Origin of the sequence: Pseudoalteromonas obscura (genome assembly GCF_030135505.1) — a bacterium.
Lineage (GTDB): Bacteria > Pseudomonadota > Gammaproteobacteria > Enterobacterales > Alteromonadaceae > Pseudoalteromonas > Pseudoalteromonas obscura.
Genome location: NZ_JASJUT010000007.1, coordinates 203,423 through 261,093 on the forward strand (window position 1 = coordinate 203,423; position 57,671 = coordinate 261,093).

At 40.8% G+C, this 57,671-nt stretch carries 47 protein-coding genes, 1 tRNA gene, 1 pseudogene and 1 riboswitch (1 of these 50 cut by a window edge); of the genes and pseudogenes, 28 read left to right on the forward strand and 21 right to left on the reverse strand.

Going from position 1 to position 57,671, the window contains the following annotated elements; translation table 11 throughout:
• Nucleotides 1-72 precede the first annotated feature (72 nt).
• Nucleotides 73-942 carry a DNA replication terminus site-binding protein gene (locus QNM18_RS16805; RefSeq protein WP_284137872.1) on the forward strand — a complete coding sequence of 290 codons (870 nt, stop codon included), beginning with the start codon at nt 73-75 and terminating at the stop codon, nt 940-942.
• A gap of 53 nt (nt 943-995) precedes the next feature.
• Here QNM18_RS16805 and QNM18_RS16810 read toward each other — a convergent pair whose 3' ends face one another.
• Nucleotides 996-2,210: a replication protein A gene (locus QNM18_RS16810; RefSeq protein ID WP_211011799.1), complete on the reverse strand. Its 1,215-nt coding sequence runs from the start codon at nt 2,208-2,210 to the stop codon at nt 996-998.
• A gap of 708 nt (nt 2,211-2,918) precedes the next feature.
• On the opposite strand from QNM18_RS16810, the gene QNM18_RS16815 reads away from it, so the two are divergent.
• The 6 genes from QNM18_RS16815 (at nt 2,919) to QNM18_RS16840 (ending at nt 11,159) form a co-directional block, all read left to right on the forward strand.
• Nucleotides 2,919-4,148: an AAA family ATPase gene (locus QNM18_RS16815; RefSeq protein ID WP_211011798.1), complete on the forward strand. Its 1,230-nt coding sequence runs from the start codon at nt 2,919-2,921 to the stop codon at nt 4,146-4,148.
• A gap of 14 nt (nt 4,149-4,162) precedes the next feature.
• Nucleotides 4,163-5,128: a ParB N-terminal domain-containing protein gene (locus QNM18_RS16820; RefSeq protein ID WP_211011797.1), complete on the forward strand. Its 966-nt coding sequence runs from the start codon at nt 4,163-4,165 to the stop codon at nt 5,126-5,128.
• A gap of 146 nt (nt 5,129-5,274) precedes the next feature.
• A complete protein-coding gene (locus QNM18_RS16825; RefSeq protein WP_284137873.1) occupies nt 5,275-8,373 on the forward strand; it encodes a DEAD/DEAH box helicase in 3,099 nt (1,032 codons plus the stop codon).
• Between the two features lie 301 nt (nt 8,374-8,674).
• Nucleotides 8,675-8,881: a hypothetical protein gene (locus QNM18_RS16830; protein ID WP_023400156.1), complete on the forward strand. Its 207-nt coding sequence runs from the start codon at nt 8,675-8,677 to the stop codon at nt 8,879-8,881.
• Nucleotides 8,881-9,570 carry a response regulator gene (locus QNM18_RS16835; RefSeq protein WP_211011795.1) on the forward strand — a complete coding sequence of 230 codons (690 nt, stop codon included), beginning with the start codon at nt 8,881-8,883 and terminating at the stop codon, nt 9,568-9,570. Before QNM18_RS16830 ends, QNM18_RS16835 begins: the two co-directional genes overlap by 1 nt.
• 131 nt (nt 9,571-9,701) lie before the next feature.
• The gene (locus QNM18_RS16840; RefSeq protein ID WP_284137874.1) at nt 9,702-11,159 is read left to right on the forward strand and encodes a DNA recombination protein RmuC; all 1,458 of its coding nucleotides are present in this window, start codon (nt 9,702-9,704) and stop codon (nt 11,157-11,159) included.
• Nucleotides 11,160-11,192: 33 nt separating this feature from the next.
• Here the strand turns inward: QNM18_RS16840 and QNM18_RS16845 are convergent, their stop codons facing one another.
• The 3 genes from QNM18_RS16845 to QNM18_RS16855 all read right to left on the reverse strand — a co-directional run bounded on the left by QNM18_RS16845 (nt 11,193) and on the right by QNM18_RS16855 (nt 15,977).
• Complete coding sequence (locus tag QNM18_RS16845) at nt 11,193-11,672, reverse strand: hypothetical protein (protein WP_211011793.1); 480 nt, start codon at nt 11,670-11,672, stop codon at nt 11,193-11,195.
• A gap of 194 nt (nt 11,673-11,866) precedes the next feature.
• Entirely contained in the window at nt 11,867-13,903 is a 2,037-nt protein-coding gene (locus tag QNM18_RS16850) for an ATP-binding protein (protein WP_284137875.1), read from the reverse strand.
• Between the two features lie 469 nt (nt 13,904-14,372).
• Entirely contained in the window at nt 14,373-15,977 is a 1,605-nt protein-coding gene (locus QNM18_RS16855; RefSeq protein WP_211011791.1) for an isocitrate lyase, read from the reverse strand.
• A 233-nt stretch (nt 15,978-16,210) separates the two neighbouring features.
• Here QNM18_RS16855 and QNM18_RS16860 point away from each other — a divergent pair, with 233 nt between their 5' ends.
• From QNM18_RS16860 to QNM18_RS16890, 7 genes are all read left to right on the forward strand, one after another.
• Complete coding sequence (locus QNM18_RS16860) at nt 16,211-18,391, forward strand: malate synthase G (RefSeq protein ID WP_284137876.1); 2,181 nt, start codon at nt 16,211-16,213, stop codon at nt 18,389-18,391.
• A gap of 191 nt (nt 18,392-18,582) precedes the next feature.
• Entirely contained in the window at nt 18,583-19,434 is an 852-nt protein-coding gene (locus tag QNM18_RS16865) for a MipA/OmpV family protein (RefSeq protein ID WP_284137877.1), read from the forward strand.
• 8 nt (nt 19,435-19,442) lie between these two features.
• The gene (locus QNM18_RS16870; protein ID WP_211011788.1) at nt 19,443-19,811 is read left to right on the forward strand and encodes a DUF3019 domain-containing protein; all 369 of its coding nucleotides are present in this window, start codon (nt 19,443-19,445) and stop codon (nt 19,809-19,811) included.
• Between the two features lie 10 nt (nt 19,812-19,821).
• Nucleotides 19,822-20,514 (forward strand): response regulator, encoded by a 693-nt coding sequence (locus QNM18_RS16875; protein WP_284137878.1) that lies wholly within the window; start codon nt 19,822-19,824, stop codon nt 20,512-20,514.
• Nucleotides 20,515-20,650: 136 nt separating this feature from the next.
• On the forward strand, nt 20,651-21,799 hold the full coding sequence (locus QNM18_RS16880; RefSeq protein ID WP_284137879.1) for an ATP-binding protein: 1,149 nt from the start codon (nt 20,651-20,653) through the stop codon (nt 21,797-21,799).
• Nucleotides 21,800-22,087: 288 nt separating this feature from the next.
• Nucleotides 22,088-22,186: riboswitch (cyclic di-GMP riboswitch) on the forward strand.
• Between the two features lie 88 nt (nt 22,187-22,274).
• Nucleotides 22,275-24,506 (forward strand): DUF4955 domain-containing protein, encoded by a 2,232-nt coding sequence (locus tag QNM18_RS16885; protein ID WP_284137880.1) that lies wholly within the window; start codon nt 22,275-22,277, stop codon nt 24,504-24,506.
• A 147-nt stretch (nt 24,507-24,653) separates the two neighbouring features.
• Nucleotides 24,654-24,824, forward strand: a complete 171-nt coding sequence (locus QNM18_RS16890) for a hypothetical protein (protein WP_211011784.1) — start codon at nt 24,654-24,656, stop codon at nt 24,822-24,824.
• A 182-nt stretch (nt 24,825-25,006) separates the two neighbouring features.
• Here the strand turns inward: QNM18_RS16890 and QNM18_RS16895 are convergent, their stop codons facing one another.
• On the reverse strand, nt 25,007-26,770 hold the full coding sequence (locus QNM18_RS16895; protein WP_284137881.1) for an ankyrin repeat domain-containing protein: 1,764 nt from the start codon (nt 26,768-26,770) through the stop codon (nt 25,007-25,009).
• Nucleotides 26,771-27,192: 422 nt separating this feature from the next.
• Here QNM18_RS16895 and QNM18_RS16900 point away from each other — a divergent pair, with 422 nt between their 5' ends.
• Nucleotides 27,193-27,576, forward strand: a complete 384-nt coding sequence (locus QNM18_RS16900; protein ID WP_284137882.1) for a hypothetical protein — start codon at nt 27,193-27,195, stop codon at nt 27,574-27,576.
• Nucleotides 27,577-27,674: 98 nt separating this feature from the next.
• On the opposite strand, the gene QNM18_RS16905 is transcribed toward QNM18_RS16900, so the two are convergent.
• Nucleotides 27,675-28,124, reverse strand: a complete 450-nt coding sequence (locus tag QNM18_RS16905) for an Hsp20 family protein (protein WP_284137883.1) — start codon at nt 28,122-28,124, stop codon at nt 27,675-27,677.
• Between the two features lie 770 nt (nt 28,125-28,894).
• Between QNM18_RS16905 and QNM18_RS16910 the strand changes: the two genes are divergently transcribed.
• Complete coding sequence (locus QNM18_RS16910) at nt 28,895-29,602, forward strand: TorF family putative porin (protein ID WP_284137884.1); 708 nt, start codon at nt 28,895-28,897, stop codon at nt 29,600-29,602.
• Nucleotides 29,603-29,662: 60 nt separating this feature from the next.
• Here the strand turns inward: QNM18_RS16910 and QNM18_RS16915 are convergent, their stop codons facing one another.
• Together QNM18_RS16915 and QNM18_RS16920 are read right to left on the reverse strand one after the other, a co-directional pair.
• Nucleotides 29,663-30,388 (reverse strand): YebC/PmpR family DNA-binding transcriptional regulator, encoded by a 726-nt coding sequence (locus tag QNM18_RS16915; protein ID WP_023400123.1) that lies wholly within the window; start codon nt 30,386-30,388, stop codon nt 29,663-29,665.
• A 121-nt stretch (nt 30,389-30,509) separates the two neighbouring features.
• Nucleotides 30,510-31,115, reverse strand: a complete 606-nt coding sequence (locus QNM18_RS16920) for an HAD family hydrolase (protein WP_284137885.1) — start codon at nt 31,113-31,115, stop codon at nt 30,510-30,512.
• Nucleotides 31,116-31,503: 388 nt separating this feature from the next.
• Between QNM18_RS16920 and QNM18_RS16925 the strand changes: the two genes are divergently transcribed.
• The 3 genes from QNM18_RS16925 to QNM18_RS16935 all read left to right on the forward strand — a co-directional run bounded on the left by QNM18_RS16925 (nt 31,504) and on the right by QNM18_RS16935 (nt 34,380).
• Nucleotides 31,504-32,391 carry a LysR substrate-binding domain-containing protein gene (locus tag QNM18_RS16925; RefSeq protein ID WP_211011777.1) on the forward strand — a complete coding sequence of 296 codons (888 nt, stop codon included), beginning with the start codon at nt 31,504-31,506 and terminating at the stop codon, nt 32,389-32,391.
• Between the two features lie 80 nt (nt 32,392-32,471).
• Nucleotides 32,472-33,074 (forward strand): hypothetical protein, encoded by a 603-nt coding sequence (locus tag QNM18_RS16930; protein ID WP_211011776.1) that lies wholly within the window; start codon nt 32,472-32,474, stop codon nt 33,072-33,074.
• A 1-nt stretch (nt 33,075) separates the two neighbouring features.
• A complete protein-coding gene (locus QNM18_RS16935; protein WP_284137886.1) occupies nt 33,076-34,380 on the forward strand; it encodes a S41 family peptidase in 1,305 nt (434 codons plus the stop codon).
• Between the two features lie 174 nt (nt 34,381-34,554).
• Here QNM18_RS16935 and QNM18_RS16940 read toward each other — a convergent pair whose 3' ends face one another.
• On the reverse strand, nt 34,555-34,935 hold the full coding sequence (locus QNM18_RS16940; RefSeq protein ID WP_284137887.1) for a DoxX family protein: 381 nt from the start codon (nt 34,933-34,935) through the stop codon (nt 34,555-34,557).
• A 99-nt stretch (nt 34,936-35,034) separates the two neighbouring features.
• On the opposite strand from QNM18_RS16940, the gene QNM18_RS16945 reads away from it, so the two are divergent.
• Complete coding sequence (locus QNM18_RS16945; protein ID WP_284137888.1) at nt 35,035-35,919, forward strand: LysR family transcriptional regulator; 885 nt, start codon at nt 35,035-35,037, stop codon at nt 35,917-35,919.
• 290 nt (nt 35,920-36,209) lie between these two features.
• On the opposite strand, the gene QNM18_RS16950 is transcribed toward QNM18_RS16945, so the two are convergent.
• Complete coding sequence (locus QNM18_RS16950) at nt 36,210-39,005, reverse strand: methyl-accepting chemotaxis protein (protein ID WP_284137889.1); 2,796 nt, start codon at nt 39,003-39,005, stop codon at nt 36,210-36,212.
• A 533-nt stretch (nt 39,006-39,538) separates the two neighbouring features.
• On the opposite strand from QNM18_RS16950, the gene QNM18_RS16955 reads away from it, so the two are divergent.
• Nucleotides 39,539-39,940 (forward strand): hypothetical protein, encoded by a 402-nt coding sequence (locus QNM18_RS16955; RefSeq protein ID WP_284137890.1) that lies wholly within the window; start codon nt 39,539-39,541, stop codon nt 39,938-39,940.
• A gap of 62 nt (nt 39,941-40,002) precedes the next feature.
• Here the strand turns inward: QNM18_RS16955 and QNM18_RS16960 are convergent, their stop codons facing one another.
• Nucleotides 40,003-40,818, reverse strand: coding sequence for an aminotransferase class IV family protein (locus QNM18_RS16960; protein ID WP_284137891.1), 816 nt, complete (start codon nt 40,816-40,818; stop codon nt 40,003-40,005).
• Nucleotides 40,819-40,895: 77 nt separating this feature from the next.
• Between QNM18_RS16960 and QNM18_RS16965 the strand changes: the two genes are divergently transcribed.
• Nucleotides 40,896-41,255: a MerR family transcriptional regulator gene (locus tag QNM18_RS16965; RefSeq protein WP_211011769.1), complete on the forward strand. Its 360-nt coding sequence runs from the start codon at nt 40,896-40,898 to the stop codon at nt 41,253-41,255.
• A gap of 51 nt (nt 41,256-41,306) precedes the next feature.
• On the opposite strand, the gene QNM18_RS16970 is transcribed toward QNM18_RS16965, so the two are convergent.
• On the reverse strand, nt 41,307-42,179 hold the full coding sequence (locus QNM18_RS16970) for a LysR family transcriptional regulator (protein WP_284137892.1): 873 nt from the start codon (nt 42,177-42,179) through the stop codon (nt 41,307-41,309).
• Between the two features lie 109 nt (nt 42,180-42,288).
• Here QNM18_RS16970 and QNM18_RS16975 point away from each other — a divergent pair, with 109 nt between their 5' ends.
• Nucleotides 42,289-43,347: an NAD(P)/FAD-dependent oxidoreductase gene (locus QNM18_RS16975; protein ID WP_284137893.1), complete on the forward strand. Its 1,059-nt coding sequence runs from the start codon at nt 42,289-42,291 to the stop codon at nt 43,345-43,347.
• 110 nt (nt 43,348-43,457) lie between these two features.
• Here QNM18_RS16975 and QNM18_RS16980 read toward each other — a convergent pair whose 3' ends face one another.
• The 8 genes and pseudogenes from QNM18_RS16980 to QNM18_RS17020 form a co-directional block, all read right to left on the reverse strand.
• Nucleotides 43,458-43,877, reverse strand: a complete 420-nt coding sequence (locus QNM18_RS16980; RefSeq protein WP_284137894.1) for a GNAT family N-acetyltransferase — start codon at nt 43,875-43,877, stop codon at nt 43,458-43,460.
• Between the two features lie 327 nt (nt 43,878-44,204).
• Nucleotides 44,205-44,552 carry a ribonuclease E inhibitor RraB gene (locus QNM18_RS16985; protein WP_211011765.1) on the reverse strand — a complete coding sequence of 116 codons (348 nt, stop codon included), beginning with the start codon at nt 44,550-44,552 and terminating at the stop codon, nt 44,205-44,207.
• A 269-nt stretch (nt 44,553-44,821) separates the two neighbouring features.
• Nucleotides 44,822-45,139, reverse strand: a complete 318-nt coding sequence (locus QNM18_RS16990) for a hypothetical protein (RefSeq protein ID WP_211011764.1) — start codon at nt 45,137-45,139, stop codon at nt 44,822-44,824.
• 257 nt (nt 45,140-45,396) lie between these two features.
• Nucleotides 45,397-46,193: pseudogene (locus tag QNM18_RS17000) on the reverse strand (nucleotidyltransferase domain-containing protein).
• Between the two features lie 2 nt (nt 46,194-46,195).
• The gene (gene rtcA, locus QNM18_RS17005; RefSeq protein ID WP_284137897.1) at nt 46,196-47,236 is read right to left on the reverse strand and encodes an RNA 3'-terminal phosphate cyclase; all 1,041 of its coding nucleotides are present in this window, start codon (nt 47,234-47,236) and stop codon (nt 46,196-46,198) included.
• 2 nt (nt 47,237-47,238) lie between these two features.
• Nucleotides 47,239-48,465 carry an RtcB family protein gene (locus tag QNM18_RS17010; protein ID WP_284137898.1) on the reverse strand — a complete coding sequence of 409 codons (1,227 nt, stop codon included), beginning with the start codon at nt 48,463-48,465 and terminating at the stop codon, nt 47,239-47,241.
• A 10-nt stretch (nt 48,466-48,475) separates the two neighbouring features.
• Complete coding sequence (locus tag QNM18_RS17015; protein WP_284137899.1) at nt 48,476-50,080, reverse strand: slipin family protein; 1,605 nt, start codon at nt 50,078-50,080, stop codon at nt 48,476-48,478.
• 207 nt (nt 50,081-50,287) lie between these two features.
• Nucleotides 50,288-50,361 (reverse strand) — tRNA-Leu (locus QNM18_RS17020).
• 298 nt (nt 50,362-50,659) lie between these two features.
• Here QNM18_RS17020 and rtcR point away from each other — a divergent pair.
• Together rtcR and QNM18_RS17030 are read left to right on the forward strand one after the other, a co-directional pair.
• The gene (gene rtcR, locus QNM18_RS17025; RefSeq protein WP_284137900.1) at nt 50,660-52,261 is read left to right on the forward strand and encodes an RNA repair transcriptional activator RtcR; all 1,602 of its coding nucleotides are present in this window, start codon (nt 50,660-50,662) and stop codon (nt 52,259-52,261) included.
• Nucleotides 52,262-52,359: 98 nt separating this feature from the next.
• Nucleotides 52,360-53,799, forward strand: a complete 1,440-nt coding sequence (locus QNM18_RS17030; protein ID WP_211011758.1) for a metallophosphoesterase — start codon at nt 52,360-52,362, stop codon at nt 53,797-53,799.
• Nucleotides 53,800-54,075: 276 nt separating this feature from the next.
• Here QNM18_RS17030 and QNM18_RS17035 read toward each other — a convergent pair whose 3' ends face one another.
• Nucleotides 54,076-54,594 (reverse strand): DUF6702 family protein, encoded by a 519-nt coding sequence (locus tag QNM18_RS17035; RefSeq protein ID WP_211011757.1) that lies wholly within the window; start codon nt 54,592-54,594, stop codon nt 54,076-54,078.
• Nucleotides 54,595-55,097: 503 nt separating this feature from the next.
• Here QNM18_RS17035 and QNM18_RS17040 point away from each other — a divergent pair.
• The 3 genes in view from QNM18_RS17040 to QNM18_RS17050 are tightly spaced (at most 55 nt apart) and all read left to right on the forward strand, a layout consistent with a single transcriptional unit that may run on beyond the window.
• On the forward strand, nt 55,098-55,334 hold the full coding sequence (locus tag QNM18_RS17040; protein ID WP_023400100.1) for a hypothetical protein: 237 nt from the start codon (nt 55,098-55,100) through the stop codon (nt 55,332-55,334).
• A gap of 55 nt (nt 55,335-55,389) precedes the next feature.
• The gene (locus QNM18_RS17045; RefSeq protein WP_284137901.1) at nt 55,390-56,610 is read left to right on the forward strand and encodes an exonuclease SbcCD subunit D; all 1,221 of its coding nucleotides are present in this window, start codon (nt 55,390-55,392) and stop codon (nt 56,608-56,610) included.
• Nucleotides 56,607-57,671 carry the 5' end (the start) of an AAA family ATPase gene (locus QNM18_RS17050; protein ID WP_284137902.1) on the forward strand. Its footprint extends 2,589 nt past the window's final position, so 1,065 of the gene's 3,654 nt are visible here — the first part of the coding sequence; the start codon lies at nt 56,607-56,609; its stop codon lies beyond the right edge, outside the window. Before QNM18_RS17045 ends, QNM18_RS17050 begins: the two co-directional genes overlap by 4 nt.

The window sequence follows — 57,671 nt, forward strand, 5'->3', positions numbered from 1 at the left end:
CTGATACTTTAGATTGGAATAAAACAGGGTTTTTAGCTATAATAATAGGAACACATCATACATATATAAAATATGGCTACGAAATTAATATTGAGAAGTAGTTTCGATTACTTATTTGATCAACTCAATCTCCTTTGCGAAGAGCTAAAAGAAAAAGAGATTAGCTACTCTAGTTATTATCAATTACCTGAAATCAAATCCGAAGACGAAAAAAAAGCACCTGAAGAGATTCTAGTTACTAAAATATTGGGTAACGAAGCATTTGAGAAATGTTTAAGTGGATTTACAGATGTTTTTGTTGGTCAAAAAAAGAGTAGTAAAATACTAACTCGTCATCCAGGTTTAATTGCTATCGATGATATAGATGGAAAAATTAAGTCTAGGCTTATTGAAGTAAACAAATCTAAGGAACAGTTTAAAAATACCGTACTTGAAATTAATAATAATGATGCCAGGTTCGAAGCTGTACATAATGCAATACCGAATTTAATTACATTAGCAGCTTATAGAAAAATACACTTTGAAGATGCTATACCCTATTCGGTTAGATTTACATGGATGAAAAAACATTCTACCACCACGCTGTCAAAAAAAGTTGCATTAGAAATGCTCAATAAATCATCAGGTTACTCCAACCCTAGAGTTATAGATCAACAAAGCTGGCAGCAAATCGTTGAATTAGAAAAAGTTAGATTGTCTAGTTTAGGAGAAAAAACTAAATTAAGGATAAAAAGGCCTACTCGTGTTACACCAGAAGTTAACGTTAGATTTACAGCCAAAAATAGATATCACGTCAGTGGAGCGCTGCCATTTATTCTATTAAATCCACAAAAGGAAACAAAAATAGGTAGCCTAAATAATTTTAGCTCTAAAAATGAGGATGTCAGAAAAAAAGACTATAGCTACCTAATTGAGCGAATATATCTAGAAAATTTAGAGTAATGTGCTTACTAAAATAAACCTTAAAGCCAATTTAACATAATTGGCTTAACTATCTACTTTTTTACAATCGCCTCTAGAATATCTTCGTCGATAATTTCAGCAGTTTCTACTAATCTTTTACCACCTTGAATCTCAATTCTCTTGTTGTGCTTATTCAAAGCTAGAATTTCTTCACAAAATTGTGTAGATGGATGCATCTCATACACATAGTCTATAATTCGACCAGTTTCATCATCTTTTACATTCGAAATGTTATATTCAGAAATAGCGCCTTTTTCTATCAAGTCTTTCATTGTCGTAGTCATATCTCTACGCAACGCTTTCAGTTTATTGTCTGTAATTTCATCCGTTGAATAAATAGACCCATACTTTTCCATTATTGATAGCAGTCTGAAATGATACGTTTTACCTGGTGCTGCGTACCGCCACAAATGATAAAGCCTTAACATCATCCAACGGGATAAACCACGCTTTAGCTCTTGAGCACTGTTGAAATAGTAACCTTTGTACTCAAGATTATCGATCATGTTATGTACAAATGCATTTAAACAAGCAACACATTTGATATTTCCACCTTGCCCCTTCTTGCCACTAAAATGTAGTGAGGATAAGAAGTTCATATTAGATTCGTAAAAAGAATCATCTACATCGCTATTTTTAGTATCAGTTGCGCGATATTTAAACGAAAGTTTTGAGCCTTGTAAAGCTTCCAAAGACTCCTTGATCTGTGGATAAGGCATTGATTGACCAACAGCTTTTAGCTCTTGAGCCAATTCATTCATCGAAAAAATAACAGCATATTGAATACCGGACTTAAAATTTATTTTTACAATTTTCCCTTTTGAAGCAAGTCGAATGAGTGCTCTTTCAACTTTTTCTTCTCGATCTGAAGGCCAAACTAAAAACTCAGTTTCTTCACCATCTTTTTTGCTACTGACAACAGCTGGCGTAATTTTAATTTCGCCATCGTACAAAATACCATCAACTTTTTCTGATATTCTTCTTGTTATGATCGTTTTTTTGGGCGCTTCCTCTAAAGGAAGTTTTTTATGTCCGGAACGTACAAATCTCCCCCATAAATCATAGTGATTAAATGTGTTTGAATACGCTCTCAAGCCATGGTTGGTGTTTTCTAATGAAATTCGCACATCTTTGTTGTCAGTAAAAAGTGCTAAACTTTCATTATCAATTGCACTTTCTACTCCATGAATTTGACCTCTAAGTGAGTCTGGTAGATTGTCAACAGAGATGTTTACCTTGCGGCTCATTTTTTTACTTCCTGATTCTTTCGACAGCTAATAACAACACATTCAAGGGAAAAAGTTAATAATTAAAGTTAGTAAAAAACTGATCTGTGTTCAAGTTTTTTTAGAGATCACAATTTTACCCACTGCTTTATATTTAGAGATCATATTTTTACCAACATAGTAAGAAATCCCCTACTATTTTGGTCAAATTCACGCTAGAAAGGCTGTTTAGAGCAGTTTTTGATACAGAGCTGTGTATAACATCGATCTGATTTAGTAAAGATCTGATCTGTTCATAGTATAGATCAGATCTTTATTTACTTAATCTAGATGTTATCAATCATTTTGTTGATAAGTCATTGTTTTAGCTTAGTACAATTTTGATCTCAAGCACCTAATTTGTTTATAACATTGTGGATAAACTGTTATTATAAGGAGATACAGAAATTAAGTTAGTATTTTCTTGATCTCGCAGTAAATAAAGATCTGATCTTTACTACGTATTTTTATGATCTGCACATTTAATAAAACTCTAATTGTAACAAATACTTAGATTAAATAACTGTACTACTATACTTATATACCTATATATTTAACCATTTCTAAACTCCTTATTTATTCTTTAAAAAAATTTTAAATCCCATATTTTTTAGATGTCTCTTAATTTAGTGGTTTACCTTTTATTTGATGGACATTATAATATTAGGCATAAAATTAAGGAATATACGTATGTCTATCAATAGCAATGCACTTTCTACTTATAAATTGTTGAAAGCAACAGCAGAAGTAGCAGAACAATCCCTTGAGGGCCGCATTCAGCATTACAGGGCGCACCTTAAGTCTGAGGATAAAGAACTTCGAACGTATACACAAAAGGCTGCCGCGGATCTGTTAGGCGTTAATAACAGAACATTAAAACGTCGTCATGATCAAGGAGACTTTGATCATTTACATATTCAAAAAGGCGCAAATGGCCATTACGCATATACTCTGAGCAATATTTTCGCTATGGCGGAAATTCTTGGGATCAATGCTGATCACAGAGATCATTCAGATAAATTGCAAGTAATTGTGATAAATAGTCTTAAGGGGGGTTGCGGTAAAACAACATCTCTTGTCAATTTGGCGGCGGCGCTTGCCACAACAAATATAAAGAGATATCGCATTGGAATTATTGATTTGGATCCTCAAGGATCTTCTTCAAGTTTTTTCCCCTCAAGCGAGCATGATCCGATCACCGTTGGTGATCTAATGAGAGATTGCATTGAACTTGAAGAGAATGAAACTTGGGAACAACTTGTTGCTGATTCATTCCAAAAAACACACATTCCAAATATTCGTATTTTGCCGTCAGGTATGGACGATTTTTACTTTGAGCACGAAACTGCAACAGAGTTGAAAGAATCAAGTAGTTATGAGCAAACTCGCCATTACCATAAACTAAAAGAACGCGTCATAGAGCCTGTTAAAGACGAGTTTGATATCATTTTGATAGATACGGCACCTTCTCTTAATTTCATGTTCTACAACGCGCTGATGGCCTCTACGGCTATGCTAATCCCTGTACATCCAGAAGCAGTCGATTTTGATGCGAACAATAAGTATCTAAAAAGACTCGGTGAAATTTACCATACAGTTGCAGCACTAGGTCATGAAGGCTGGGATTTTATGCAATTCTTGGTGACCAACTATGTAAAGGGAAATCACTCTCAGCGCGATATAGTTAAAGATGTACGTACTGCATTTGGCAGACAAGTAATGAGTTACCCTATTAATCATAGTTCTGCAATAACTGCTAGTTCATCTTCTTTTAACACCATCTTTGATCAAAAAACATCGGACTCATTGGCAAGTCGAGAATCTTTACTCAGAGCGCAAGAAAATATCAAAGATGTTGTCGACGAACTAGAAATGTTAATACGCTCAAATTGGGCTTCCACACAATCCAGTTTAGATTAAATACAGGTTAGATAATGGCTAGAAAACGTAAAAATGATACACGATTAGACCCTTTTGCTACTCCTGTTGAAAAAAGCAGCTTGGATGATCTCTTAGGGCAAGCGAGTCAAGGTGACGTCGTAACGATGCCATCGCCAAGCGATCCAAATCGGTTAATCGAGTTAAAGTGTGAAGTAATATCATTCGCTGACATTGAAAACAGAACCGTTGTATTTGGTCAAAATCGGCGTGAGCAATCACTTCTAAATGAGAAGTCTGTAGCTGATATTTTACCAGCCATAAAAGAAGATGGCAGGAATATGCATCCGGCTTTGTGCTGGGTAAAAGAGGGCAAGCTGCAAGTTTTGTCTGGATCGAGAAGACGAAAAGCATGCTTATTAAGTGGTGCAGATTATGTTGTCTTGTCTTCAAGCGATTTTACCAACGACGATGCGAAGGCGCTTGCTGTTTCGTCAGATCAGTATATTGCACCAAGTTTATGGGAACTTGGCAAAGCGTATGAACAAACCAAGGCAAGGCTGCAGGAAAGTGGCAACAAAGGTTCATATAGAGAGATCGCAGCTATAGAAGGTGTGTCTCATACCGCTGTTGCCGATGCCGTAAAAGCGTTTCAACATATCCAGCGTGAAGTTGTTTTGCTCTATCCTACGCCAAACCATTTAGGGCGTGAGGTTGCCAAAAAGCTTATCAACGCACGCAAGGAGCAGCCTGAACAATTTCAGAACAAACTAGAACAGATCTCAGATGTGTCACTATTTGATGACCAGATGAGCGATGAAAAACGTGCACTGGCTATAACTAAGTATCTGACTTCATTTGAGAGTAGTTCAGCAACTCGCTCTGAAGCTTTAGTTGATAGTCAGTATATCAAAGTGCAACGAAGCCTTAATTCTGGCGCAATTACCGTCAAAATTGACGATAAGGTATTAACGGATAAGCGCTTAGAGCAATTGCAAAAACTGTTAAGTAGTTTTAATTAGTATGTTGCGGCCTAGATCATCTAGGCCTTTTTTATATCTTTTCACATCCAACCAGTCAATTTTTCATGATTTAGTCCCATTTGGCTCTTTAGCTCAAAACCGTAATTTCATATACTGGTCTTTTACGTTTTATTGCTTGTTAAAAAATGTCCTCGCAGTTATCTAAAGAGCAGCTATTAGCTTTATTTGAAGAAATTAAACAGGAACAGTCTTCTCAGTTCCCCTTATCTGACCGCTTTCTTAAGCAGTATTTTAATTCTGCAATGTTAGCGAAGGCCAAGGAGTACCTTAACGACGATCAAATTTGCTTTCTTGAGCACAGTGAGGATTTTTCGAGAATAGATGCTCAAGTACTTGGTAATTTTGGCAATACCTTTACGCAACATATAAAAATTGAGCAGGTAAAAGGTGCGCCTTCAGTTGAGGCTCAATGCTCTTGCTCTCATAATCCAAAATGTCGCCATATTGCCGCTGTTTTACTAAAGCTTAAAATAGACCACTCAGGCGGTTTTGGAGAGTCTTTCCTTGTCAATGACTGGTTTAATGAACTTTCACTACTACAGCAATCCTCGGGGCTGAACACGTCCAACGTGTTGCTGTTTGTTCTTGAGCATCGCGGAAATGAAGTATTATTAAACCCAAAAATGTCACCCCATAAACCAGATGGGCATTACCCCCTTGGCCGTGTGTTAACAGAGAAGCAGCTCAATGCACATGTTCCGCCAAAGGATATTCTAGAAAGTGACTATCGTTTATTTAGCTGGGTTCGCTCACAAAATACGCCTGGTCATTTTGAGTTGGCTGGTAAGTGGGGGTTTGCTGCGCTGCAACAGCTTGCTGCCACCAAGCGCTGTTTCTTTGGAAATAGCCGTAAGCCACTACAGTTTGGTCACATGCAACATTTGGATTTCTTTTGGCAAGCGGAAAATGACAGCTTTAAGCTCGTCAGCCACCTCTCAGATGTAGAGCAGTGGTTACTGATTAAATCAGATCCACCTGTTTACCTAGACACTGAGAATATGTTGCTTGGCCGTATTGAATCTGAATTAAGTGCGCAAGAAATTGCACATTTACAAACCATGCCTAGTATTCAAAAAGACAAGATAGAGGCGGTGATCAAACGCTTTCAAGATATCTTTGCTGACAATGTAATTCCCCCTCCTCAAGGGTACGAAAGGTTAATAAACAAAGATAAACTGGTTGCCAAGCTGTCGGCCAGCGAGGGGGAGTATACTCACCTCGCGATCTCCTTGTTTGATTCCAAGAAAAAGTATTCCACAGAGAAACAGCTTAATCGCTGTGAAAAAATGTTACTTGGGTTAGGTTTTGAGGCGCAAGGCGGCGGTTTTAAACTGCCTGTCGAGGACGAGGTTTCTTATCACTGGTACAACTGTGAAGTTCGACCTTACTTGCAGCGCAAAATGTGGCAGGTTGAAGAAATTCAGCAAGCAAAAAAAGTGCTGGTACCAAGGGTCACACTGCAACTAAAGCGAGATAAAAAGCACCATGTTATTGGCAAGGTTATGTTTGATGATAAACAAATTTTGCTTGATTGGGATAAGGCGCCTAGCCACGAAGTCAACTCCATCGCAAACGTATTTCAATATGTACAAATTGCACAGCAGCACTATGCTATTTCGAAAGCTATTTATGAAGAGTTATTACTACTAAAATCTCGCTTTAGCTATTATCTTTCGAGCTCGCAATTCAAGTTTCCGCTCTCTTATGCTAAGAAGTTATTTGAACTTGATGCTGTAGAAGGTGTATCCGATGACGCACGATTGTTAGATTATTTGGCAGAGCTAAATAAGCCCGTAGATGTCAATGAATCTTTGTTAGGTGATAGTCAAGAGCGGTTCACTTTGCGAGATTATCAATTGCAAGGGGTCAATTGGTTAAAGTTTTTGAATCGTCATCAGCTTGGTGGGATTTTAGCGGATGATATGGGACTAGGTAAAACACTTCAAGTTATTGCTTACTTCATATCTCAACACAACACATTAGTGACCAAACCGTCTCTTATTGTCTGCCCGACTTCTCTGGTTGGTAATTGGCAAAATGAATTTAAAAAGTTTGCGCCACACCTGCCTGTGCTTACTGTGCATGGCAGTAATCGTGACAAACAACTTAATCAGGTAGCGCAAGCTCGATTTATTATCACAACTTACCCACTGTTAAAGCGTGATTTAGCACACTACTCCGAATTACAGTTTGATTCGATAGTCCTTGACGAAGCACAGTACATAAAGAACGAAACGGCACAAATTTCGAAGTGTGTAAAACAGCTATCAGCCGAATTTAAACTTTGTATGAGTGGTACGCCTGTAGAAAACAACCTTATGGAGCTTAAGTCACTACTTGATTTTGTGATGCCAGATGTACTTGGTACTAAGCAACAGTTTAAGCAAAACTTCCAGCAACCAATTGAAAAAGAGCGCGATAGCAAAAGAGCAAAAGAGTTACAATCACTGATTGCGCCATTTATATTGCGTCGAACGAAATCTGAAGTGGTGCGAGAGCTACCGGCGAAAACGGAACTGATCAAAAAGCTTGAGTTTACGCCAGAGCAGGCGTCACTATATCAGCATGTACAAGGCCAAATTGAAACGAGTCTGATAGATCTGTTTAAAGAGCAAGGAGTTGAAAGTAGCAAATTAGCATTTTTGGATGCTTTGTTGAAATTAAGGCAGATTTGTTGTCATCCAGAGCTTGTAGACAAAGAGGGAGAATATCAGCAAAGTGCTAAATTTAAATGGTTAGGAGCACACTTACCAATCTTGTTGAAAGAAGGCAGAAAAATCATTATTTTCAGTCAATTTACGTCTGTACTGGATATGATTGCTAATTTATGCGACGAGATTGAAATACCATTTGCGATGCTAACAGGGCAAACAAGGCATCGAGACAAAGCCATTGCGCGTTTTACCGAAGGTGATGTCGACGTGTTTCTAATTTCTTTAAAAGCTGGTGGTACAGGTTTAAACCTGACTCAAGCTGATACCGTTATTCATTTTGATCCGTGGTGGAATCCTGCTGTAGAGAATCAGGCAACAGACCGTGCTTATCGTATAGGCCAGGATAAGCCTGTATTTGTTTATAAGCTGATTGTTGCGAACTCCATTGAGCAGAAGGTCTATCAAATGCAAAAAGATAAACAAGCGCTGGTGGATGCCTTATTTGCAGATACAGGGGTTAATCTAAGTGAGTTTAATGAAGCGCAAATGCTTGAGTTGATAAAAAATTAAATTATTTTTGAACTAATTAAATTAGGGGCTGTCTATCTTTATGCACATTGTGAGATTACTTACAGCAGTGAGCACATGTTGATTTCCCCCTATTAATTACATAACGTATTTGTAATAACCAGCTCATTTGAGCTGGTTTTTCTTTTTTGGCTCCTAAATACTTAAATCTTACCTGCTGTAATGGCGTGTAATGGTATTACGCGTCATTTCTTGCCTTGTTCCACATTTGCTCCACAATCTTTCACTTTAATACACACATAGGAAAACAAAACCAAATGAATTGGACTTAAGGTGGGTTATTATGTTGTGCTATGAAAATACGATTTCGCAGTTAAACTTTATTGAACCACAATCGCTGTGCGACTATGATCTTATAAATGAAGTTGCAAGCTCTGAAGATTTAGCAAGTATCTTAACGACACTGCTTTTTGACGATACGCTTTCTTCAAATCTTAAAAAACAGATAAAGCAACAGCTGCGAGTATTAAAAGCCAGTAAGAGAAACTAATGGAAGAAAAAAACCACATTTTGATCGTCGAAGATGATTTTGATATTGCTGAACAAGTCATGCTTTTTTTTAAGGCTTCAGGCTTTAAAATAACGCATATAGCCGACGGTGCAGAAGTGGTTAGTTGGGTCAGAGAAAACGGCCCAGATGCCATTCTAATGGATATCATGTTACCAAACCAAGATGGTGTTGTGTGCATGCAACAAATTAGAGAGTTTTCAATGGTACCTATTGTGATGTTAACTGCAAAGGTATCTGAGTCAGATAGACTTAAAGGGCTTGAATTTGGAGCAGATGATTATGTCTGTAAGCCATTTAGCGCGGCCGAGCTTGTAATGCGTATCAAGGCGATATTACGTCGCTGTAGTGCGCCTGTCGTATCGGACACGCCTGATATAGAAGTTAACGAATCACAGCTATTGGTGTCTTTAAAAGGACAGTCATTAAGTTTAACTAAAGTTGAATTTGATGTGTTTGCCATGCTTTACAATGCGCCTAACAGAGTGTTTTCGCGACAACAAATATTGGATCATATTCAACCTGACAATTTTGATATATCAGATCGCGTAATCGATAGTCACATAAAAAATATCCGCAAGAAAATTAAAAATATCGATATTTCTCCAAAAATAGTTGAATCTGTGTATGGCGCAGGATACCGGTTCAATGAACAGCATATAAACAGCTAACCTCCCTACTACTCCGTGCCAATTAAAATGGTTGGCACACTATTTATATTTACAGATAAACCTCACTTGTAAGTGATTGATCAACTGCTCTAAGGTATGATTTAACTAGATTTAATTGTTAGGGTTACCCTATGTTTTGGACTAGTTTTTCTTCGCTACCTTGGCAAGTCACTATTGTGCTTTTAGGGTCTGGTGCCGCCATTTCAGGTTTAGGCTGGTTGGTTTTTTCTTATTTATGTAAGCAAAAAGCACGCTCATTGCAGGCCATGGCACAAAATCAGATAGATTCGCTGCAACACGCACATGATGAATTGAAAGAGCAATTGAATGTGGCACAGCAGCTGCAATTAAAAACCCACGGTGAAGCGCAGCAATATCAAGCTAGATTAGCTGAAAAGCATGCCCAGGTTAAAGAGTATTATGGTTTGTGGCAGCAAGCACAAACAAAAGCGCAGAACGAGCAAGAGCGAGCGCATCAGCTGGCGTTACAGTTAACAGATATGGAAACCAAACTGGCTGAAAAGCAATTGGCATTTGATGCGCAAATTTCGCAATTGGAGCAAGCCAAAAATACCTTAAAGCAAGAGTTTGAAAATGTCGCAAGTAAACTATTTGAAGAAAAAAGTCAGCAATTTGCTCGTCATAGCCAGGAAAAAATTCAAACGATTTTAAGCCCAGTACAGGGGGAGATTAAAGGTTTTAGGGACAAAATGGAAGCCATCCACAGTGAGGAACTAAAACAGCGCGCAGCGCTTAAAACGGAGTTGCTTCACTTGCAAGCGAACAATCAGGCTATGACTGATCAAGCTAGCAAGTTAACTACGGCATTGCAGGGGCAGACCAAAACTCAAGGAAATTGGGGCGAGTTGATGCTTGAAAATGTATTAGATAGCGCCGGACTTCGACCGGGGTATGATTATAAACGAGAAGTGAGCTTTACGACTGCGGAAGGAAAATATCGACCTGATGTCATTGTTTACCTCCCTCAGAGTCGTCATTTAGTTGTGGATGCAAAGACTTCATTAAATGCTTATACACGTTATGTGAATGCACAAGATGAGATATCTGCGCAACAAGCTTTAAAAGAACACGTGACTGCAGTTAAAGCGCGAGTAAAGGAGTTAGGAGATAAGTCCTATGAGCGCTTACCTGGCCTCAACTCTCCTGAAGTGGTGATTATGTTTATACCAGTTGAGTCCGCGTTCGTTGAAGCGATTAAGTATTCACCTGATATCTATCAATATGCACTGGAAAACAAAGTATTGGTAGCTACGCCTACCACACTGCTTACAAGCTTAAACATCGTTAAACAATTATGGCGCTTTGAAGAGCAAAGTAAGCACAGTAAAGAGTTGGCCTTGCGTGCAGAGAAGTTTTACAACAAGTTGAATAGTTTTCTACATAGTTTAGAGGGGGTTGGCAAGCAGCTGGACAAGGCACAAGAAACCTATGATAAAGCGCTTGGGCAGCTTTATTCTGGCAAAGGGAATTTAATTAAACAAGCATCCGAGTTTAAGGAGTTGGGTGTTTCGGTGACTAAAGACCTACCAGAAGAATTGCTTGAAAAGGCAAAATTAGAATTGAAATAGTTTCATCAGTAAAAAAGGGCTTAAAGCCCTTTTTTATTTAGTACACAGTGCGTAGTCGCCATTTCTTGGCTTGTCGGAATATAAGTAAATATACAGTGAGTTATTCTTTACATCGTTCCATACAGTGCTCTTCGGGTGTGGGCATAAAGATTGTTTGATATAACCTTTTATTTCACTGCTACTCATTGCTAAGGGCGTAGGTATTTGAACAAAAACGTTTAATTCGCCTTGGTTGTAGCTAACTCTGCTTAATTTCCAGCTTCCCATCATGTATTGCTTAGCAAAATAGCGATCAATACGCATTTGGGCATCATGACTTATCTCAGCATGTACAATGTCATTCGATCGCGTGTCCATCCAGTAGTTCCATGCTGAGGCTAAAATTAAAAAGCCAGCTAGTAGCATAGACCAAAAAGGCAATGCACCCTTCTTTTTAGATCGCACTTTTGACTGATGTCTTTTCCGCTCGACAGTTTTAACCCAATCATTGTGTTTCATTGTACGCTGTGTCATAAGTAGTTTCCTCCCGTTCATGCTGCTCATTAAAACAAGGTAATGTGGATGAAAAATGAAGTATTGTGGAGGTGTAAGGTGATCGGATCAGTTGGGTAGAAAATTTCCTTATCAATTTCTGATCCAATGCTTTTGTATTAATTATCTATACTTCCGCCACTGAATGAATAAAGTGGCATTTTGTAAGCTCTAGCTTATTTAAGTGGCAAAGCAATTGAAATATCGAGTCCGCCTAAATTACTGCGTTTAATATCAATACTTCCAGACATGAGTTCTATTAAGCTTTTGCAAATTGACAAGCCCAGACCTGAACCGCCAGTGGCTCTACTTCGAGAACTCTCTACACGATACAAGCGTTCAAATAACTTTGGCAGCTCTTCATCGGTGACCGTTGGTGAGGAGTCTTGCAGTTGTATATTTAAGTAGTTCTTGTCCTGATACATTTTAAAAACGACCCGCCCTGGACTGTCTGTATATAGGCAAGCATTTTTACATAAATTATCAACGACTCGATCTAATTTGGGTTTGTCGACTGTTATGGTTGAGCCTTCAGGGATATTTATTTCACTGCTAAAAGACAGCGAATGACTTTCCGTCATGCGCTTAATATCGTAGCTGTAGTTTTGTGACATAGTTTGCAGACATTGGGTCTGTTCATTCAGTGCAATGGCATTATTTTCTGCCTGAGATAGCTGATATACATCCGTGATAAGAGAATTGAGTTGAGAGATTTTTTCGTTGATCTTACTGTACGCCTTATTGTTGTCCTCAAATAAGCCGTGTTCTAAGGCTTCTATATGCAGTTTTAAGACACTCAAAGGTGTGCGTAATTCATGAGAAATATCAGCAAGCATCTTTTCTTTTTGCTTTAAATTTTGCTGATATAATTTGGCTGCTAAGTTAGCAGCACGGTGCTTAATGAAATAAATGTAGGTAAGCAGTGAAAATATAAATAGCGCAGAAAGCCCAGCAATGAGCCAAGATTTTTGCATCAACTTGGTATGTTTCAATTCACTTTGTGCTAGGGCTTTTTCCTTCTCAGATACTTCGAGCTGCTGGCGCTGTACTAAGTTACTAATACTGTTGCGATAGGTTTGTGCTTTTTGATTATTAAATTTTTCATCGTGTACTTTATGCAATTTGAATGCATCACGAATATAACTATACGCAAGTGCTGGTTCTCCAACTTGTTTTGCTAAATTAGCTGAGACCTCGTAGTAATGTATTGTTAAAGGACTGTCTTTTTCCTCTTTGACTAATACTTCAAGATCTCTAATATAATTTTCTGCTATATGGGGCTGCTTCAGGTGTAAATATGCCTGCGATACACTGATATGTGCGTAAATTAGTTGTATTTGGCTTTGAGCCTTTTTTGCAAAATCTAAACTAAGGTGTGCATTTATAAGTGCTTCATCTCCTTTCTCTAGCTTCATATAACTACTGGCAAGCATATGGTATGCACGAGATAGGCTTTCATTGGCATTGGTTTGTTTTAGATATTTTAGGGCCTCATATATGTTATCAATAGCAAGTTGGTGATGATCTTGTTTATATGAAACTTGAGATAGGCGTAAAGCACTGTCTGCGATAGCGACAATATTGCCATCTTTTTTATCTTCACTGAGCGCCCAGCGGAAAAAGGTCTCAGCTTGTTCATAATCATCCAGTCTGACGGAAATATCACCCAAGTTATAAAAATTGCTCGCTTTGATACTATGGTTATTACTGTCTTTTAAGTACCCCCGTGCCTTTAATTGAAACTGCATGGCTTGCGCAAGTTGGTTTTTATGGTCATAAAGCGTGCCTAAGTTACTGTAAGCTAAACCTATGAGTGTATTGTCTTCAAGTTCTTGTGCTGCTTTTAGGGCTTTGTAGTAGTGCTCTTCTGCTTCTACAAGGCGAGACATGCGTCTATAGTTGATGCCTTTTTCGTTATTTATAGTACGGACTAGTTCTGTATTTAAGTAGTGATGTTGTTCTATATGATTAAGTGTCGAGAGCGCTTTTTTGTACAACCCTTGTTTGCGGTAAATTTCTGCTTGGATCAAGAGAACATCTAGCGCTTTTTCTTGATTTAAATTTTCTAGACGCCATGGCTCGATTAAGTCCAACGCGATTTGATATTTTCCTTGTTTTTCAAGTTGCTTAAGTTCTTCAATATCAATACTCGCAACTGCCGAATTAGTAGAAAGTATGCAAGTAAATAGCGCTGGGACAAATATTTTTTTCATATTTTTTCATATTAAATCAAAACGCTTGCATGCTAGGCAACAAATGTGTGACAAATATGGATCATGTAAAGGGGGTTTACAGCTTGGTAGTACGTAAAATTTTGTTCTGAAGTAGAATGCGTTAGTAAAATTATGATTTGTGTCTAAAAATACTTAGTAAAATGTGGATCCAAGTCTGCCAAATTAGTTAGTAAAAAAGTGCTCTGCCTGTTACTTAAAGCGACATACAGAAGTAATTGTTGCAACTTAGACAATATATGCGACTCCTAGACGCCATTTTGAGCCAAAAAGTAGTGTTTAACCTGAATTTGAATGCGGTTATTCTATTGGCATAACTCAGCTAGTATTTTTTTGATCTGTTTAAATTAGTGTGCGTAAAATCGTGATCTCAAAACTCAGATGATGATATTGGCAGGTACATCGTTAAATAGAAAAAGGGCCCAATGGGCCCAAGTTGGGATTTACAATACTAAAATTGATTCATGGTATTGGCTTCACCACCTGCCTTCAGCGCATTGTCTCCACTAAAGTACTCTTTGTGCGTGTCACCAATGTTAGAGCCTGCTAAATCTTGGTGTTTTACTGAAGCTTGCTCACGGCGGATTTCTTGCCTTTGAACATCTCTTACATATGCGAGCATACCAAGTTCACCAAAATAGCCCTCGGCTAATATGTCGGTACTCAATGCGACAGTATGATAGGTTGGCAAGGTGATCAGGTGGTGAAAGATACCTGCTTGTGTTGCACCATCAAGTTGAAAGCTTTTTACTTTTTCATCTGCGATTTGAGCAAGTTCCGTAGTATCAAGTTCTGGGGCCATAAGTGCTTTAGGGTCAAGTGTTGGATCTGGGTAGACTGAAATATCTTTGCCTTGTGCCTTTAGCGTTTCGTATGCCTGTTCCCTGAATTTTAATGTCCAATTGAATGATGGCGAATTATTATAAACCAGCTTGGCATTAGGTACTTGTTCCCTGATGCGGTTAACCAGCTCAGCAATTTGGTCAACGTTGGGTTTTTCTGTTTCAATCCATAATAAATCAGCGCCTGCTTGTAAACTTGTTACGCAGTCCAATACAACTCTATCCTTTTCAGTTCCCTCTTTAAATTGATAAAGTCCATTGTCTAAGCGCACTGGCTTTTGTAGCTTGCCTTCTAGCTTGATAGCCATTTCTCCATCTGTAAGCTGATCAAGGTCGACAATCGGCTGGGTGTCTAAAAATGCGGTATATTGGCTGGCTATATCTCCGGGTTGTTTAGAAACCGGAATTTTTTGTGTCAAACTTGCGCCGAGAGAGTCTGTACGGGCTACAATGATCCCGTCTTCAATGCCTAATTCTAAAAATGCATATCGAACAGCATTAATTTTTGCAAGGAAGTCTTCATGAGGTACTGTTACTTTACCTGCTTGGTGTCCGCATTGTTTCGCATCTGATACTTGGTTTTCAATTTGAATGGCGCAGGCTCCGGCTTCGATCATTTGTTTTGCAAGCAAGTAAGTGGCTTCTTCATTGCCAAAACCAGCATCAATATCAGCGATGATTGGCACTATATGTGTTTCAAAGTTATCGATTTCTAATTGAAGTTGAGTCGTATCTTGACCTTTTAACTTCGCGGTATCGAGTGCCTTATACAAATGATCCAATTCTCTCGCGTCAGCCTGTTTTAAGAACGTGTATATTTCTTCAATAAGCTTAGGGACAGCTGTTTTTTCGTGCATGCTTTGGTCTGGTAGTGGGCCAAATTCAGAACGCAATGCTGCTACCATCCATCCGCTCAAGTAAACATAAGCGCCTTTGGTTGTTTTTTGGTGTCTTTTAATTGCCATCATCATTTGTTGAGCGGTAAAGCCATGCCAACACCCCAGTGATTGGGTGTATTGTGTGGGATCTGCATCGTAACGAGCCATATCCTCGCGCATAATTTTCGCTGTGTACTTCGCGATATCTAATCCTGTTTTAAAGCGATTTTGTAAGTGCATTCTGCTTGCATATTCAGGGTTAATTGATTGCCAATTGTGTGTTTTTGTAGCGCATAGGGTAGTGAAGCGGTCAATTTGAGACTGGTAATTGCTCATGATTAATATCCTTCGAACGAGTTGTACACTAAATGAATCTGATTTTGCCTAAGCGTTATGTGTGAGAGTTGCTGCGGCTTAATTAAACACTAGAACGGCTTTTATAATTTTTTAAATTTATAGTTGTTATTGTGAGTATATTTATTGTGAATGGTAAAAGGGGTTTGTTTTTGTACAATTTGCTTTATTTTTGAATAACCCGTTCAAAATTAATTCGCACTAGGAACTCTGCTATGAATGCAACTGTGACAAACGCTGGGCTCACTATTGATGCTGACTTTTTTGATTTTGTGAATCAAGAATTGCTCGATGGTCTATCCCTTAGTTCTGAATCATTTTGGGGTGGTTTGGCCAATCTTGTCGATACACTCTCACCCGTAAATCGTGCCTTACTCGCAAAGCGAAATAGCTTACAAGCTAAGATTGATGATTATCATCGGCAAAATGCCAGTTGGGATGCTAAAAAATATCGGACATTTTTGGAATCTATTGGTTATCTGCTGCCACCACCACCAGATTTCAAAATTGTGACTAAACACTCTGAGCCAGAAATAGCTCAGGTCGCTGCACCACAATTGGTGGTACCGGTGAACAATGCACGTTTTGCACTCAATGCAGCTAATGCGCGTTGGGGCTCTCTTTATGATGCCCTGTATGGTACAGACGTCATAAGCGAAGACGAAGGCGCTGAAAAAGGTAAAGAATACAACCCTGTACGTGGGTTTAAGGTCATGGCGTATGTAAGGCAACTATTGGATAAAGTACTGCCACTGAATGCAGGTTCACATATTGAAAGCACCCACTATGGTATTGTTAATAATCGTTTAATTGTGACATTGAATGATAGTCGCCAGGTGACCCTTGCAGATCCGGAGCAATTGATTGGATATTGTGGGCAAATGCAGAATCCTGCTGCGATCTTAGTAAAACATCATGGCCTTCATATTGAGATCTGTATTGATCATAATGATCCTATTGGAAAGGTTGATAAAGCGGGGATCAAAGACGTGATCTTGGAGTCTGCTTTAACGACGATCATGGATTGCGAAGACTCTGTAGCTGCTGTGGATGCTGAAGATAAAATCGTGGTTTATCGAAACTGGCTCGGTTTGAATAAAGGCAATTTGGTTGAAGAGTTTGTAAAAAATGGCCAGCCAGTTAAAAGATGTTTAGCGAATGACAGAAGTTATAATTCACTAGATGGCGAGGTTTTTAACTTAAGTGGCAGAGCAATGATGTTTGTTCGCAATGTGGGTCATTTGATGACAACCCCAGCGGTGCTTGACTCTGAAGGTCGAGAAATCTTTGAAGGAATACTTGATGCCATGGTGACGTCGGTAGCTGCCATGCATGATCTGAGCGGCAATAGCCCTTATCGTAATAGCAAATCTGCCAGTATAAATATTGTAAAACCCAAAATGCATGGCCCCGAGGAAGTTGCTTTTACAACTGAGTTATTTAGCGCTGTAGAGTGTGCGTTGGGGCTGCCGGAAAATACAATTAAAATGGGGATCATGGATGAAGAGCGACGTACATCTGTCAACTTAAAAGCGTGTATTGCTGCTGCTAGATCTCGCGTTGTATTCATTAATACGGGATTTTTAGATCGCACAGGAGATGAGATCCATACATCTATGCTTGCCGGAGCTGTTAGGCCAAAAGAAGCGATCAAATCTCAGCCATGGATCTCGGCCTATGAACACCAGAATGTTGAGGTTGGTTTGGAGACTGGCTTCAAAGGTAAAGCGCAAATAGGGAAAGGTATGTGGCCAAAACCAGATAATATGGCGCAAATGATGGCCTTAAAAGCAGCACATTTAGAAGCGGGGGCAAATACAGCGTGGGTTCCCTCTCCCACAGCCGCAACGCTACATGCTATCCACTACCACGAGGTTGATGTTCAGGCTCAACAGGACAAAATCTCTCGTTTTCAACAAGCGAGTTTAGAAGATTTGTTGACACCGCCTTTGTCGCATGACGGCACCTCTCTTTCCACGTCAGATATTCAAGCTGAGTTGGACAATAATATTCAGGGAATTTTGGGCTATGTTGTACGTTGGATAAACCAAGGTGTAGGTTGCTCAAAAGTGCCTGATATTTCTCATGTGGGTTTAATGGAAGACAGAGCAACATTGAGGATATCAAGTCAGCATATTGCAAACTGGTTAGAACATAAGGTGTGTGGTGAAGAACAGGTATTGGCAACATTTGCTAAAATGGCCAGTGTGGTAGATAGCCAAAACAGCAGTGACCCTCACTATATTGCAATGTGTGAACTGGGCCACCCAACAGCGGATAGTTTGGCTTATAAAGCTGCGTTGGCACTTGTTTTTGAAGGTAAGCAACAGCCTAATGGATATACAGAGCCCTTGCTACATTACTATCGGAGGCTCTATAAGCTACAGTCAAATTAACAGCTAAAGTGAGCGCTATGATTTAATCTTAGCACTCACTTGTAAACCCCCTTTCCAGTAATGTCTGCTATTCCCTATTTTTGGTAATTTGTAATTAGGTACAATTTGATACACTTTGGTATAATCCGACACGATATTTTTTTCATTTTTTCAATATATTAATTAGCAAATAACAAAGATAAGAAATTGCTATGTACTCTAATTTTAAATGGCTATCTTCTTGCCTTGCTGTGGTGAGTTTGGGCTGGTTGCCTACCGCTTACGGGACAACAGCTCCTAGCTTTTGGGATGGGTTTACCAATAAACGAGAAGCTGGTGGCTTTTTGTCATTAGGTTTTGGTGCGTCATACGGTGGTGGGCTACTTTCCAATATCGCGACTCGTCCATTGATAAATATCAATGGCAACTATTACTTCGAAAATGGGCTGTTTATTGAAGTCCCAGGCAGTGATAGTAAGTTTGAGCCTGACTGGGCTATGGGCTACAACCTATACAATACCAGTGAATGGGAATTTGATCTCATCTTCTCTTCTGCACATTCCCACATGACTTATTATGGATATTTTGAGGGCAATTATGACGATAGGGATTTGACCGGGTATATTGGTTTACGCGCAACGGGTGCACTTGGCCAATACCAAATACAATCCATTTTAGCGCCTAAAGCGGACAACAGCGAATACGATGGTGGTGCTTACGCTTCTCTTTGGGTTGCCAGATCTTGGCAAATTAAAAATTGGAACTATTACGCCTCAATCGGGTTTCAATATCGTAACAGTAATATGTTGAACTACTATTACGGCGTGCCTTATAAGTCTTCTCGGGTGGCACCATATGAGGCATCTGGTGGTGTGAATACATTACTTAAGTTCGGTTTTACTAAACCAATCAGTGAAAGCTGGGTGGTTGATGGTTCTATCGGTTTTACAGATTATGCAAGTAGTATAGATAAAAGCCCCTACTCTATTGATGCACTAAAATATGTATCTAACCGCAGTAAGCTAGGCCGCAATGTCAACATCACTCTGAGTTATGTGTTTTAGGGGGCGATGTGAACAAGTATCTTATTGGATTTTTATTTGCCCCGACGTTAACTCTTGCTGCGCCCAATAACCCCAACTTTATCGTTAAACCACAACAATGTGTTGCACTAGAGCAAGGCCAAGATTGCTTTATTGATGTTTCGGTCAATTGGCAAATAAGCGATGCAGACAATTTTTGTTTATTTGCCAATGAAAAACGGCTGCACTGCTGGCAGGGCACTAATCGAGGTCAGTGGAAAAGCGAACTGATTATGACCGATGATGTCGTTATCAGTTTGAAAAATAGCAGCGACAAGGTGATATTTAGCGACAAAGTTAAATACGCTTGGATCTATAAAAAGCGCAAAAGCAAAGCTGTTCGATGGCGAATGTTTTAAGGAATTTAGGATGAATGAGTGCAAGATTGCGTTGGTTGAGGATGATGTGGAATTGGCACAGTGGATAGCTGATTACCTCGAAGCAAAACAGTATCAGGTATCCGTATATCATGACGGGCTAGCAGGCCTCGAAGGTATAAAAAAAACACCGCCGGACTTGGTTATTTTGGATGGCATGTTACCTGGCATGGATGGATTAGATGTGTGCAAAGCGCTTCGGCAGTCAATGCAAATACCGATTTTGATGTTAACAGCCAGAGATGAGGAAGTTGACGAAATATTGGGTCTAGAGATGGGGGCCGATGACTACTTGACCAAGCCAGTAAGAGGCAGGTTGCTTGAGGCGAGAATGAGAACCCTATTGCGGCGCTCTGCTGTTTCGCAAACTGTGGCAAGTGAACGACTGGTGCTTGGTGCACTTGAAGTCGATTCTGACAATCGCCAAGTAACACTCAATGGCAACAATATCCAAGTCTCAAGTAATGAGTTTGATGTGCTTTGGGTACTGGCTAGTCGCGCTGGAAGTGTTGTGACACGACAGGATCTGGTGCAGGAATTACGCGGCTTTGAATACGATGGATTTGACCGTACTATCGACTTGCGTATATCTCGTTTGCGCAAGAAGCTGGGCGACACACAAGCACCTTACAAAATAGCGACTGTGTGGGGTAAAGGGTATCAATTAGCTAAAGATACTTGGTAAGTCGATAAATTAAAGGAACAAAAACAATATGTGGCGGTTTGTTGTTGCGCTCGTGAGTGTTTTATTGATTGCAAGTATCTTGTTAGGACAAATATTCGATAAATTATATTCGTCAGAGGATACGAGCGAGCCTTTTGTGAGCGAGCAATTATCACTCACCTTGCCGCTTTTAAAGCTAATGGCATCAGGTGAGATACCTGATTTTGACTCTGATTTCATTGAAGATGAGCATAACCAACGTAACGCCATATTGTACACGCGTGCAATGGACGAGTATCCGCTACCGGCTCTATTACAGGAGCAATTGAAAAGACAAGAGCCCGTTTATTTAGAGACGCAAGAGCACGTGATGGTTCACCTATTGACCAGTACGCATGATATATTAATTTACCAGTATGATAAACAAGTCGAAAAAGAAGATTATCGCCTGCCTTTAACGCTGTCTTTTTATCTACTTTTGGTCATTGTTATCGTCATTTTTTTAGCACCCTTTGTGAGACGTTTGATGCGATTAAGTACGGCTGCTTCCAAACTCGGAGAGGGCCAACTTGATGTCAGGTTACAGGTTGGTACGCTTTGGTACATCCGTGATATTGAATTATCGTTTAATCAAATGGCTAGTAAAATTAGTCTCTTAATGGATGATATTAAGTTGCTGGCAGGCGGGTTATCTCATGAGTTGAGGACCCCGTTAGCGCGGGTACGGATGGGGCTGGATACGCTCGTTGAAGCGCAAGATGAGCAGTTGCGAGCCAAGTATGAATCTCGGGTAAATCAGCAACTAGATGATATGGAAGGGTTACTCATACATATGCTTGATTTTGCTAGGCTGCAGCACAGCTTAGATGAAATAAAACCACACCGAGTGGATGTGACTCAGATGCTATCGAACTTAATCTCCAATACCTATCATGGATCTGTTGAACTTAACTTGCCATCGCAGAGTGTATGTATCAATGCCGATTTACGATATTTGAATATGGCTGTGTCAAACATCATTGATAATGCGATTAAATATGGGCATAGCAAGTGTACAGTCGCAGTATTGCATGAGAGTAACCATGTTGTGGTGAGTATAAGTGATGACGGTCTAGGGATTGAGGCAGAAAAAAGAGCGACTGTATTTAAGCCTTTTGTCAGACTGGATAGACAACAGTGCGCAGGCTTTGGGATCGGGTTAGCTTTTAGTGCCAAAATCATCTCTCGCTATCATGGCACTATCGCGGTAGATACTTGTCCTGAATTGGGAGGTGCACGATTTAAGCTCCGTTTTCCCATTGTATGAAGCCCATAAGCACAGGCGTAATTAATTGTAAGTAAGCAGTTTTAATATCCCAATAAGTTGTCTGAAAAAGGCCGCTGCTTTCACTCATTGCTTTTCTACGTAGGCAAGTGTCAGCAAATAAACATATATGATGTTGATGACAGTCCCTTTAAGTGGGAATAATCTATCTGTGTTAAAAGTTTAATAAATTATAATTCCTGATTGAACAACAGATTAGGATTTTAGCTCTAATTTATGTTTGACCTATTTGGAACCTTCCTATAAATTCCACCTGAATTTTATACAAACTGTAGTTACTGGCAAACTAGGTGAAAGCCTAGGACGCAAAGCTTCCGGTCTAAAGGCACTGTTTCTATATGCAGAGCACATGATAGCGGGGTTGCTTCATAGTTAGGAATACTATGAATATTCATTAGGGATGTGACTGCCAGATCTACTCAATACCACTACACAATGTAGTTATTTGAGGTTAGAGATGAAACACTTTTCCAATAAGCCCTTATTGTTAGCACTATGTGCTGCAACAAGCTGGCTACCATTTCAAAGTTATGCAAGCGATTTCTGGCATAGCTATTTAGACTCGAGGTCAACTCAGTCAGATCTAAGAGATCCACACAGCCAAGTGGCAGATGATCAGATCATTGCTAATTTCTCTTACGCTGGATATCAATTTTCGAATCAGTCAATTCCTCAAGTGAATGAACTGGGCTACCGTGTTTTTGACGTCACAGGTTTTGGTGCCGATGTCGCGCCTGGTCGTTCAGACAAACAAGCTGTGCGTGATGCAATTGCCGCCGCTGAGCAGCATATTGATCAAGGAGGTAAAGGTGCCGTCATTTATTTCCCCAACGGGACTTATGACCTCAACACTCTGTCCGACGTTGATGGTATTGATAAGTCCGATACTGCAAATGGTCGAATAAGTCGCGATAGTGCAACCATTAAAGTATCTCGCGGAAATATGGTATTACGTGGTGAGAGCAAGCAAAGTGTTTTAAAAATGGACCAGCATTTGGATTTGGTATACCCAAACAAAATGTGGACAAGTCCATACCTACTTGAAATTGGTTACAACTATTCAAATCGTGATCCTAAAGTAAAAGGTGTACGTGAAGCAGTGACCTCCCCAAGCGGCGAACGTTTTATTACCGATGTTATTTCTAGTCACCCGAGACAGTCTACGCGCTCAGTGCAGGTTCGTGATGCATCTTTACTTAAGGTTGGTCAGTGGGTTCAGTTGTCTCGTTTCGACCCTCGTCCTGAAACAATTGCAAAAGCGCTTTCCCCTTACAAGCTAGACGGCAACTGGGGCATGATCAAAAAAGGTCTTCGCTCACAGGAGTTTCATCAAATAACAGCCTTAGAAGGCAATATGGTTACGTTTGCGGCGGTGATCCACCATGATGTTTCAAGCGATGGCTACTGGGGGTTGAAAAAAGCGCCATTATTACAAAATATTGGTGTTGAAAACTTGACGATTCAAGGTAATTGGCAAGAAGCGTTCAAACACCATAAAAGCGGTGTACATGACGGCGGCTGGAGTGCTATTCGCTTCTCTAGAGTCGCCAATGCATGGTTAAGAGACGTTGAGTTCATCGACTTGAACCAAGGTGTATCTGTAGTAAATAGTGCGGCGATGACCATAAAAGACGTCGCATTTACCGGTAACCCGGGCCACATTAGTTTAGATATCAATGCCTCGACGCATGTACTTGCTCAAAATATTGATGACCAAGCTGAGCATTGGCATGCCGCTGGCTTTTCGCATAAAGCGGCTGGCAATGTAATTTCTGGCTCTACCCATTCGTCAAAACGTTTTCATAATTTGCATGCAAACATGCCCTACAGCAACCTGATAGAAAACAGCAAAGGCGGCTGGAATTATGGGTATATGGGCGGCTCAGTCGGCGCACAGCCTAACCACCTCAAGCATTTAGTATTTTGGAATGTGACCAATACAGCGCAAAATGAAGCGATTGATAAATGGGCATTTATGCGCCATGACAGCAAATATGGTCGAGTAATTATGCCCTATGTAGTCGGCCTAAAAGGTGCTGGATTCAATGGTTTTGAAAGCCAGCAAAGGTATGATGCAAGTCTTGCTGACCTGCCACAGGCCTATGTGCAACAGCAAACAGAGATTGAAAGCTTGTATGCAAGTCAGTTGCAGCAACGTCGCTGTGCGAAAAAAGTAACGGATGAAGGCCTAATTGGTGCATGGTCACTTCAAGGCAGTGTGTGTGACCTGTCTGGTCACGGCCAAGACGGCAAGGTTTTCGGTGAATATCAGGGCACGTTTAATGGTGTTGATCAGCGCGTTGAGCTTGGTGACATTGACCAATTCAGCAAGATTGAACTGGAGTTCAAATATCAAGACTTCAGCACGACCAAAACGGGTTTCATGTTATCTAAAGGCAATTACGGTACGCAAAACGCTTATTACATTCAGGTCAACAAAGAAGGCGTGATCAGTGCGCGTATTAATGGCAAAGGGGTCAATGCAGGCAATTTTGCTGATGGCAAATGGCACAAACTAGAAATGCAGTTAGATGGCAGCACTTTATCGTTGAGCATTGACGGTCAGTCAATGGGTAGCAAAAGCATTGTGCTACCAAATCAAAATGATGTGCCATTGAGCATAGGCTCTACGCCAAAGAACACATACCCGTTTAAAGGCCAAGTAAGAAACGTACGCGTATATCGTTAATTTTTAGGATGTTTATCTATCTACAAACAGGTTCTTTGTACACAAATAATCTGCGTACAAATAATCTGTGTTCAGATGATAGACATCTAATTTAGAGATTTATTGGTCAGCAAAGATAGCTGACAAGAAAGTAGTAAGGTATTTAACATGACAACAATCCCTCCCTATAAAAAATATGCACTTGTTGCATTGGCACTGGTTTTTGGTTGGTTCTCAAGCTTTATGATCAATGGTATCGAAGTGAACGAGACATCTATGTATTGCTTGAAGCTAAAAGATCAAGCGAATATGGATCTGTGCAGTAAAGAAGTACTGTAATTGAAGTTGCATGATGGTGAGTCAAAAGGGCTCACCATTTGTGCCATATGAGTTTAGCTATAATCAAATGCTTTAAAAGTGAAATCGGACGTTCAAAGATGGCTGAAAGTTAGGAAATATTCAGCTTAATAAAAGAAGCTCTCTTCATGAAACCAAAAAAGAGCCAAATACAACCTCGTTACCTAAAGTAAATTGGCAAGATATTTAATTCGAGAACGGTACTTTTCTTTCATACAGTTTTGCAATTTAACGCCCGAACCTGAGCACTCTGTTCGCAACGATTTAAGCCAAGTTCGCTGTAATGTTTTGATTTCGGGGTAGAGCTTAGAAGCTCTCACCTTTTTGTATAACAAGCCGAGTTGTCGGTCATACAGTGATAGCCCTTTACTATTACAAATTGCTTTCTCTTGTTTACTTCTCGCCAATTTACAGTCAAAACTGGCTTTGATAGGCGCTTTTGGTAAGCTTGTTAATTCCTCCCATGTTATGTCCAAGAGCTTATTTTTTTGGAAATAACTTTTTATCTCATTCCCTTTTGAGTCTTTTATATTAGTGTCGGCGCCTCTGCTTATAAGGGCCTGAATTAAAGGAATGCTGCCATTTTCTGCAGCGTATGTTAGGGCTGAGCGATTTAGAAGCTGAATTGAAGGATAGTGATCATTGGTATTAGTAACATCAGCTAAGCTTTCGCCTTGTGACAACAAGCGCATGACAGCATCATAGTCGTTAAAGTGTGCAGCCCACATTAAACTAGTTTTGTTGAACCAATTGCGTGGTATTGTGCCATCGTCTTCGTCCAAGGTGTAAGAATTGGGGGCTTCTTTGACTTTACCTACTTCGTTTTGAATATATGGATGAAGAAGGACTGTTTTTTCTAAAAAGTTGTAAATCGCTTGAGTTGCCATGCCTTTCGAGATTACTTCATCAACTTTAAATTTGTCGATGTAGTACTGTGATAGTACTAGTTTTGTGCCATCAATGTGATGACGGATAGCTTTGATCTCTCTGAAGCTCCAAGGGTCTATTTCTGCGAAACTTTCCAGTACAGCTTCGACTTTTCTGTTCTTTTCGCAGTTATTAATCTTATCGTTCGCCAAGCATTTGCCATTTTCAGCAACCTGTATCAGCCAAGGCTTATTGGTTGCTTCTTCAAATCCATCTTCAACATATTGATGTGGATTCCCCATCGTGCCATAGTACATCGGAATATGCGTGATTCCTTTTGTCATTAATGCTGAGTTGGCTGCTTTTACTAAAGCACTAAGCTGAGCTGAAGAGAATTCTGATTCTAAGCCAACTTGACAAACAACTTCAGGATTACCAGTTGTCACTTTAACTATTTGCTCATTGGTTACGGTATAGAAGTCTTTTTTAAATTTAAATACATTGGTCAGATTAGAACGGGACCTTGTTTCGAAGTTTGGAAAAATTAGCTTGGCCCCGGTTCCTTCAATCGGAATTTCTTCAGTATTGCTTGGTGTGCTTTTTAGGAGAGATGACAGTTTATTATCGTCAATCAACCAAACCCTATGGAATGGCCCGCGCCAACCGATGGTATTGGCTTGGAAAACTAGGGACTTACCTGATGAAGGCTTTATGCTACCTATTGCCGTAACATTTGTTGATACACCTCCCCACTTAAAGCTGTGATCAAAATCAGCTATAGGAAGCCACTCTAGCCACTTTACTTCTTCATGTGTGAATGGTTTTGAAAATTCAATGGGGATTACATCTGAGCCGTCCGAAGTATATGTGCTGCCGTCGCTATGTGAAGGAATTTCATCGGTATTGAATATAGGCTTCGCGCCAGCCGATAGTTTTAAGGTGTACGCCTCTTTGTAGATTTTACAGACTGGCTCTTTATTGACAGACATGGAGAGAGTGATTGCTGCATTACTAGGTGCTACGAAGAGTAATAAGAGTGCAGCTAAGAATTTTTGGCTCATTGATGTCCTTTGTTATTATTTCTTCAGGTAATTAGGGAGTATGTCTTCAATAAAAAATACCATTCAATATCAAATGAAAACACATAATTTAGGAAATTTTCGACTTTTTTATATAGTCTGCTTTGAACAAACTTAGCTAAAATGTTTAATTTAAAATGAGCGTACCTTACTCGCTCAGCACAACTTAAACAAACCTATTCCTCAAAACTATAGGTTCATGTATGAGTTGCTTTAGCGTATATTATTTATAATACGATGACGTTAATTTTCAGCCAGACTGCCATTCACTTCATATTTTTGCACTAAATACCAGTTACCTTATCAAGACCGTTACCTGCTCATAAACTCGCCTACACTTTGTTACAAGTTACTAAAAATCAATGTGCTAGATTAGGGGTACATTGATTGGTATCGAGGTAAGTGTGAAAAACAGTAGGTATTTGATAAGTTTGATTGCCCTAATAGGACTATCTGGCTGCATAGTTGCGCCCAAAAAGACAATGCACTTTGATGAGCATTGTGATTTTGTCAGAGAAAAAACAGAAATTGACGTACAGATCTTTGGCGACGATCCTGCTAATCGCAGTCCCATTGTTCCTGGAGATCTCTTTATTCCCGTTGCGGTTGCTGCGACAACTGCGGCGTTTTCATCGGCTGTTTATATTTACGACAATGCACAAGATTCTATAGCGTACAAGCAAAATTGTAAGGATACTCAGCACTCAAATAGGCATGGAGCAATTAAAACTGAACCTGAAGATACATGCAGTGGCAACGAATTGTGTGAAATAGAAAGAACGAAGTAGCTAGTCTACTGGTTTGTAAAGGGGGTTTACATATACAGAAAAAGCCGCATAAAGCGACTTTATCAGGGATAATCAAATAGGTTTTTTTGGGGTAAAGCTTAACTGGCGTTTTCGATCAGCTTGCCTTTACCTATTTCAATCTTTCTTGGTTTTAAGGCTTCCGGTACTTCTCGCTCTAGGCTGACTACCAGCAAACCATTTTCTAATTCTGCGCCAATCACTCTAACGTGGTCACCGAGCTGAAAGCTTTGTTCAAAATTGCGCTCAGCAATACCTTGGTGAATAAATTTGCGTTGAGTTTGGTCTTCTTTATTGGCTTTTTGACCTTGAATTCTTAGCGTGTTGTTCTCTGATTCTATATGCAGTTCATCTTCGCTAAAGCCGGCAACAGCCATTGTAATTTGATATTTGTCTTGGTCCAGCGCCTCGATGTTATATGGAGGGTAGCTAGTTTGTTTGCCATTATGTGCAGCTCGGTCCATCAGTGACGCTAAGTGGTCAAAGCCAATGAATGAACGGTATAGTGGAGTAAGATCTACGTTTCTCATAATAATATCCTCTTAGAGCGATAAGGTTTGTTCACCTTTCAATTGAACCGATAAACAAACGTAATAAATAATATTTTGTATTGGTTGGGACCCTGTCGGCGTCCTCACAATACTATCTATGGACGGGGCAATTTGTTTTCAAGGAAAAATCTAAAAAAAAATTAAAAACGCCGTTTTTAAGGCCTTTCAGGTAGGTTTTATCCTTTCTCCCATAAGCAAATAAACAATGTTCCCTTTGCCTATAACCAAACTTGTGGCCGACTCGGCTTGGCAAAAAGTTACGGCGGGCGTGGGACATATGTATAAGTGCTATTGCGATATGAATGCAGTTCATACACTGAACACTTTTGACGTTAAATTTTTATTTATAGTGTGTGAGATTAAAAATGGAGTGTATTTATAAGTGTAAATATCAAAATAGTATATTTGCTAAACAAACTTTGTAATGTTTGGTAATTAGGTACTATTGAAATAGAGCTAATATTAAGATTAAATTAGCAAAAATAACATGTTACCTACTAAAATGATGCTTTTTTACGAGTTGTTTTTTACTCGTTGATTACGTCATTAAAGCACAAATGTCGTTTCTGCTTATTGTGGTAATGGTAATTTTAGCTGTTTAAATATTAATTTACTGATCTTGTCTTGGAGTATTCGCTTGTTTAACCAGTGAGTTACACTAAACTTGGTGCATATGAAGTATCTAGATAGCGCATTTTTACTTTTAAACTAACAAGGTTCGGGGTTTGATTAACTTCGAAATAAAAATTATGAAAAAAAATCTGCGACTCACATTGTGTACGCTGTCTGTATTGTTTGCCTCTAATTCAGTTATTGCAGGTGATTGGTCTTCAACCATCACTGGTGCTTCCGATTATACATTCAATGGTATCAGCCAAACGGATAACGATTTTGCGCTACAGGCTAGCTTAGACTACAGCAATTCAAAGACGAATTGGTATGCAGGTTCATGGGCTTCAAACGTCGACTTTAGCGATGGTACAGACACGGAAGTTGATGTCTACTTTGGGCGTACCTTCTCATTGACTGACGCTGTGAGCCTAGATGTCGGCATCGCATATTATAGCTATTATGGCGGTGACGACTCCAGCGATTTAAATTACCCAGAAGCTTACACTAAGTTTGGATTTGACAATGCGCTGGGCACGACTGAATTTAACTTTTGGTACAGCTGGGACTACGCTGGTCAAGATGAAAAACACACCATTACTACGTTATCACACACTTTTGAGGTTGCTGAAAACCACGATATTTTAGTAAGTTATACTGTTTCTAATTATGTGGGCGGGGACGTAAAATGGGACGAGACAAATAGCTCCTACCATCATTATGAAATCGCTTATTCAACCAGCTTATCGGGCTTCGATTTGTCGATTGCGGCTGAGGATACATCAATAGACTCAGACACTTCTGATGAGCGCATCGCGTTTTCAGTATCTCGTACCTTTGACTTATAATTTCTAGACGTAAAAAAGCCGGGAAGTTACCCGGCTTATATATAAATATTTTATGGTCGTTTATTTTTTAACGATTGCGTTGTGATAAACGTTTTGCACGTCGTCACAATCTTCTAGCATACCCATAAACTTTTCGAAGTTAGCAATGTCATCTTCGTTTTCGATTTCAACGTGAGTTTGTGGGATCCAAGTGATTTCATCAACTTCAAAAGTGATGCCATCAAATGCTTCTGTTAGAGCTGTTTTTGCTTTGAAGTACTCAGTGTTTGGTGCAAATACTGATACTTTCCCATCTTCAACTTCAACGTCTGTCACGTCAACATCTGCCATCATTAAGGCTTCAAGTACAGCCTCGTCGTCGTCACCTGCAAAGCCTAAAATGGCGAAGTGATCAAACATGTGGGCTACACAGCCTGGGCTTCCAATTTTTGAGTCTGTTTTAGTGAACGGAAGACGCACATCTTTGATTGTACGGTTAGGGTTATCAGTTAAGCAGTCAACGATAACCATACAGTTACCTGGACCATAACCTTCATAACGTGCCGGTGAGTAGTCTTCACCAGCACCACCAGCAGCTTTTTCGACTGCTTTTTCAATAACGTGTGCTGGAACTTGATCTTTCTTTGCTTTTTCGATCAAACGACGAAGGGATAGATTTGTTTCAGGATCTGCGCCACCGTTTTTAGCAACTACATAGATCTCTTTACCGTACTTAGAGTTTACCTTAGTTTTTGCCGCTGCCGTTTTTGCCATGGCGTTTTTGCGGACTTCAAATGCTCTACCCATCTTAATTCTCGTTATTTGAAATTCAATTGCACAAGATTCTAACAAGACTCGACGCTTTGGGCTATACCCTAATGGGTCTCAGTCCATATGAAAGGCTTGATTATCGGTGCAAATCACAATCTTAGGCGAGTTGATGCTGGAATTTGAGATTTTTTTGCTCTATCAGCATCAGTAGTGTTTCCCAATTGTTGAACGTGATGTCTGCTTTTGAAGAATATTCCGGCGTCGCATTGGGGATATAAAGGCAGGATATCATCTGCGCATTATGTGCAGCTTCAATATCGTACAGGTAATCGCCAACATACATACAGGCTGTACTTGGCAGGCCCCATTTTTGAGCAATCATATTCAATGCTGTAGGGTCTGGTTTCGCTGGCGCATCGTCGCGGGTTAAAATGATATCTATAGGCAGGTTGCACCGCGCTAATTTTGTTTGTGCTGCTTTGGCAAAGTTACGTGTCACGATGGCCATAGGAAACCCTCTATGATGCAACTGCTCAACGGCCTGCGCCGCACCGGGAATAAACTCCGCTTGATGCGCATCTTGCATTTCGTGTTGATGAATAAGCGCCATTGCTTCTTCACGCATGTAGGGTGAGGGCAGTGTATCGACGAATTCCAACAAGTCATTTTCTCTAGGGCAACCCAGCTGCGCTTTCATCATGGCGAAGTCTAGGTTGGAGGTGACTAATGTGCCATCCAAGTCAAAAATAATTCCTTTAATCATGCGTTTCTTACCTCGTATTCCGTAGCAAGACACTCTGCCTGCTTTAAACATAGAGTACGTCAATTGAGGTTGCAAAGATCACAGCAAAAAATTATCCAGTTGATCATAGTGGACCGACCAAAAAGTCACATGAATCATTTGTGACTGTACCTAATTTTACAGCTAACATAATTTAAAGTTATTTTATTTGTGGTTGCATAAGTGCTCTAATTGGAGTGATTTACCTATTTTACTTAACCATATTGATATCAAGTTAGTTTTTAATTCTGAACTTTTTGCTGTTTTTTCCATTGTTTTTGTTGCTTTTTATAGTGGGGTATAAAAATTATGTGTTATAAATTTGTCTATTACGAACGATAAATACTAAACATATATATAAGTTAAGGTTATGTATAAAGAGTTGCTAAATATATCTGGATTTCGCATGATAGAAGCGGCGGCAAGGCTACAAAGTTATAGCAAAGCAGCCGAGGAATTAAATGTGACACAAGCTGCTGTGAGCCAACAAATTCGTAAAATTGAAGCGCAGATTGGTTGCAAACTGTTTTACCGTCAAGGTCGCTGTATGCAGCTAACTTATCAAGGCGCTGTTTTAACCGAAGCGATACAGAACGGCTTTGAATTAATTGTAGAGGGCCTGAAAAAGATCCAATATGAGCCATTGCCAGGTAAGTTGACCATCACAACAACACAATCTTTTGCGTCATTAGTATTGGTGCCTAGAATGTGGAAGTTCTCATCTGCATATCCTGATATTGATCTACGCATTGTGACTTCAAAGGAAGTAGAAGATTTACGCCAAGGTGAGATAGACATCGCGATTCGCTATGGCTACAGTGAATATCCTGATTATCACTGTGAGGTTTTAATCAACGACCCTATTGTTCCTCTATGTTCTCCCGCTGTTGCTGACGTGCTCGATCCAAGCCGCCCTGCCAGCTTAAAGCAAAGTTGGCTAATTGATTATTCTGGTATCTCTTATTGGCCTAAGTGGTTTGAGCATATTGGTATTGATCCAGACATTAGCGCCTGCCAAGTACTACAAGTGAATAATATTGATGTTGCAATGAGCGCTGTACTTGCAGGTCACGGAGTGTGTCTGGGCTCAGCAAAACAAGCAGCGCACTATATAAATGAAGGTATGCTGGTACAGCCCTATGAGTTCGGGCTGATGCCGGGCACTCAGTATCGACTGATGTATGACCCTCAGTCTCCACGCTTAAAGCGTATTGAGCTGTTTAGTCAGTGGCTTCATAAGGAATTGGAATCTTTATGATTTATCTTAAAATTGATACTTGTAGCTGCTAAAGTACCAAATGTAAGATGGAAATATAACAACTATAAAAGATGTAAAAAATGGCGTATTTGATCACAACGGTTATTTTGATTGCGTGTTGCTCGGTTTTTTTCATTCCTAAATTTAAACAGTTTACAAAGAATAACGAGCTTGCAAGTAATTTTGTACTTACGCTGGTGGCAACGCTTGTTGGTGTTTTGTTGGCGATTGCCATAAGCAATTACGATGAAGATGAAAGGGAACGTCGTGACCTAATTAAACTGCTTTATGCGGCTAAGGCTGTTGCATCTGAAAGTCTTGATTATAGTCATGCGGTAATGGATTATTATAAGAGTAATGAAGCGGGTGAGGAAACAAAAGAATCAAAGGCTCGTTTCTTCAAAAATAACCCATTGCCCTACCCCGATTACCTAGATGCATTGATGTCGCAACAGCTATTCATTAAAAATCTCTCGCAAGAATCTTTGACGGAGTTGAGTGAATCACTGATTGTCATGAAACGAGCAAAAATCTATAGGCCAAGATTGTTTATCTCCAATTTGACGTTTGCTCTTTATGTTTTAGATCAGGAAAGACTCTTTCAAGAAGGAAAAATATCGATGATGGAATTGGAGCGGCGTTTAAGCGAGAAAGAGAGACAGCTAGAAGAAGGAAAAAACTAAATTGAACATTCTGTTTTCTAACAAGGGAGCTTGCGCTAAAGCCAGTGTATTTTTTATCTCATTGATGTCCAGCTGCGGGGCATTTTCACAGGCGACTACGCAGGACTTGTCGCCAGTAGCGATCGACGAAGACATAACCTCATTTATTTCATTGCTAAATGAGCGCTATGCTTATTTCGATAAGAAGCAAGTTGATAAAGAGCTGTTCAATGCCTGTTTGCAAAAAGATACTAATAAGATAAAAACACGCAATGATTTGTCGAGGAAGCTTAACCATTGTTTTGAGTTTTTCTATGATCAACATAGTGAAATAAGACCTAGACCTCGTGACTATTACCTACCGATGCCCACCGCATTGACAATGTGGGCTGAGCTACGTAACGGCAAAGCAATTATCACCTCACTACCGCATACTGGTTATGCGCATAAAGTGGGGTTTAGGCCGGGTATGATCATAGAGAAAATAGACAACAAGCCGGTTCTTGAAGCTGTCAGACAAGCCAATGTATCAGGTCAAAAAGCGGCTCAAACCTGGGTTCTCAATCGATTGTTAACGGGAACAAGGGAGCAGCAGATCTCTGTTGATGTGAACTGGCAAGGGCGTTTGCAAACGTTGACAATAGACACTGGGCAGGTTGTTGCGGGCATTTTGAAGGAAAAGCCACTATTAACCAGTAAGCTAATAGGCGAGTTTGCGTATATCAGACTTGAAAACAGTTTGGGCAACAATGCATTGATCGGCGCTTTTGATGAGGCAATATCACAGTACAAACAATCAGCCGGTTTGATATTGGACTTGCGCAATACACCCAGTGGTGGGAATAGCGATGTTGCTAGAGGCATAATGAGCAGGTTTATCGCGCAGCGACTCCCCTATCAAGAGCATGAATTGATTGCTGTAGAACGCCAATATGGCGTTAAAAGGCGTTGGCAAGAGTTTGTCTATCCAAGAGGTGACTTTACTTATGGCAAGCCTTTGGTGGTTTTGAGTAATCGCTGGACTGGTAGTATGGGGGAAGGGTTAACGATTGGGCTTCATGGTATGAACCGTGCCACAGTGATAGGGACTCAGATGGCTCAGTTACTAGGTGCTATTTCCGGACATACATTACCCAATTCAAAGCTTGATGTGGTGATCCCGGTTGAAAAGCTATTTCATGTCGATGGCAGTGCAAGAGAGCTGTTTTTGCCTGACATTCAAATAGATCATGTTAAGAACGCGGAAAATGCAGATCTTGCTTTGAAAGCGGCGATAACCTACCTGAATAAATTTGCAAGTGCCAGTGATAAATTCCAATCCGAGTAACGGAACAAGGCATCAAAGTGAAATCTGGATGAGAAAAGCTGCTTGTTTAATTAATCTGATTTGTTAGCAAGCAAACTCCTTTATATAGAGCGCAATTGTGCGCTCTTTTTCAATGTATAGAAGCCTGCCTCCTATCTATTATCCCATAGTTGGTCATGAGTAAACGTCATCGTTTCAATTGCTACTGAGAAATTGTGACAGCAGAGTTTGGTTGGATATAACTAATGCAGAAGATAGCAACAAAGTTACCATTGCTGGAATAGCATCTTTCAGTGTATCGAATTTTAAGTGGAAAAAAATCGCGCCAACTGACGCTAAAGTAATACATAGAGCGCCAATGCAATTTAATATTGCATGTTCGTATGCCAACGAACCTAACAATGATAGTGCAGCCGTCAGTTCGATAATACCAACCAAAAACATATGTATACGAGTTAACCCATACTTTCGAAAGAAAGCCTGCTGTGTTTCAAATATGTACTTCTGCCAGCCTAATATTTTAATTGAACTTGCAAAGGTGAAAAAAACGCCAAGAACAGCAGTAATATACGTCATGTAAAACTCCCAATAAATTTTTCAATGGCATTTAAGCATTCCTTAATAGCCAGATAAATGTTAGTTTTGCGATATCTGATATTCCAACTTGGAATGGTAATGGACAAGTTAGCGTGTATAAAAGTGTTTCGGCACGTCGCTCGGTTAGAGAGTTTTACGGCTACAGCAATCGAACTCAATACGACACAAGGAGCCGTGAGTAAAAAGATAGCTTGGTTGGAAGGGGATTTAGGTTTTACTCTATTTCATAGGAACTCACGTAAGATTAGTTTAACAAGTGCTGGTAAACAGTACCTTGGCTTTTGCCACGAACTTATTGAGAAAATGACCCTGACTGAGCAATTGATTAACAAACAGCTAAGCCTTGCTGTAGGTACACTTAAGATATCAGCCCCGTCAGCATTTGCTACTAAGCGACTAGCGGTTCCTATACGAAAATTCTTGATAACAAACCCTGAAGTGAAAATAGATATTTCAGTCGACGACAAGCATGTAGACTTATATCGTGACGATATTGATATCGCTATTCGAGCCTCTTACCTCAAGGATTCAGGGCTAAAAGCCAAAAAGCTGCTGGATCACGACGTTTGCTATTTTGCATCGCCCGACTATCTAAAAAATAATGGTACTCCTGTTGTTCCCGAAGAGTTATCAAAGCACACTTGCCTAACTTATTCTTTAAGTACTACCTCAAATGTTTGGCAAATAAATAAAAAGAAATTCGTGGTACGAGAGTTGGTTACTAGCGATAGTCCAGAAATGTTAGTGAAAATGGCGATATTGGGATGTGGTATAGCCGCTATGCCGAAATGGATGGTTCAAGAGTCCTTTAAAATGAATCAGTTGACAGAATTGTTCGCAGACCATCAAAAAAGTTCTCTACCAATGTACGCAGTGTATAAAAATTCAGACTATTTACCTTATAGAATTAGAGCGTTTGTCGACTTTATCGCCAGCTACTTTGAATCTGAATTAGCGAATTAGCTTTTATTAGTTCCACAGGTGTAATAGTGTGAGTAACCTCTTTTTGTCGGGATTAATCTTAAGAAATAATCTATTGCCATAGAAGTTAAGTGGTTTTAACTTATCCAAAATGGTTTTTCAGATATTAATTAACTATCGCTGTTCCTGTGATTTTCATAGGTGGCAGCCCAATGCTCCAGTGTGGATTTTAACTGAAATGGGCGCGAGTGCTCTATTTAAAACCACCGCTTGTTAAGTATTGATATAAAAACATTATTACCTAACAAGCTGTTGTGATTTTCATACGTGTTTCAATTCCCTACACCAAGCCGCAGCATTCCCACAGCCTCTGGCGCTGGGAGCAACTCTTGCTGAGTTGTCGCTTGTGTTTTAAAGCTAGCGACTTGTTGCAACAAGTTTTGAGCTTGTTGCCTCATAACTTGGCTTGAATGCGTGGATTGTTCGACTAAATGCATATTTTTCTGCGTTTCGTTATCCATTTGCGCAATCGTAGATGACACTGCAGCGACGCCCTCTGATTGCTCTTGACTGGCCTCGGTTATTTCAGTGATCATCACATTGACTTCTTTAACCACTTGGATCAGCTGCTCAAAAGTATCCCCTGATGCCGATACCAGCTGGCTACCTTTAGATACCGCTTGAGAGCTATCTTGTATAAGGCCTTTAATTTCTTTGGCTGCGGATGCACTGCGCTGCGCAAGATTACGGACTTCACTGGCGACCACCGCAAACCCTCTACCAGCCTCTCCTGCTCTGGCCGCTTCTACAGAGGCATTGAGTGCTAATAGGTTAGTTTGAAAAGCAATCTCATCAATAACTCCAATGATATCTGAGATGCTTTTACTGCACGCTTCTATCTCATTCATCGCTGCAACTGCATCTGAAACAGTACTGCCGCCCTGCTGGGCTTTGACCATAACTTCATCGGCGTGATCAGACACATCTTTGGCGCTTTTGGCGTTTTGCTGCACGGTCACGGTTAGCTCTTCCATGGTAGAAGCTGTTTCTTCGATGCTTGCGCCTTGGTTTTCAGTACGTTTGTTCAATTCTTCGTTACTATTGGCAATACTCTGTGCGCCTTGGTATACGCTATTTGAAGCTTCAGTGATTTCTTGCACCATGCTATTTAAATTATTCATGAGGGCGTTCATAGCGTTTTTTAAAATATTAAACTCAGTGCCTAAATCTTCCTCTATGGTATGCATTAACTCACCCTCAGCTAGCGCCATGATGGCGTGTTTGATACTCGAAATCGCGCGCTTTCTAGCTGTGATATCCGTAGCGTATTTTACCACCTTAAAGGGGTTGCCTTCGGCATCAAAAATGGGGTTATAGGATGCTTGGATCCAGATAGCCTGACCATTTTTATCAATACGTTTGTACTCGCCACTATCAAATTGTCCAAGGCGCAGGCGCTGCCAAAAATCTTGATACTCCTGGCTGCGTGCATATTCGGCCTCGGCAAATATTTTGTGATGCTTACCTTTTATCTCTGCTAGGGAGTATCCAGTTGTTGCAAGAAAATTCTCGTTAGCATCAAGGATAGTGCCGTCTAAATTGAACTCAATCACCGCTTGTGACTTGTGAATTGCAGCCAACTGCCCTGCAAAATCGGCACTTTGTAACTTTTGCGCAGTAATATCCGTCGCAAATTTAACAACTTTGAAGGGCTTGCCATTAGAGTCAAATATGGGGTTGTAAGTCGCCTGTATCCAGATTTTTTTGCCATTTTTACCAACTCTTTGGTACTCACCTGAGTCAAATTTTCCCTGGTTGAGTTGTTGCCAAAACTGTTTATATGCCTGACTGTTGGCGTAGTCTGGATCAGCAAACATGCTATGGTGTTGGCCTTGAATTTCGTCCAGTGTGTAGCCAGTCGTTTTTAAGAAGTTTTCATTGGCATTGATTATGGTGCCGTCCATGTTAAATTCAATCACTGCCTGTGATTTGCCAATGGCTTGCAATTGTCCTTCATAGTTGGCGGCTTGAAGCTTTTGCTCCGTGATATCAGACGCGTATTTAACCACCTTAAATGGGCGGCCATTTAAATCTAATATCGGGTTGTAAGATGCCTGAATCCAAATTTCTTTTCCGTGCTTAGCTTTGCGTAAGTACTCCCCTGCGGAGTATCGCCCGGCATTTAATTCAGCCCAAAAATTCGCATATTCGGCACTTGCAGCATACTCTGGATCTGCAAACATACTGTGATGCCGGCCTTTTATTTCATCTAGCGTATACCCCATGGCCGATAAAAAGTTTTCATTGGCATAGATGATAGTGCCATCCATATTGAACTCGATAACAGCTTGGGACTTTCTGATGGCTTCAAGCTGACCTTGATAATCCGACGCTTGCAATTTAGTTTGTGTTATATCTGAAGCGTACTTTACTACTTTGTATGGGCGACCATTAGTATCAAAAATGGGGTTATAGGATGCGTGGATCCAAACTTCCCTCCCGCCTTTGGCGAGCCTTTTATATTCTCCTGTACTAAATTGACCTTGATTCAACGCTTGCCAAAATAACTGATACTCCTCACTTTTGGCGTACTCAGGTTCTGCAAACATACTGTGGTGCTGCCCGACTATTTCTGACAGTGTGTATCCCATTGCTTGTAGGAAGTTGTCATTGGCATGAACGATTGTACCGTCCATATTAAACTCGATGACAGCTTGTGATTTACTAATGGCCTCAATTTGGCCTAAATGTTCAATGTTGGTGCGCTTATAGTCAGTCACATTGTGCAGCAGCAATAGCGTGAGTTTATTGTGAGTTTGCTGATCAAATGTGCTGTGTACAGAGACGCGAAACCAAAATACGGAATTGTGTTGATATTGGACTTGCAGCTCTTGATCTGGCTGAGCAATATGGTTATCTAAATCAAGCTTTGTCTTTATAATTCGACTGTAATGTTGACCGATTAAATCGGCTTGCTTACAGCCAAGTTCTGTCAAAAAATGCTCACTGACTTGCGTAATTTTCCCCTCGTCATTGAGCTCTAATACAGATTGTTTTTCAAAAAAGACGTTAAGTTTGGCTTCTAAAGATTGTAATTTTTGACGCTCTGTCCTTGATGAAAATAACATAGTCCACCTAGTTGATAATCGTTACTATTAGTCAGAAATATAGTAGAAAAATGTATAAGTGCCACTTGAGTACATGTTCGATATAAGATAAACAGACGCGTTTTTTAAAAAGAAGGAGGTGGCAAGGGTAAGAGTCATGCATAGCGTAAAAAAAAGCGCGCCATGGGCGCGCCAAAAGTCTTATTAAGACAGGGAAATCAACATGTTAAATAACTGCATTAGACATATCTACTAAAGTCGAAGGTGTGTATATGCGCTTACTCAACAGGGAAAAGTATATCTATAGCTACTGTTGCAATCATGACCTAGGGTGCAAATGGCTGTGCAAGCTTGTTACTCTTTGTAAAAGAGTTTTCGTATAGCACTATTTCGAGTACAAAAATAAATCGAAGCTGAACCAACAAACGAGTGGCATAGAAAAAGAACTAACCAATAAGTTTAAAGGTTCATCGGTATTATCTAGCTACTCAGGCTAAATTAACTTAGGTAACAGAGATAAGAGGGTAATAGGCTGGCAAAGCCAAGGGGTTGAAATGAAATCTCTTTGTTTAATTATGGTCGTTGTTTTGTCTGGGTGTACCCACACAAACTATACGCAGTTGAGCCTTGCCGAGCGGTTGGTGGGCATTTGGCATTATTCTGATCGTAGTACGAGTCACCATGATAGAAAAACATGTTTATTTAAAGAGTCTGGAAAGATTGAGTGCGATGTTGAGCAAAGCGGTTTTGCAAACGGGTTTGGCGACGCGCATTTTCACAAAACAACAGGCAGTTGGCGCATACACGTAACTCAGTTGACGGTGATAGAGGCGCCCACCTATGCACCAGATAAGGTGCATAGGTGGACAGTGAACGTCGACAAGTTGACCCAAAATCAAATGATATTGTCGAATGAGCGAGCGTATCGAGAAGTGTGGCAAAAAGTGACAGACTAACGGCTCAGATGTTAGGTGCTGCAAAACGGTACACACTAGTATCGCAATTATCCCATAAATATTTAAACTGCTTTTGCCATTTCAGTTTCGTAGGCTCGGTGTAGCATGTTCTTGAGTGTATCCGATTGCTCAAACGATTCACTGTCAATGCCCTTTACACTCACTGCGGGTGTCCATGAATTCATAACAACCGCCCCTGTGAATGAACTGAGCTCATCGAGTGTTAATTGCGTGGTGCGTTGTGGCACATTTAACTTGGTCAATTGACGTTGTAACATACTCATCATGGTGCCTTTTAACATTGCGGCGCTTGGCCAAATAACGTGATTGCCATCCCAAAAAGCGACATTCCAAATTGTCCCTTCGCTTATGCGACCTTGCTTATCGATAAATAATGCATCATCAAATCCGAGCGATTTAGCTTGATGCAGGTAGTAAGTTTTACCAATTTCCCCCACATGTTTTATTTCTGGTAAATGTCTTTCGTGTGGAATAGTAGTTAGCCTTAAAGGGCCTTGAGGCCCATTTGATGGTGCACTGGTGTTCACCAGTACATTGGGATGAGTATTCATACTACGAGTAGTAAATTCACCATGAGCAGAGTAAAGGGTCACGCTCAGCGAGCAATCATCGGAGGAATTTGCAATTGCTTCACGAATGTAAGATAGAAGTTGAGCGTCACTCACTGATTTACCAAAAAGGGTCAGTGAAGCTAGGCGCAATCGTTCTAAGTGTAAATCCACCCCTTTAACCTTGCCATTTCGTACTTGCATGGCACTGAAGTGTGCAAAGCCTGCAAATACTAATGGGTTAGTTTCTGAATTGGGTTGACGTCGGCCGTTGATAAAGACTTGTTGTACAACATCTTGATTTTTCATACTTTACTTCCGTTGAATTTGCTTTTGGAAGCCAATAATATAAACCCTCACAGTGCTGTTAGAGTCAAGAGCCCAGTATGAAAATTGGTGAATTATCCAAACTAACCGGCGTGAGTATACGAATGCTACGCTATTATGAGGAGCAAGGGCTTTTAAAGCCACGGCGGTCCGCTTCCGGATACCGTGATTATGATCAACGAGAAGTGCAAACATTAGAGAGAGTTAAGTTACTAAACTCTGCAGGCATGACTTTGAGCACCATCCAAGTATTTCTACCTTGTGTGCGTGGGGAGCGGCCTATTTTTGAGCCTTGTGATGAGTTGAGAGTGCTTCTAAACGCCCAATTGCGAGAGGTGGATGAAAAAGTCGCTCAGCTAGCACACAACAGGCATGTGCTCGCAGGTTTCTTACAAGAAATAGATGAAGGTGACGAATAACATAGGCGCAGTTAATTGTTTTTGAAAGTCTCTTCAACCCATCGGTATAACTTAAGTCTCACCGAAGGGGGAAGCGCATTTCAACATATCTATGAACTTTCTTACCTTAGGTATATGAATAATGTCACGGTGAACTAATATCCAGCTGTTGACTTGCCAGTGGTCGCCGATTGCGAGTTCATGGAGTAGATTGTTACTTTGCACAGCTTGTTTGGTGGCGATGGAGATCCCGCACCCAGCATGGAGTGCATGGTCCAGTACTTGATAAGAGTTGCTGGTGGTGACTATGTTACTGTGTGGAATGTGGGTATGGATCCACTCATTCCATGGCAAGTGCGCAATGCGTTCTGAGTTTGCTAGAAACTGATGCTGGGATACATCACCTGGTGTTGGTAGACCATGTTTTTCGATATACGTTTGGTGTGCACATAGAATTACGTCAATCCGCTGAAATGGAATGACAATATTGTCGAGTGTTTGTGGCTTTTCTCCCATTCGGATCGCTAGGTCCGCTTCCCCGTACTCTAGATCATATTTGCGAATATCACCGAGGATTTCAAAGCGCACATTCGGATATCGTGTCTGGAATTGCCGGATCACAGGAAAAAGTAAAACAGACAGTTCACTGACACAGGTGATCTTAAGAACGCCTTCCATCAGTGCACTTGGGTTGGTTGTTTTATCGATAAATTGCTTAAACTGTACATCGGTGATTTCCCCTAAACGCATTACCTCCAACCCCGCCTCAGTGGGAATATAGCCTTTGTCATTACGTTGGAATAACTTTACGCCAATGTGTGCTTCTAAGGCGTCAATGTGGCGCATCACCGTCGAGCGATGTATGCCTAAGTCTTCTGCCGTGGCACTGAGCGTTCTCAATTTTGCTAATCGATACGCTGTTTTAAATTCGGTCCATTTATCCATAGTCAGTATTGCGTTGCAAATATGCACATAAGGGTATTTTAATTACGCATTAAAAACAAATTTGCAACGGTATATGCTATCGCTCGTCTAGTGAGTGGAGAGAGTAAATATGAAAACCCAAGTATTAATCATAGGTGGAGGCTTTGGTGGCGTCACGGTAGCGCAAAAGTTACAAAAAAATGGGATCAAAACAACATTAGTCGATAGAAAAGATTACTTTGAGGTGACCTATGCAGTGTTAAGAGAGGTGGCTGACCCAGATAAAGCGAAAGGGTTAGCACGCAGGTATTATCGGGATATTTTAGCGGGGAGTTTTGTGCAAAGCGCAGTACAAGTGCTGCGCGATAACACTGCTTTACTTGAAAACGGCGAAATTATTAGTTTTGAACAAGTTGTGATTGCAACAGGATCCAAATACCCAACACTGCCTCTGGCAAAATCCATTGATGCGTCTACTTTACGTGATAGAGAAGGTGAGCTAAAACGCCACTATGACAAGCTCAAAAGTGCATCAGAGGTTTTAATCATAGGTGGCGGTGTTGTCGGAGTCGAGCTTGCTGGTGAAATTGCATATGCGATCGAAGGCGTCAATGTGACATTGGTGCACAAAGGTCATGCTGTTCTCGATGGCTTTAGTGAAAAAGCACAACGTAAAGCCCACCAGCAATTGGCCAATTTAGGTGTGCACATTAAATTGAAAAGTAACTATCAACAAAGTGGGAATAGCTATAAAGATGAACGCAGTGGGCATGAAATAACGCCGGATGTCGTATACATGGCCACAGGCACTAAACCAAACAATGCATTTTTACAGCCGCACTTTAAGCATCTGCTAAACGATAAAGGGCTTGTTGTTGTCAATGAACGCTTAGAAGTGGTTGGACAAGACAATTTTTATGCACTCGGTGATATTGCCGAAGTCGGAGAAGCAAAGCTTGGTTATCTTGCCGTAGAGCAAGGCAAATATTTGGCAAAGGCCATTGTGAACAAGCGTCAAAGGCAACCGAGCAAAGCATATAAACGCAATGCTTTTATGGCTCTAGTACCGACTGGACAAGAAACGGGGGTAGTCCAGTTGCCAGTATTTACTTCAACATGTAAGCATCTAGTCAATTTAAAGCAAAAGGATTTGTTTATTGGTAAAACTTACAAAGAGTTCATGAAATAGCTAACGCTTTTTCATTTTGGAGGCTGTTGTTCAGCCCCAATGTTCCTTTTTTAAGTTGTACAGCTACGTCACTTAACTTGTGATTGTCCCCTGAAATTGACGGGTCCACGTCATATAAACTTACACATGCCTAAGCCGAGTTTTGTGCCATCACGAGCGGTAAAGCCAAACTTTTCGTAAAATGCTTCCTTACCTTGGGCTGCTAGCAAACCAATTGTTGCACCAGACTGGCAGTTTTTATCCAGATAAGTACCGATTTTCCCCATAATTTGAGAACCTAGCCCAATGTTTTGATGTTCGGGGTGAACAATGATGTCTTGAATGTAGAAGTACATGGAACCATCACCGATAACGCGGCCCGTGCCTATTAGCTTCTTGTCACGATACGCAGAAACCCAAAATAATGTTGCACGCATACTGTTTGCTAGGGTGCTCAGCTGCGGATTAGACCAGCCAATCAATGCTCTGATCGCTGCGAATTCTTCGACTGTTGGTGCTTGCTGTTTTAAAACAATGTTTGAGGTAGTCATTTTACTCCTTAAGTGGCGATGTTTGAGCAGAGTCAAATACTGTGGAGTTAGATACAGAGGAATTCACGCTCATGTTAAGTTAGATACTTTTTCTACAGCCTGCTATTTTTTGGGTCAAGTTTTATAGATAAAGTGTCGTCAGGAGAATGTAGTACACTATGTTTAGATCGGGACGTCGGTAATTTATAGTTGAAAAGCACTCATAGAATGACAGTTAGTTGTTTACTGGCATGGGCGAGAATAAGCAGTTATTGGGATTAAATTGCACCAACCCACCCTATCTGTTCAATTGCGGTGATTGGTCAGTGCAAAAAGGAGTTACTTTAATTAGCTACAAGGGCTACAAACAGCCCATGAATTACAAACTCCATTTAGGTGTTCGACAAGACGGCTTAGCCTCGCTTGCTCCTGGCCGACAAATTCGTGAGTGACGATATTGTTAGCCGTATACAATACATATCCGGGCGCGTCTCCATCAGCAATTGATTCTTGGTCAGAGTCTAAAAAGCTTGCACTTGGTAAGTTTTCGGTGATTTCTCGCTGTTGCTTGTCAGTGAGTGGCCAGTTATTAAATTCAATATAAAACTCAATGTTGTGTGTTTTATCGAAGTCAAAATCTCTTTCTTCTAATATGCGCAGTACATCGCCGTCTGCATCAGCTGGCCAGTTATTCATTCCGCTCATCGTAACTTTTCTTTCAATTAATAGAGTTCATTATTATAAGTCGTATTACGAGCTGGTAAATTTACTGCTTTTATTAAATTAATTTAAAGCCTATTGACTATCAGATTGGAGTTTCAGCTGGTGGGACGCGCACACTAATTTGTTGGCAGGTATTTTTGACGAGGGTAAAAAAGTTTAGCTGACAACTAAGTATTGCTTGGCGTTTTCTTATGTGTGAGATAGCGAGCGGCATCCTTGCAAGCTCGTTTGCTTTCTTAATGTTAGTTCAAAGAAACACTGCCTACACTCAGATAGCCAAGTGCGCAGCTGTTGTAGCTAATATTTACCGGTTTACCTGCCATATACGCAGCCAATAACATTGAAACGCGTGTTTGATACTCTTCAGCTGATTTGAACTCCAAAAAAAAGCCATTGTTATATGTGCACTGAACACTGTTATCTGTGTTTGTGAAGCTTTTCAGTTGAACATAAACACCATTGCTTTGTGCTTTGATTGTGTGGATCTCTTTTAGCCCTGACCAAGCTGCACTTGCATTAAACGACAGTGCCAAAAAGGCAAATAGTGCTATTTTTTTCATTTTTTTGTTACTCGTATATTTTGTTTATTTTAGTAAATGGAAGAGGGAGCTCTTACGTGAGTCCCTATTTTAAATGCAAATGTATCGTGTAGATAGATTTAATGTGTGCAGAACTAAATTTGATGAATATTATTATATTTCAAAGAGCTACATCAACGTGGTAACGTGTCATTTTGTTGGTGCATTGTGGTTAAAAGTGGATATGCAGTGCCGAGTTTTGGGTAGAAAATTACATACTCAACGTGCGGTTTAATCAATTATATAAAATCTAACAAGTGCAAAAAGACCTTATCCAGTGCCGCTGTGTTTTGGTCTACATCTGACTTATCGAATTGATAATTGAAATGATTGAGTTCGGCTTCAATAAACCGATTAAGTATCTGAATTTGCGGCCCTAGTGCTTTTTCTGTAGTGTGCTGTTTTTCTACTACCAGTTTCTGGATCTCGTCAAACAAGGCACTGTCATCTACAACAGCTGTCACCAAGGCTGTAAACTCGATGGGGGTGGGCTTTTAAAGCGCTCTATCCACCTTGCTGCACATAGTGCACGCAAAACATAGAGATATTTTTTACGCGGAACATATTCATTTTTCAAATAACCTCGATAGTTGTTTTTAGCCATATTGAAATAATGGTACAACCCTCGTTCTGTTTTATAGTACTGTTTAAAAAGTGCCATCACCTGTGTTTGAAAGTGGTTATGGTTGATATAAACAATGGGTGATTGAAGCCATTCACCAATCGCTGGGTTTGAGACGCGCAGTAGTTTTAGTGCTTTTCTTAAATCCCAGCCATTAATATCAATATCGTCGACAATGGGGTATTCAATCACGTCTCTTTGGTCTTCTAGCATCACTGACAAATACCAACCTTTGGGATGGGCATAGATAAAGCGGACATCATAGTCACTATTAGGAGATGCAAACCCCCAAGCGCGGCTACCAGACTCAATGGCGTAAAGGACCTTTACGTTATGCTCTTGTTCAGTGCTTTTGATGCGTGTCATTATGTCATGGTGTATCTCTGGTGCGATGCTATATTCTGGTACGTTCATAGCTAATCCAAAAAAACTTTCCAAAGCTTGTCGTTAAGTTGTTGTGTTTTGATACAGGTCCCCGTTATTTGTCTGATCACATCAATATTGGTAGTGGTGTGGCTACTTAGCTGCGTGGTGGTAAAGCTGCCTTTTCCAGCCAGTACCATGGGCAGAAGTAATTGATCCGCCAAGTGCTCTTCAATTGCGGCGCCCGAGTTCAAATAAGCTTTTAGAGCGTCGACGGTTCTCTCGGCTACTTTTTCTGCGCTTAGACCAAGTTCACCCATTTGTTCGAACATGGCTACTTGATTTTGATGGCCAACACTTAAGTGAAAGCTATTGCCTTGCCCGTGTGCTGCGCAATTTAATATCTCTGTATGGGGCGCATTCCAACCAAGTCGCTTTTTCGCTTCTTCGATCTCTCTTTTTGCGACAGAGTTTTTTACCCCGGCAACAATTGACATCGCTTTACAGTGACTTTGTTGTTCTAACTCTAATCCGGGTTGCTCAAACAGACAGGGTGATAATGTATCTGTAGGGTCGATATCTATTTGCCAACAGCCGCCACCAGCAGGGAAAAACCCCAACTTGGTGGTTTTTACTTGGCAAGAGATGCCCATAGTTTGAAGTGCTGGCAAAAATGAATGCTCAAAAAAGGTCAAAGAAGGAGACATGCCATTGTGCGTGCCGCCATGCAGTTTTAAGCTTGATGCCCTTCCTGCCAATACCAAGGGAAGCAATATGGTTTGACATACCAGCACGGTACTGCCCGCTGTGCCAATTTTGAATTCATACTCGCCTGGTTCGACTGCATTTGGGGTAAATTTAATATATTGCGAATTTAGCTCTGCGCCTTCAACAGCCGCATTACTGATCTGTTGTGCCGCAAGTACACAGGTCAAATGCTGTCGCATCAGTCCTGGCTTTTTACGGCCTGCACGAATGTTACGGATTTCGATGGGCTGATTGTTTAGCATAGATAAGCTCAGTGAAGTTCTTAAAACTTGCCCACCGCCCTCGCCTTTTGAACCGTCTATGATTATTGTTTTTTTATGAGTCATTATTAACCTTTTACACATACTACTTGTTTTAATGTGTGCACGACTTCTACTAAATCTTGTTGTGCAGCCATTACCTTGTCTATATCTTTATAAGCGTGCGGGATCTCGTCGATGACCGCTTGGTCTTTGCGGCACTCCACGCCTTTTGTTGCCGCTACCTGATCTGCGATGTTGTAGGTCTTTTTAGCCTTGGTACGTGACATAACGCGACCTGCTCCATGGCTGCAACTATTGAAGCTATCTGGATTGCCAAGCCCCCTAACTATGTATGAGCGTGCCCCCATATTGCCAGGGATTATCCCCATTTCGCCTCTTTCTGCGCGTAAAGCCCCTTTACGAGTGACATAACATTGTTTTCCAAAGTGTTCCTCGCGGGAAATGTAATTGTGGTGGCAGTTAACTGCAACATCTATGGTCTCAAATGGAATTGGTAGTTCTTCGCGCAATGCTTTTAGAGCGTTAAACATCATTATCTCGCGGTTTTTGGCTGCGAAATCTTGTGCCCATTCTACGGCTTCAACGTAATCATCAAAATAGGCACTGCCCTCTTTTAAGTAAGCAAGATCCAAATCTGGCAAATGTTGTTGATGACGTTGCATTTCTTTTTTTGCGAGTTCAATAAAGTAAGTACCAATACGATTGCCTACGCCACGGCTGCCGGAATGCAGCATGATCCAAACAGATTGATGCTCATCTATACAGAGTTCTAAAAAGTGATTACCTGTGCCCATTGTACCCAAGTGGTTAACATGGTTGCTTTTAGCAATTGCTGGATGTTTATCACAAATTCTGTCGAATCGAGTTTCCAACGTTTGCCATTCTTTCGCCACCAGTTTGGGGATATTTCCCCATGCACCTTTGTCTCGCTTACCGCGATTGGCTGTGCGACCATGAGGCACTGCCGCTTCAAAAGCGCTGCGTATCGACTTGAGATTGTCAGGTAGGTCGCTGGCTTTTAAGGTTGTTCTCGTTGCGACCATACCGCAACCGATATCAACACCGACAGCTGCGGGGATCACTGCATCAATTGAGGGGATAACACTGCCTATGGTTGCTCCTTTTCCTAAGTGAACGTCAGGCATGACGGCAATGTGGCTATGCACAATGTCCATAGCTGCAATATTTTCTAGTTGTTGTTGTGCTGCTGGTTCAAATGGCACGCCTTTTGTCCACGCTTTAATCGGGTAATTATTGTCGTTCTTTATTACTTCGTATTGTTCTTTACACATTGGTTTTCCCTTATTGGTGACTTAGTTTCACGGCGTTATTCATCAGCCCTTCCAGCCCGCCATAGACAGTTAGGCTATCTATTTTGTCTGCGATCTTTTCTAGTGCTTCGAGCTCTTTTAGACGCATTAATGTTGGGTTGTTCTCCATCACTTTTGCTGTGTTGTGTAAACTTCGGGTCGCTGCTGTTTCTTCGCGCCGTTTAATAACATTGGCTTCGGCCGCTTTTTGTGCTTCTACAACCTGGTTTAATATCGATTTCATCTCACCGGGTAAGATGATGTCCTTCATGCCAACATTAACTAGCTTGACGCCTACGGCTTGCAATTGAGTTCCAACAATGTCTCTTAGGGTTTCGTTTATGTATAGTTTGTCGAGTAACAAGTCATCTAGGTTTTGCGTTCCTACAGCTTCTCTCAGTGCCAACTGCAATATGTTGTAGGCGAACGACATAACGTCCTCAGTGCTTTGTGAGGCGATAACTGCATCAGTGACTTGTATACTCGCAGTTAGATTTATACGTAGACTCACCCTGTCTTTGCTTAAGATTTCTTGACCAGATACCTCAAGCATTTGGGCACGACAGTCGAATACTTTTAGTTCAATGTCTCTATTAAACTGCCACATACCATAGTGACCAGGCGGCAGCTTTCTAACTAGCACATTGTCGACATAGAGCAACCCGATATGCTCACTCTCAATTGATACATCGACAATAGGGTTACAGCTCACAGCCGTCTCGCTCTTAAAGAGTTTTGCTGCGCAATTGAGACCCAATCTATTTACGTTTGCCATTGTGGCTGCATTGACATATATGTTTTCGCTGATATCCACTCTCTCCAAATGGATATCTCCAGCGTCTTTCCATAAGTACAGGTGTTCGCCGGGAGGGACGATGCCTTTTAAAACCTGATTTACATACAGTAGCCCTACTTCCTGCTCTCCAATAACTTGATGTGACATACTCTTAATTGTTTTATTTTTGTCGTATATATCTGCACCGTCACGCGCTGTTATTGTGCGACAGTCAAAGCTTTTAAATTCATAGTCGCGATTAAATTGCCACACACCATAGCGACCTGGTGGCAGCTCTTTAACAAGTTGATTATCGGCAAACAAAAAGCCAACATGGTCGCGTTTTACCGTCATCTCGTAAATAGGCTTACAGGCGCTGGTTTTAGCGCTTTTAATAAGTTTAGAGGCGAGGTTTAGTCCCGCTTTTTCAATGAGTTTTAATGTACTGTCTGCGACGTAAAATTGAGTTGTGAGATCAATTTTCTCTAATCGGATATCCCCTGCATCTTTCCAAAAATATAGCTCTTCGCCTGGTGCTACGGCCCCTTTTAGCGTGTCATTTAAATACAGTAGGCCAACCTCTTGTTCTGTGAGTTTAAAGTGGCTTATATGTGATTGTAGTGCTGGGTATGTGTGGTACATACGTACAGCATCAGGTGCTGTAAAGTAAAGTGTGTCGATATCGAAAGTTACAAACTCTAGTTCGTTTTTAAAGTCCCAAAAACGGTGTTTTCCGGGTGTAAGTACACGGTCAAAATGTTTATTCCTATATACCAGTACGCGTTTCGTCTCAGCGACAATTTGTTGTTTTATAAATTTCATATTTTTAATCCTTATACTGCATGGTAGCGGCCTGCTAGCTATGACCTAATTGGCTTGATAACTGCGTCTTTGGGGAGCATCCAGCTTGCCAACGACGGGAGTTACCTTGCGAGTTTTGCCTGAGTGTTAGCGGCGGCTACGTGCAAAGTTTTGAGCTTTACAGCCCAGTAAATTTGTATCAATCAAAGATGATTTGTATTTTATTTATGGTGATTAGAGCGGGACTCGAACCCGCAACAAACGAAAACTATGTTCGCGGCTCTACCATTGAGCTATCTATCAAAAATGGGGAGTCGAACCCCGCACCTAAGTGTTTTCCATTTTGAGTAGTTAATATCGGAATACGTGCTTACAGAGTAAGTCGCACCGTGGTGTTATTTAGAAACACGCTATCAAGCTACAGACTAGATATATCAAATGGTGTGCCAAGCATATGAAAAATACGTTGGTATTTTTTTAAGTTTATGACTTTTAATGATTAAATTTATTTTAATTAAGTTTTTAACTGGAATAAGGCTTGTGCTTATTTTGTATTAATGTTTCTATTTGGATATTGGTTTATCTATTTGGATATGTGTTTTGAAGGAAGTAGTAGCGGTAAGTCTGCTTGGGACCCAGTTAGATTTCGTCGGTAAGCGAGTGGATAGGTGGCAACGTTGGCGGCCTAATATTTCGTTAGTCAGTCAAGAAGATCTCATTATCAATAAGCTGTACCTATTACATGGTGAACGGAGCTTTCGACTTGCCAACAATATTGCTGTTGATATTGAGACCGTATCACCAGAAACATCGGTACAACTGGTTGAAACTAACTTTGAAGATCCTTGGGATTTTGGGGAGGTATATGCCAAGCTCTATGACTTTTGCCAGACCATCGACTTTGACCTAGATAGTCGAGAGTACTTATTTCACATTACTACCGGTACGCATGTTGCGCAAATTTGTAGCTATTTATTGACTGAAAGCCGTCAATTTCCCGGACGATTAGTACAAACGTCCCCAGATCCTAATAATGAAAATAAATCAGTTGGCCAGGTTCATACAATTGATTTGGACTTGTCTAAGTATGATCAATTAGCTCAGCGTTTTGATATTGAACATCAGCAGGGTGAAAGCTTTCTCAAAGGGGGAATAGAGACAAAAAACCCTGCTTTTAATCGCCTCATTACGCAAATTGAAAAAGTGGCTATTCGCTCTAGTGCGCCTATCTTATTAACCGGCCCCACAGGTGCTGGGAAAAGCCAACTGGCAGCAAGAATTTACCAACTAAAAAAGCAGCGCAATACTTTGCGGGGTGATTTGGTCGTGGTGAATTGTGCAACGCTTAAGGGAGAGAATGCCATGGCTGCTTTATTTGGGCATACCAAAGGCGCATTTACTGGCGCACAGCAAGCACGAGACGGTTTTTTAATGGCAGCAGACAATGGCCTACTCTTTCTTGACGAGGTCGGTGAGCTAGGGCTTGAAGAGCAAGCAATGCTATTACGGGCAATAGAAAATAAGCAATTTCACCCTGTTGGTAGCGATAGAGAAGTGAGCAGTCAATTTCAATTAATAGCGGGCACAAACCGGGATTTAAAAGCAAATGTAGAGCGCGGCACGTTTCGAGAAGATTTATTGGCACGGATAAATTTATGGACATACCAGCTACCAGCATTGAAAGACCGTCGTGAAGATATTGATGCCAATATTGACTTTGAGCTGGACAAATATAGCCAAGAGCAAGGGCGTCGAGTCAGATTTAACAAAGAAGCACGTATGGCGTATTTAAACTTTGCCCACAGTGAACGTGCAACATGGCAAGGCAATTTTAGAGATCTAGGATCATCGATGATCCGTCTTGCCACACTCGCTGACGGTTCAAGGATCAGTAAAGATGATGTGGACGATGAAATAAGTCGATTACAAAGAGATTGGCAATCGACCAACGCTACTCTGCACGGATCTTGCTTAATTCATATTTTGAGCGATGGGCAAATTGCCAGTTTAGATGCGTTTGACCGTCAGCAGTTAGAATATGTAGTCACCGTTTGTTTGCAAAGCCCGAGTATGGCAGCTGCAGGGCGCGTGTTATTTGATGTGAGCAGGACTCAAAAATCCACGGCGAATGATTCCAGTCGATTGCAAAAGTACTTGGCAAAGTTTGGTATTAAGTGGCGAGATATTGCAGCAGCAAAGTAGCACATAGCCTGTGTAGGTAAACATCTGTAATACCCATTTACAGAACTTTTACTACACTAAACAAGGAATTAGTGACGCAAATTAGAAGGAAAACGAACATGCGAGTCGTAAGTATATTATGTGGGCTGTTGATACTGGCCAGCTGTAGTAGCCCAAAGCCCCTTAAAAAAGCGGAAGTGATCACGGCGTACTCAATGCTTGCGCCGAGTAGCCAAGGCGACACCCTGATTTATATTCGGGCCATCATACCGGGTATTCACACCAAGCATCAGGTTTGTCCAGTATTGGAAAGTGAAAGTGGTGAGCGAAGTCAAATGCGCATTCGAGGTTTGCATCCAGGTGATAACTTTCCTGTCACTGTATGTGAAGCAACCGCGAAGGCAGGCATTGCATATATGGTGGGTGGCACAGAGCTAAAGTTTGACGCAATAACTTTAAACCCCAAGTATATTCAAGTGTATGGAGATTCAGGGTGTAAAGCACATGTGTGCAATGGAAATGGACCCGCAGAGCCGTTTAAAACCTTGATAACAGAAGGTGCAAAACGTGACGTTGATCTTATTTTGCATATGGGGGATTACAATTATCGAGGTACCAGTGGCAGTATCAGTAAAGGTGTCTATGCCTACGATGCTGGCGATGGTGGATATGGCGGGAAAACCTGCGGTTTAGAAGAAACCTACTATAGCCAAAATGCACAGGGGAGTCCGAAACCGGATACTTGGCGCGCTTGGCGTGCAGACTTTTTTAGTGCTGCTGAGGCTATTTTGACCAAAGCGCCATGGGTGTTCGCTAGAGGAAACCATGAGCTTTGCAGTCGCGCGGGTCTAGGCTGGTTTTACTTTTTCGGTCCAGGTTCAGAATTAAAAGAAGGTATTGTACAAAGCGCTTGCCCCGCACAGGGGGATTTTGCTCAACCTTTAAGTTCAGCGGTTTCTGCGATAACCATGATAGATCCCTATATGCTCAAGCTTGATAAGCACAATATTTGGGTTCAAGACTCGGCCAACGCTTGTGACGACAGGTTTTCAAATGCGCTTACAGCTCAGTATCAAAGCCAATATGAATCACTGCAAAAATTTGCCAGCAAATATCCCAATAAACCTATTTGGACAGTGACGCATAGGCCGCTTTGGGGCGTCAACAATGTCGCAACTGACAATACGTTGAATATTATGTTGCAGCGAGCGTTAGCAGATACGCCTTTGGGGCGTTTACCAGAGCAGGTTACGCTCGCTTTATCTGGTCATATGCATATCTATCAATCTTTGAGTTTTGACAAACAATATAGGCGTCCACCGCAAATTGTGGTTGGAAATAGTGGTGTGAGCCTGAGTGAGGAATTGCCTTATACAAGCTTTGAAGCCGTCATTGATGGGCTTGAAGCCAACGGAAATGAGCAGGCCAAATTTGGTTTTTTAGAGCTTGAACTGGACCGCTACTCTGGTTGGTATGGACGATTTTTTGACCAACAAGGCGAAGCGTTCTTGCGCTGCGATTCTCAATTTGCTGCGCGTGATGAGCAAGTATGTCAGTGAGTGAGCTGCAATTGAGCGCATAAGGTAAATGTTTGATGTGGTATTTTGTGTATGAACAATTGTTCGAGCCAAACAGCCACATCACTATCCCTTTTGACGAGTGGGCGGCCCCTGCTGAATACCTTGAATTGAGGCATATTATTGATAAATCGTGATTGATTAAGAACGTTCTAATATTAAGCGAAAAAACGCTTTGTATTGATTGGCACTGAAATTTAAGTTGATGTGTTCTTAGGCATCTGAGTACGCAGCATAATTTATAGCGTTGAATCAGTTTTACTTCTTGTTATCTTTTTTACCTTCAAATTGCACGGTTAACCAATTATCGTTTTTATCAAAGTACATCGTCTTTACGGCCCCCATACCTCTAAAGTTAACTAGGTTAATTTGCTGAGGCCAAATGTCTCTTAATACGCCGTGGCGCATTTGTAAGCCTTTCAATGGAATACTTTTAGTGTATTGTGCATCTTGATACACCCATAAGTATTTGTTATCTATTTCGTATGTGGGCTTGGACAAGGCCAGTGCTTGTCCGCTTAGTCGCCTAAGCGACGTTTGAGTGTACACATAGTCAATGAATTGCTGTTGTATTTTTTTGTCCTGATGGATGCTCCTTGTGTCATTAAACAAATGAACAACAGCATGCTCTAAATCATGTAAATGAAATCGATACTCAATTTTTATGTACCCACTGTCAGGCAATACTTTTGCCGTTGCTAGGGAAACTTTTAACTTGTGTGCTTGACTTGGCAGAGCCCAAATCAAGCTGAGCCCGGCAAAAAGCCAAGTTCTCATAAATCTCACTCCTTAACTTTAAAGTGATAGTGTTTACTCACTTACGTATAGTCTACTTTATTTTGCAATTGTTGAAGAGGATTATTGTGATTTTTTGTCGATTCTAGCAAGTGGTTTGTCGACTTTTTGACCTCTTTGGTTTGTTGAGATAATATCACGTTTTTGCTTTGTGTTGGGTTAACCACATAATCTTCATCATATTTAGGATCAAATGTAATAAATTGTATGAGTGAGCTTTAGGTTCAGAAATTGTTCAGCTCTTTCTATTAGGCTAGATGAGTAGTCGAGAGTGATGAGAAAATGACAATTTTTATTGTATGCCAAGTGCTCATTTTTCATATTTATTGTCTCTATTTTGAAAAAAAATTTAAAAACCCCAGATTTACTGTTGATATTTGGCATTATTTATCATTAAAATCGCGCTCTTCCTTATTTTGGGTAAAACTGGCGTTAGTTTTGCTCATTGATTAATACCCGTTTATAGAAAAAATGTGGTGAGCGGTATGGACTTTTACATACTAAAAAAACAAGAGAAGTTAGTAGCGATACCTGCTGACGAACAAAATTGTAAAGCGTATATTGAAAACGGCTATTGTTATGTAGACAAGGTGGCTGCGTGCAACGAGCGAGCAGCCATAAAACGATTGGAAGCAAAACAAAGTAAGCTTTACAGAGCACCAATGTTACTATTATTGGCGTTGCCACTATTAATTTTTGCTTGGTGGCGATTGAGCTATTAATAATTAGCCCCAAGCAATGTTATATTAGCGTTCCTAAATAGGAAAGGAACGCTGTATGAAGGTTGTACACACATCAGACTGGCACCTCGGCCAACAATTTTTCGAACATAATAGATATGAAGAACATCAGGCTTTTTTAGACTGGCTTGTTCAAGAGCTAGTGCAAGTCGACGCTGATCTATTGATAGTCAGTGGTGATATTTATCATACAGCAACTCCCCCAGCATCTGCCGAGCAGCAGTTGTATGCGTTTATCAAACAGGCCAAGTTGAGCTTACCTCATCTGCATATTGTGATCATTGCCGGCAATCACGACTCCGCTAACCGTATTGAGACTGCCAAACCTTTGTTACAGCAATTTGACACCTATGTGGTTGGTCGATTTGACAAAAATCAACCACAGAATGTTGTGAAGTTAATTGAAACACGCCATGGCCTAGTCAATATAGTTGCTATGCCATTTCTACGCAGTGCTGACATGGCACAGGCTGACAGTGAAGACAATGGGTATGCATGTGCTGTAAAACACGCCTATGATTCTGCCTACAAACAGCTTAAAGATGTAACACTACCTGTGATAGCAATGGGACACCTACATGCCAAAGGCGGCGATATTTCCTCTGATTCTGAGCGCAACATTACCATAGGTGGATTTGATTCAATTCATGCGGATGTATTTGGCGACACACCTGATTATATTGCATTGGGGCACTTGCACAAAGCTCAAAAAGTCGCAAATGATGAGACAATTCGCTACAGCGGTACCCCATTCCCGATGTCCTTTGCCGAGCGAAACTATAAACATCAAGTCGTATTGATTGAGTTTAGCGGCAAACAAATCAGCAGTATTACTTCTCGGTTTGTGCCAAGGCACAAAGAAGTGATCTTATTACCTGAAAAAGGAGGGGCAACGCTAGATGAATTGTGCGATGCACTCCAGAACTTGGAGTTACCGCAAGACGGTGAAATACCAAAACCGTATTTGCGACTGCGTTTAAATGCGAATGAAACGGACAGCCAGTTCCGCTTCAAGATTGAGCAGGCTCTTGCTGATAAACGAGTACACTTTTGTGGTATTGAACGTGTTTCAAATGCAGTGGAAGGTGAAGCGGATTTACTGTTTGAAGATTTAAGTAAGGTGAATGAACTTGCGCCTTTGACCTTATTAGAGCTGGCTTATAAAGAGCAGATCGATGGGAAATCATCGCTCCCAGTTGAGTTAAAAAAATGTCTAGAAACGGTGTTAGTGGCAATCAATGAGCAAGAGGGATCATGAAAATACTGACAATACAGGTAAAAAACCTTGCTTCACTGCCTGAAGCTTCTATTGACTTTACAGCGCCACCCCTTAAAGACACAGGGCTATTTGCCATTACCGGAGAGACCGGAGCAGGGAAAAGCACCTTATTGGATGCCATTTGCTTGGCATTTTACGGTAAAACAGCGCGCTTAAAGTCTGACTCCAAAAATAAAGTGTCATTTAATGGGGACGAAATAAAACTCAGCGATCCAAGACACTTATTACGCCGAGGAACTGTGTCGGGGTTTGCTCAAGTGGGTTTTATCGGTCAAGATGCAGAGCAATATACAGCTCGTTGGCAAGTTGCTCGGGCACGCAATAAAGTCGATGGCCGTATAAAAGAAGCAGAATTGCTTTTATTAGATGCAACGGGCGAACAAGTACTTGCACAAAAATCTGTGGCCAAGCAAAAGTTGCTGCAATTAATCGGCTTGAGCTTTGAGCAGTTTACGCGCGCGGTGTTGTTGGCGCAGCATGATTTTGCTGCATTTTTAAAGGCCAATGCCGATGAGCGAGCACAGTTATTAGAGTGTCTCACCGCGACTGAGCAGTTTAGTCGCGTGGGGAAAACGATTTTTGAGTTTCACAAACAAAAGTCTGAAGCACTATCTTTGTTTAAACAAAAGTTAGGTGATATTGAATTACTCAGTGATGATGAGCTTCAACAAAAGCAGCTTCAGTTAAGTGAGCTCAAAGAAAAGCAAGGTCAGTTACACCAAGAGACAAAAAGCCTTGAACAGCAACTAGCTTGGTATGTGACCAAGGCAAAACTAGAGCAGCAATTAGATGCACTCAATAAAACACTGCTTGAACAAGAGGCTGTGATTTCTGAGCACAGTGAATCGTTCAAGCGGGCGCATTTGGCGGAGTTATCTCAGCAGGTTTCAGATAACCGGGCACAAGCTGTGCAGTTGACAACGAGCATACAACGTATGCAGGACGACATCGTCTCTTTGACAGCCGTTGATATTCAAAGTGAAATTAATGCGCAGAATGGCCTACTTGACGCGTGTACAGAGAAGCTGTCGCAGGCACAA

Coding starts and splice junctions, on each gene's coding strand:
- QNM18_RS16855 (WP_211011791.1), bottom strand. CDS start 15,977: ATGAGCAATTACCAGTCTCAAATTGACCGCTTCACTACCCTATGCGCT.
- QNM18_RS16970 (WP_284137892.1), bottom strand. CDS start 42,179: ATGGATAAATGGACCGAATTTAAAACAGCGTATCGATTAGCAAAATTG.
- QNM18_RS17015 (WP_284137899.1), bottom strand. CDS start 50,080: ATGAAATTTATAAAACAACAAATTGTCGCTGAGACGAAACGCGTACTG.
- QNM18_RS17010 (WP_284137898.1), bottom strand. CDS start 48,465: ATGTGTAAAGAACAATACGAAGTAATAAAGAACGACAATAATTACCCG.
- QNM18_RS16845 (WP_211011793.1), bottom strand. CDS start 11,672: ATGACACAGCGTACAATGAAACACAATGATTGGGTTAAAACTGTCGAG.
- QNM18_RS16945 (WP_284137888.1), top strand. CDS start 35,035: ATGGACAAGTTAGCGTGTATAAAAGTGTTTCGGCACGTCGCTCGGTTA.
- QNM18_RS16895 (WP_284137881.1), bottom strand. CDS start 26,770: ATGAGCCAAAAATTCTTAGCTGCACTCTTATTACTCTTCGTAGCACCT.
- QNM18_RS16925 (WP_211011777.1), top strand. CDS start 31,504: ATGTATAAAGAGTTGCTAAATATATCTGGATTTCGCATGATAGAAGCG.
- QNM18_RS16865 (WP_284137877.1), top strand. CDS start 18,583: ATGTACTCTAATTTTAAATGGCTATCTTCTTGCCTTGCTGTGGTGAGT.
- QNM18_RS16810 (WP_211011799.1), bottom strand. CDS start 2,210: ATGAGCCGCAAGGTAAACATCTCTGTTGACAATCTACCAGACTCACTT.
- QNM18_RS16920 (WP_284137885.1), bottom strand. CDS start 31,115: ATGATTAAAGGAATTATTTTTGACTTGGATGGCACATTAGTCACCTCC.
- QNM18_RS16960 (WP_284137891.1), bottom strand. CDS start 40,818: ATGAAAAATCAAGATGTTGTACAACAAGTCTTTATCAACGGCCGACGT.
- rtcA (WP_284137897.1), bottom strand. CDS start 47,236: ATGACTCATAAAAAAACAATAATCATAGACGGTTCAAAAGGCGAGGGC.
- QNM18_RS16965 (WP_211011769.1), top strand. CDS start 40,896: ATGAAAATTGGTGAATTATCCAAACTAACCGGCGTGAGTATACGAATG.
- QNM18_RS16805 (WP_284137872.1), top strand. CDS start 73: ATGGCTACGAAATTAATATTGAGAAGTAGTTTCGATTACTTATTTGAT.
- QNM18_RS16905 (WP_284137883.1), bottom strand. CDS start 28,124: ATGAGAAACGTAGATCTTACTCCACTATACCGTTCATTCATTGGCTTT.
- QNM18_RS17035 (WP_211011757.1), bottom strand. CDS start 54,594: ATGAGAACTTGGCTTTTTGCCGGGCTCAGCTTGATTTGGGCTCTGCCA.
- QNM18_RS16940 (WP_284137887.1), bottom strand. CDS start 34,935: ATGACGTATATTACTGCTGTTCTTGGCGTTTTTTTCACCTTTGCAAGT.
- QNM18_RS16930 (WP_211011776.1), top strand. CDS start 32,472: ATGGCGTATTTGATCACAACGGTTATTTTGATTGCGTGTTGCTCGGTT.
- QNM18_RS16910 (WP_284137884.1), top strand. CDS start 28,895: ATGAAAAAAAATCTGCGACTCACATTGTGTACGCTGTCTGTATTGTTT.
- QNM18_RS16990 (WP_211011764.1), bottom strand. CDS start 45,139: ATGAAAAAAATAGCACTATTTGCCTTTTTGGCACTGTCGTTTAATGCA.
- QNM18_RS16950 (WP_284137889.1), bottom strand. CDS start 39,005: ATGTTATTTTCATCAAGGACAGAGCGTCAAAAATTACAATCTTTAGAA.
- QNM18_RS16820 (WP_211011797.1), top strand. CDS start 4,163: ATGGCTAGAAAACGTAAAAATGATACACGATTAGACCCTTTTGCTACT.
- QNM18_RS16875 (WP_284137878.1), top strand. CDS start 19,822: ATGAATGAGTGCAAGATTGCGTTGGTTGAGGATGATGTGGAATTGGCA.
- QNM18_RS16975 (WP_284137893.1), top strand. CDS start 42,289: ATGAAAACCCAAGTATTAATCATAGGTGGAGGCTTTGGTGGCGTCACG.
- QNM18_RS16890 (WP_211011784.1), top strand. CDS start 24,654: ATGACAACAATCCCTCCCTATAAAAAATATGCACTTGTTGCATTGGCA.
- QNM18_RS16815 (WP_211011798.1), top strand. CDS start 2,919: ATGTCTATCAATAGCAATGCACTTTCTACTTATAAATTGTTGAAAGCA.
- QNM18_RS16850 (WP_284137875.1), bottom strand. CDS start 13,903: ATGAAAAAAATATTTGTCCCAGCGCTATTTACTTGCATACTTTCTACT.
- QNM18_RS16830 (WP_023400156.1), top strand. CDS start 8,675: ATGTTGTGCTATGAAAATACGATTTCGCAGTTAAACTTTATTGAACCA.
- QNM18_RS17045 (WP_284137901.1), top strand. CDS start 55,390: ATGAAGGTTGTACACACATCAGACTGGCACCTCGGCCAACAATTTTTC.
- QNM18_RS16835 (WP_211011795.1), top strand. CDS start 8,881: ATGGAAGAAAAAAACCACATTTTGATCGTCGAAGATGATTTTGATATT.
- QNM18_RS16840 (WP_284137874.1), top strand. CDS start 9,702: ATGTTTTGGACTAGTTTTTCTTCGCTACCTTGGCAAGTCACTATTGTG.
- QNM18_RS16885 (WP_284137880.1), top strand. CDS start 22,275: ATGAAACACTTTTCCAATAAGCCCTTATTGTTAGCACTATGTGCTGCA.
- QNM18_RS17030 (WP_211011758.1), top strand. CDS start 52,360: ATGCGAGTCGTAAGTATATTATGTGGGCTGTTGATACTGGCCAGCTGT.
- QNM18_RS16860 (WP_284137876.1), top strand. CDS start 16,211: ATGAATGCAACTGTGACAAACGCTGGGCTCACTATTGATGCTGACTTT.
- QNM18_RS16825 (WP_284137873.1), top strand. CDS start 5,275: ATGTCCTCGCAGTTATCTAAAGAGCAGCTATTAGCTTTATTTGAAGAA.
- QNM18_RS16915 (WP_023400123.1), bottom strand. CDS start 30,388: ATGGGTAGAGCATTTGAAGTCCGCAAAAACGCCATGGCAAAAACGGCA.
- QNM18_RS16985 (WP_211011765.1), bottom strand. CDS start 44,552: ATGAATAACTGGCCAGCTGATGCAGACGGCGATGTACTGCGCATATTA.
- QNM18_RS17040 (WP_023400100.1), top strand. CDS start 55,098: ATGGACTTTTACATACTAAAAAAACAAGAGAAGTTAGTAGCGATACCT.
- QNM18_RS16980 (WP_284137894.1), bottom strand. CDS start 43,877: ATGACTACCTCAAACATTGTTTTAAAACAGCAAGCACCAACAGTCGAA.
- QNM18_RS16955 (WP_284137890.1), top strand. CDS start 39,539: ATGAAATCTCTTTGTTTAATTATGGTCGTTGTTTTGTCTGGGTGTACC.